The organism is Nostoc foliaceum FACHB-393 (assembly GCF_014698505.1).
In the GTDB taxonomy this organism is placed as follows: Bacteria; Cyanobacteriota; Cyanobacteriia; order Cyanobacteriales; family Nostocaceae; genus Nostoc; species Nostoc foliaceum_A.
Map to the genome: position 1 here is coordinate 115,343 of NZ_JACJTD010000006.1, position 57,671 is coordinate 173,013.

General features: G+C 42.3%; 50 protein-coding genes (1 of these 50 cut by a window edge). 29 read left to right on the forward strand and 21 right to left on the reverse strand.

Going from position 1 to position 57,671, the window contains the following annotated elements; genetic code table 11:
- Both H6G92_RS07795 and H6G92_RS07800 read right to left on the reverse strand, forming a co-directional pair.
- Window positions 1-976: the 5' portion of a DUF4335 domain-containing protein gene (locus H6G92_RS07795; protein ID WP_190892529.1), read on the reverse strand. It extends 455 nt beyond the left edge of the window; 976 of the gene's 1,431 nt are visible here — the first part of the coding sequence; its start codon is at window positions 974-976; its stop codon lies off the left edge, out of view.
- Window positions 973-1,599, reverse strand: coding sequence for a DUF3038 domain-containing protein (locus H6G92_RS07800; RefSeq protein WP_190892531.1), 627 nt, complete (start codon window positions 1,597-1,599; stop codon window positions 973-975). The genes H6G92_RS07795 and H6G92_RS07800 overlap by 4 nt, the downstream gene beginning before the upstream one ends.
- A gap of 452 nt (window positions 1,600-2,051) precedes the next feature.
- Here H6G92_RS07800 and H6G92_RS07805 point away from each other — a divergent pair, with 452 nt between their 5' ends.
- From H6G92_RS07805 to H6G92_RS07815, 3 genes are all read left to right on the forward strand, one after another.
- Entirely contained in the window at window positions 2,052-2,570 is a 519-nt protein-coding gene (locus tag H6G92_RS07805) for an adenine phosphoribosyltransferase (protein WP_190892705.1), read from the forward strand.
- 118 nt (window positions 2,571-2,688) lie between these two features.
- Window positions 2,689-3,735, forward strand: coding sequence for an ABC transporter permease (locus H6G92_RS07810; RefSeq protein WP_190892534.1), 1,047 nt, complete (start codon window positions 2,689-2,691; stop codon window positions 3,733-3,735).
- 81 nt (window positions 3,736-3,816) lie between these two features.
- Window positions 3,817-4,098, forward strand: a complete 282-nt coding sequence (locus H6G92_RS07815; RefSeq protein WP_190892536.1) for a hypothetical protein — start codon at window positions 3,817-3,819, stop codon at window positions 4,096-4,098.
- A 183-nt stretch (window positions 4,099-4,281) separates the two neighbouring features.
- Here H6G92_RS07815 and purF read toward each other — a convergent pair whose 3' ends face one another.
- Together purF and purL are read right to left on the reverse strand one after the other, a co-directional pair.
- On the reverse strand, window positions 4,282-5,781 hold the full coding sequence (gene purF / locus H6G92_RS07820) for an amidophosphoribosyltransferase (protein WP_190892537.1): 1,500 nt from the start codon (window positions 5,779-5,781) through the stop codon (window positions 4,282-4,284).
- A 192-nt stretch (window positions 5,782-5,973) separates the two neighbouring features.
- Window positions 5,974-8,349, reverse strand: coding sequence for a phosphoribosylformylglycinamidine synthase subunit PurL (purL, locus tag H6G92_RS07825; protein ID WP_190892538.1), 2,376 nt, complete (start codon window positions 8,347-8,349; stop codon window positions 5,974-5,976).
- A gap of 496 nt (window positions 8,350-8,845) precedes the next feature.
- Between purL and H6G92_RS07830 the strand changes: the two genes are divergently transcribed.
- The gene (locus H6G92_RS07830; protein WP_190892539.1) at window positions 8,846-11,125 is read left to right on the forward strand and encodes a beta strand repeat-containing protein; all 2,280 of its coding nucleotides are present in this window, start codon (window positions 8,846-8,848) and stop codon (window positions 11,123-11,125) included.
- Between the two features lie 547 nt (window positions 11,126-11,672).
- Here H6G92_RS07830 and H6G92_RS07835 read toward each other — a convergent pair.
- Entirely contained in the window at window positions 11,673-12,158 is a 486-nt protein-coding gene (locus H6G92_RS07835; protein ID WP_094348587.1) for an allophycocyanin subunit alpha-B, read from the reverse strand.
- A gap of 155 nt (window positions 12,159-12,313) precedes the next feature.
- Here H6G92_RS07835 and rlmD point away from each other — a divergent pair, with 155 nt between their 5' ends.
- A complete protein-coding gene (rlmD, locus tag H6G92_RS07840) occupies window positions 12,314-13,720 on the forward strand; it encodes a 23S rRNA (uracil(1939)-C(5))-methyltransferase RlmD (RefSeq protein WP_190892540.1) in 1,407 nt (468 codons plus the stop codon).
- Window positions 13,721-14,111: 391 nt separating this feature from the next.
- A complete protein-coding gene (locus tag H6G92_RS07845) occupies window positions 14,112-14,561 on the forward strand; it encodes an ATP-binding protein (RefSeq protein WP_190892541.1) in 450 nt (149 codons plus the stop codon).
- A gap of 57 nt (window positions 14,562-14,618) precedes the next feature.
- Here H6G92_RS07845 and H6G92_RS07850 read toward each other — a convergent pair whose 3' ends face one another.
- Entirely contained in the window at window positions 14,619-14,897 is a 279-nt protein-coding gene (locus tag H6G92_RS07850; protein ID WP_094328229.1) for a DUF6439 family protein, read from the reverse strand.
- 44 nt (window positions 14,898-14,941) lie between these two features.
- On the opposite strand from H6G92_RS07850, the gene H6G92_RS07855 reads away from it, so the two are divergent.
- Entirely contained in the window at window positions 14,942-15,304 is a 363-nt protein-coding gene (locus H6G92_RS07855) for a hypothetical protein (protein WP_100898358.1), read from the forward strand.
- 2 nt (window positions 15,305-15,306) lie between these two features.
- The gene (gene asnS, locus H6G92_RS07860; RefSeq protein WP_190892543.1) at window positions 15,307-16,698 is read left to right on the forward strand and encodes an asparagine--tRNA ligase; all 1,392 of its coding nucleotides are present in this window, start codon (window positions 15,307-15,309) and stop codon (window positions 16,696-16,698) included.
- 141 nt (window positions 16,699-16,839) lie between these two features.
- Here the strand turns inward: asnS and H6G92_RS07865 are convergent, their stop codons facing one another.
- Together H6G92_RS07865 and H6G92_RS07870 are read right to left on the reverse strand one after the other, a co-directional pair.
- Window positions 16,840-17,637 (reverse strand): Rpn family recombination-promoting nuclease/putative transposase, encoded by a 798-nt coding sequence (locus H6G92_RS07865; RefSeq protein ID WP_190892546.1) that lies wholly within the window; start codon window positions 17,635-17,637, stop codon window positions 16,840-16,842.
- A 122-nt stretch (window positions 17,638-17,759) separates the two neighbouring features.
- The gene (locus tag H6G92_RS07870) at window positions 17,760-17,915 is read right to left on the reverse strand and encodes a hypothetical protein (protein WP_190892549.1); all 156 of its coding nucleotides are present in this window, start codon (window positions 17,913-17,915) and stop codon (window positions 17,760-17,762) included.
- Window positions 17,916-18,459: 544 nt separating this feature from the next.
- On the opposite strand from H6G92_RS07870, the gene H6G92_RS07875 reads away from it, so the two are divergent.
- Window positions 18,460-18,768, forward strand: coding sequence for an NIL domain-containing protein (locus H6G92_RS07875; protein ID WP_190892551.1), 309 nt, complete (start codon window positions 18,460-18,462; stop codon window positions 18,766-18,768).
- 83 nt (window positions 18,769-18,851) lie between these two features.
- Here the strand turns inward: H6G92_RS07875 and H6G92_RS07880 are convergent, their stop codons facing one another.
- Both H6G92_RS07880 and H6G92_RS07885 read right to left on the reverse strand, forming a co-directional pair.
- Window positions 18,852-19,529, reverse strand: a complete 678-nt coding sequence (locus H6G92_RS07880; RefSeq protein ID WP_012407592.1) for a response regulator transcription factor — start codon at window positions 19,527-19,529, stop codon at window positions 18,852-18,854.
- Between the two features lie 329 nt (window positions 19,530-19,858).
- On the reverse strand, window positions 19,859-20,317 hold the full coding sequence (locus tag H6G92_RS07885; RefSeq protein WP_190892553.1) for a (2Fe-2S) ferredoxin domain-containing protein: 459 nt from the start codon (window positions 20,315-20,317) through the stop codon (window positions 19,859-19,861).
- A gap of 265 nt (window positions 20,318-20,582) precedes the next feature.
- On the opposite strand from H6G92_RS07885, the gene groES reads away from it, so the two are divergent.
- The 10 genes from groES to ureC all read left to right on the forward strand — a co-directional run bounded on the left by groES (window position 20,583) and on the right by ureC (window position 30,492).
- Window positions 20,583-20,894, forward strand: a complete 312-nt coding sequence (gene groES / locus H6G92_RS07890; protein ID WP_069071443.1) for a co-chaperone GroES — start codon at window positions 20,583-20,585, stop codon at window positions 20,892-20,894.
- 87 nt (window positions 20,895-20,981) lie between these two features.
- The gene (gene groL, locus H6G92_RS07895) at window positions 20,982-22,616 is read left to right on the forward strand and encodes a chaperonin GroEL (RefSeq protein WP_190892556.1); all 1,635 of its coding nucleotides are present in this window, start codon (window positions 20,982-20,984) and stop codon (window positions 22,614-22,616) included.
- Window positions 22,617-22,716: 100 nt separating this feature from the next.
- Window positions 22,717-23,157, forward strand: a complete 441-nt coding sequence (locus tag H6G92_RS07900; protein ID WP_069071442.1) for a hypothetical protein — start codon at window positions 22,717-22,719, stop codon at window positions 23,155-23,157.
- 11 nt (window positions 23,158-23,168) lie between these two features.
- Complete coding sequence (locus H6G92_RS07905; RefSeq protein ID WP_190892558.1) at window positions 23,169-25,862, forward strand: MinD/ParA family ATP-binding protein; 2,694 nt, start codon at window positions 23,169-23,171, stop codon at window positions 25,860-25,862.
- A 67-nt stretch (window positions 25,863-25,929) separates the two neighbouring features.
- Window positions 25,930-26,709: a class I SAM-dependent methyltransferase gene (locus H6G92_RS07910; protein ID WP_190892561.1), complete on the forward strand. Its 780-nt coding sequence runs from the start codon at window positions 25,930-25,932 to the stop codon at window positions 26,707-26,709.
- Window positions 26,710-26,713: 4 nt separating this feature from the next.
- Complete coding sequence (locus H6G92_RS07915; protein ID WP_190892563.1) at window positions 26,714-27,553, forward strand: urease accessory protein UreD; 840 nt, start codon at window positions 26,714-26,716, stop codon at window positions 27,551-27,553.
- A 39-nt stretch (window positions 27,554-27,592) separates the two neighbouring features.
- A complete protein-coding gene (gene ureA / locus H6G92_RS07920; RefSeq protein ID WP_190892565.1) occupies window positions 27,593-27,895 on the forward strand; it encodes an urease subunit gamma in 303 nt (100 codons plus the stop codon).
- A 21-nt stretch (window positions 27,896-27,916) separates the two neighbouring features.
- The gene (locus H6G92_RS07925; protein ID WP_190892573.1) at window positions 27,917-28,222 is read left to right on the forward strand and encodes an urease subunit beta; all 306 of its coding nucleotides are present in this window, start codon (window positions 27,917-27,919) and stop codon (window positions 28,220-28,222) included.
- Between the two features lie 8 nt (window positions 28,223-28,230).
- Window positions 28,231-28,767 carry a DUF1349 domain-containing protein gene (locus H6G92_RS07930; RefSeq protein WP_190892575.1) on the forward strand — a complete coding sequence of 179 codons (537 nt, stop codon included), beginning with the start codon at window positions 28,231-28,233 and terminating at the stop codon, window positions 28,765-28,767.
- A gap of 9 nt (window positions 28,768-28,776) precedes the next feature.
- On the forward strand, window positions 28,777-30,492 hold the full coding sequence (gene ureC / locus H6G92_RS07935) for an urease subunit alpha (protein ID WP_190892577.1): 1,716 nt from the start codon (window positions 28,777-28,779) through the stop codon (window positions 30,490-30,492).
- 100 nt (window positions 30,493-30,592) lie between these two features.
- On the opposite strand, the gene H6G92_RS07940 is transcribed toward ureC, so the two are convergent.
- Window positions 30,593-33,067: an NACHT domain-containing protein gene (locus tag H6G92_RS07940; RefSeq protein WP_190892578.1), complete on the reverse strand. Its 2,475-nt coding sequence runs from the start codon at window positions 33,065-33,067 to the stop codon at window positions 30,593-30,595.
- Between the two features lie 454 nt (window positions 33,068-33,521).
- On the opposite strand from H6G92_RS07940, the gene H6G92_RS07945 reads away from it, so the two are divergent.
- Window positions 33,522-34,667, forward strand: coding sequence for a hybrid sensor histidine kinase/response regulator (locus H6G92_RS07945; RefSeq protein WP_190892579.1), 1,146 nt, complete (start codon window positions 33,522-33,524; stop codon window positions 34,665-34,667).
- Window positions 34,668-34,864: 197 nt separating this feature from the next.
- Complete coding sequence (locus H6G92_RS07950) at window positions 34,865-36,247, forward strand: aldehyde dehydrogenase (protein WP_190892580.1); 1,383 nt, start codon at window positions 34,865-34,867, stop codon at window positions 36,245-36,247.
- An 85-nt stretch (window positions 36,248-36,332) separates the two neighbouring features.
- Here the strand turns inward: H6G92_RS07950 and H6G92_RS07955 are convergent, their stop codons facing one another.
- From H6G92_RS07955 to H6G92_RS07965, 3 genes are all read right to left on the reverse strand, one after another.
- Complete coding sequence (locus H6G92_RS07955) at window positions 36,333-36,938, reverse strand: sulfite oxidase-like oxidoreductase (RefSeq protein WP_190892581.1); 606 nt, start codon at window positions 36,936-36,938, stop codon at window positions 36,333-36,335.
- 308 nt (window positions 36,939-37,246) lie between these two features.
- Window positions 37,247-37,420, reverse strand: coding sequence for a 50S ribosomal protein L32 (rpmF, locus tag H6G92_RS07960; protein WP_190892708.1), 174 nt, complete (start codon window positions 37,418-37,420; stop codon window positions 37,247-37,249).
- Window positions 37,421-37,635: 215 nt separating this feature from the next.
- The gene (locus H6G92_RS07965) at window positions 37,636-38,127 is read right to left on the reverse strand and encodes a hypothetical protein (RefSeq protein WP_190892583.1); all 492 of its coding nucleotides are present in this window, start codon (window positions 38,125-38,127) and stop codon (window positions 37,636-37,638) included.
- A gap of 199 nt (window positions 38,128-38,326) precedes the next feature.
- On the opposite strand from H6G92_RS07965, the gene H6G92_RS07970 reads away from it, so the two are divergent.
- Complete coding sequence (locus H6G92_RS07970) at window positions 38,327-40,207, forward strand: caspase family protein (RefSeq protein WP_190892585.1); 1,881 nt, start codon at window positions 38,327-38,329, stop codon at window positions 40,205-40,207.
- 70 nt (window positions 40,208-40,277) lie between these two features.
- Here the strand turns inward: H6G92_RS07970 and H6G92_RS07975 are convergent, their stop codons facing one another.
- Window positions 40,278-40,655, reverse strand: coding sequence for a Mo-dependent nitrogenase C-terminal domain-containing protein (locus H6G92_RS07975; protein WP_190892586.1), 378 nt, complete (start codon window positions 40,653-40,655; stop codon window positions 40,278-40,280).
- A gap of 527 nt (window positions 40,656-41,182) precedes the next feature.
- Between H6G92_RS07975 and H6G92_RS07980 the strand changes: the two genes are divergently transcribed.
- A complete protein-coding gene (locus tag H6G92_RS07980) occupies window positions 41,183-42,379 on the forward strand; it encodes an anion transporter (protein ID WP_190892587.1) in 1,197 nt (398 codons plus the stop codon).
- A gap of 105 nt (window positions 42,380-42,484) precedes the next feature.
- Here the strand turns inward: H6G92_RS07980 and H6G92_RS07985 are convergent, their stop codons facing one another.
- The 3 genes from H6G92_RS07985 to H6G92_RS07995 all read right to left on the reverse strand — a co-directional run bounded on the left by H6G92_RS07985 (window position 42,485) and on the right by H6G92_RS07995 (window position 46,597).
- The gene (locus tag H6G92_RS07985; RefSeq protein ID WP_190892588.1) at window positions 42,485-44,257 is read right to left on the reverse strand and encodes a ribonuclease J; all 1,773 of its coding nucleotides are present in this window, start codon (window positions 44,255-44,257) and stop codon (window positions 42,485-42,487) included.
- Between the two features lie 278 nt (window positions 44,258-44,535).
- Window positions 44,536-45,420: a 4-hydroxy-tetrahydrodipicolinate synthase gene (gene dapA / locus H6G92_RS07990; RefSeq protein ID WP_190892589.1), complete on the reverse strand. Its 885-nt coding sequence runs from the start codon at window positions 45,418-45,420 to the stop codon at window positions 44,536-44,538.
- A 133-nt stretch (window positions 45,421-45,553) separates the two neighbouring features.
- A complete protein-coding gene (locus H6G92_RS07995) occupies window positions 45,554-46,597 on the reverse strand; it encodes an aspartate-semialdehyde dehydrogenase (protein WP_190892598.1) in 1,044 nt (347 codons plus the stop codon).
- A gap of 892 nt (window positions 46,598-47,489) precedes the next feature.
- On the opposite strand from H6G92_RS07995, the gene tig reads away from it, so the two are divergent.
- From tig to H6G92_RS08015, 4 genes are all read left to right on the forward strand, one after another.
- Window positions 47,490-48,923, forward strand: a complete 1,434-nt coding sequence (tig, locus tag H6G92_RS08000; protein WP_190892600.1) for a trigger factor — start codon at window positions 47,490-47,492, stop codon at window positions 48,921-48,923.
- Window positions 48,924-49,274: 351 nt separating this feature from the next.
- A complete protein-coding gene (gene clpP, locus H6G92_RS08005; RefSeq protein ID WP_190892602.1) occupies window positions 49,275-49,973 on the forward strand; it encodes an ATP-dependent Clp endopeptidase proteolytic subunit ClpP in 699 nt (232 codons plus the stop codon).
- Between the two features lie 9 nt (window positions 49,974-49,982).
- Window positions 49,983-51,323: an ATP-dependent protease ATP-binding subunit ClpX gene (clpX, locus tag H6G92_RS08010; protein WP_190892604.1), complete on the forward strand. Its 1,341-nt coding sequence runs from the start codon at window positions 49,983-49,985 to the stop codon at window positions 51,321-51,323.
- A 104-nt stretch (window positions 51,324-51,427) separates the two neighbouring features.
- The gene (locus H6G92_RS08015; protein WP_190892606.1) at window positions 51,428-52,348 is read left to right on the forward strand and encodes an alpha/beta fold hydrolase; all 921 of its coding nucleotides are present in this window, start codon (window positions 51,428-51,430) and stop codon (window positions 52,346-52,348) included.
- A 231-nt stretch (window positions 52,349-52,579) separates the two neighbouring features.
- Here the strand turns inward: H6G92_RS08015 and H6G92_RS08020 are convergent, their stop codons facing one another.
- Window positions 52,580-53,563, reverse strand: a complete 984-nt coding sequence (locus tag H6G92_RS08020) for a GntR family transcriptional regulator (RefSeq protein WP_190892609.1) — start codon at window positions 53,561-53,563, stop codon at window positions 52,580-52,582.
- A gap of 285 nt (window positions 53,564-53,848) precedes the next feature.
- Here H6G92_RS08020 and H6G92_RS08025 point away from each other — a divergent pair, with 285 nt between their 5' ends.
- Window positions 53,849-54,589 carry a dienelactone hydrolase family protein gene (locus H6G92_RS08025; RefSeq protein ID WP_190892611.1) on the forward strand — a complete coding sequence of 247 codons (741 nt, stop codon included), beginning with the start codon at window positions 53,849-53,851 and terminating at the stop codon, window positions 54,587-54,589.
- Between the two features lie 115 nt (window positions 54,590-54,704).
- Window positions 54,705-55,607 carry a S1 RNA-binding domain-containing protein gene (locus tag H6G92_RS08030; RefSeq protein WP_190892613.1) on the forward strand — a complete coding sequence of 301 codons (903 nt, stop codon included), beginning with the start codon at window positions 54,705-54,707 and terminating at the stop codon, window positions 55,605-55,607.
- 453 nt (window positions 55,608-56,060) lie between these two features.
- Here H6G92_RS08030 and H6G92_RS08035 read toward each other — a convergent pair whose 3' ends face one another.
- Window positions 56,061-56,984: a GUN4 domain-containing protein gene (locus tag H6G92_RS08035; protein WP_190892615.1), complete on the reverse strand. Its 924-nt coding sequence runs from the start codon at window positions 56,982-56,984 to the stop codon at window positions 56,061-56,063.
- A gap of 68 nt (window positions 56,985-57,052) precedes the next feature.
- The gene (locus H6G92_RS08040) at window positions 57,053-57,289 is read right to left on the reverse strand and encodes a hypothetical protein (protein ID WP_190892617.1); all 237 of its coding nucleotides are present in this window, start codon (window positions 57,287-57,289) and stop codon (window positions 57,053-57,055) included.
- Window positions 57,290-57,671: the final 382 nt, after the last annotated feature.

The following is a 57,671-nucleotide window of genomic DNA, read 5'->3' on the forward strand; positions in this document are numbered from 1 at the left end:
AAAGTACGTTAGGCAGAGGAGTTTGTCCCACTCCTAGATTTGCTTCTTTATTCAGCGCTTTATAACCAACGATCGCTCCATCCGCAGCTACACCCAGACGATAGATCAAATCCTGTTGCAATCCTGAGCGATTAGTCCAAGCTGGATGAACCTGGTTGTAAACTTGACGATTCAATGCACGTAACTGGGATGGATCAGTAATTTCTGGAACTGTATTTAAAAGTGCTTCTAAATCTTTAACTGTCGGCTTTGTATTAGCTGTGGGCGTTGGTGTCGGGGTTACAGCTGCGAAGGGAGTTGCAGCAGCTGATGCTGGAGGAGTGATATTGTTTGTTGTAGAGCTAGTTTGCTCATCTGGTTTAGGCTGCGGTGGACGCATTTGAGGAGGCGGAATCAAGTTAAAGGCGATCGCTGCTACTGCTAAACTTGACACACCCACAGCAGCAGGTACAGCCTGCCTGATTAAAGCCTGACTAGCACCGCCATAGCGTCTGGTAACTGGTTGTAGTTCTAGAGAAAGTTCAGGTAAAGTTTGGCTATCAGCAAAAAACTGATCCACTGCTTCCACTAAATCAAACAACTGTACCGTATTCAAATCTATTTCAATAGGCGGCCGTTTGGAATTGTTAGACTGATCAAACCCTTCTGGAGAGCCTTCTGAATGTATAATCAACCTGTGTCGGTTGCTGTCAATTTTCTGAAACTCTACTAGCTCCGATTCCTGGTTGTGTGCTTGCGGATTGGGTACACTACTTAAAAATTCTTGGGCATAGCCACTAACAGCCCTCACCAAACTTTCAAAAAATTCCCGCCCTCCCGTTAGCGGCTGATTGTAACCAGATAAATAACATTCTGCATTTACCAATATTGATAATTCCGGGCGCATTTCCTGGAAGTGTGCAGCCCTAGTGACATCACTTAACCCTTCTAAAAGCAGTGTACAATTAGGCAAACTGTACTTACGTTGAATATTCATTCCACTTCACCGTCAAAAAGACTAATCCAGAATCGCTGCATTCCAGCTGTACCAGTACAAAATAGTAATTGTCCTAACAAATTTATAGCTAGCTCATCTAATTTTTCATCAGAACTTAATGCGAGTACACCAGAACGTCGAGCATTCATCCGGCTCTTAAAATGCGCTCTAAACCGCTCTAAGTAATTAGATAGGCGCAAATTCTGTTCCAATGGAATCTGCTTTTCTTCCATTTGTTGACATATCATTAGTAACTGGCGAATTACAACAGTTAAACGCCGCGCTATATAGCAAGCAATGACCACCAAAGCTTTTGCTTCCATGATAGTTAAGGGACGGCGCATGTGCGCTCTCCGTAGTGGATTAGAGCTACGCATCCGCCATAAATTCACCCTGTCTTTAACAATTCCTTTTAGATCCAACTCTTGAGCAAAAGACAGGATTGCTTCCGAACCACCAAGCTCTAAAGCTTCAATTGCCAATAAAATTAAGTCAATTTGCAGCCTGGTTCTCCGAGGACACGTCTTGGAAGCGATCGCAGGATCTGGTAAAGTGTCCAGAATCATCGGCAGTGACTCTTGGGCTGCACTGTTGAACGGCGTTAAACTTGCTGAGACATTCATTCTATAAATACCTTGTGCGGTTCCAACAGACTAGGTAAAACAAATTTAAGATTCGGTAGCCAAACAAGAACATTAGACTTGTAGTAGTAGCATAACTACCTGATATATATTACTTAACTCTTTCTACTCAAAGTTTTCCCTATATTGAAATCAAAGTTTTAAAACATAAGTTAATTGACCCCATTTATTTAGTGCAATATCTTTTCTAGCTTGGTTTAGATTCTAATTATCGTCAATAAAGGACGAAGCCTCAGCCTCGACCCCCAGCGTATGACATTATAGTGTACGATTTTTCAGGTATCTGAAAATTGGAGACTAAGGAATAAAGGCTGAGAGCTAGAGACTCAGTACTGATGACTCGGTACTATAGTTATGAATTTAAATTAATAATTCCTCACTCTTCACTCCTAGCTTTCCCTACTCCCCACTCCCTACTCCCCATCCCCTGTTTTATGGATTTGAAGTCTCTCGTTCGTGACATCCCAGATTTCCCCAAACCCGGAATTTTATTTCGGGATATTACTACGCTGCTGCGCGATCCAGAGGGACTGCGCTACACTATTGACTTTTTAACACAAAAATGCAATGAAGCTGAAATAAGGGCAGATTATGTCATTGGGATGGAGTCGAGGGGATTTATTTTTGGCTCACCTCTGGCTTATCAATTAGGAGCTGGTTTTATTCCCGTTCGCAAAAAAGGTAAGTTACCAGCAGCTGTTCACTCAATTGAATATGAACTAGAGTATGGTACAGACTGCCTGGAAGTACACCAAGACGCTTTACACCAAGGTAGCCGAGTTTTGATTGTGGACGATTTGATTGCCACGGGCGGAACTGCGAGTGCGACAGCAAAGTTGGTGCAAAAGATTGGCTGCGAACTAGTAGGGTTTGGGTTTATTATCGAGCTACGGGATTTACAAGGACGGACATATTTGCCGGACGTGCCAATTATCTCCCTAATTGAATATTAGTCATGGGTCATTAGTCATTGGTTATTAGTCACCAGACAAAGGACAAGTGGCAAAAGACAACTGACATAGACGCTCAAAGGGCGGCTTCCCGTAGGGTAGGAAAAAGGACAAAGGACAAATGACATCTACAAAAATTTCCTTGGAGACAGGTCGAGATTGGCTAATAACGCTAGTCACGAGTGAAACTTTTGTTTATGTGGTAAAGCGGATATTGCAGGCACTACTGACTTTGTTGCTAGCGTCAGCGTTGTCGTTTTTCATTATTCAGCTCGCTCCAGGTGATTATGTAGATACGCTGCGGCAAAACCCGAAGATATCGCCAGAACGAATTGAAGAAATCAAACGGCAGTTTGGTTTGGATAAGTCTTGGCTAGAACAATTTTGGCTGTGGCTATGGCGAATCTTGACAAAGGGAGATTTTGGCACGAGTTTTATTTATCAACGTTCAGTATCGTCGCTGTTGTGGGAACGGGTACCAGCGACTTTGCTATTAGCGATCGCATCTTTAATTGTCACATGGGCGATCGCCATCCCTCTGGGGATCTTTGCTGCTGTTAACCAAAACAAGCTAGCAGATCGGATTTTACAGGTGATTAGTTATGCCGGACAAGGCTTTCCCAGTTTCATAACTGCCTTAGCGTTGTTGGTTTTAGCCCAAATCACCTCGCCCTTATTTCCAGTGGGTAGTATGACTAGCATTAATCATTCGGAACTGTCGTGGTTCGGCAGAATCTTAGATATCGGCTGGCACATGATCTTACCCACGATCGCCCTCTCAATTACTAGTTTTGCTGGTTTACAACGCATCACTCGCGGTGAATTATTGGATGTGCTGCGTCAAGATTACATCCAAACGGCTCGTGCCAAAGGACTGCCAGAAAATCGCGTTATCTACGTTCATGCACTCCGCAATGCGATAAATCCCTTGATTACCTTATTGGGTTTTGAACTAGCTGGTTTATTAAATGGTGCTTTTATTGCCGAGTTTTTCTTTAACTGGCCTGGTTTAGGAAGGTTGACCTTACAGGCTCTCCAAGCTCAAGATTTATATTTGTTAATGGCAAGCTTGGTAATGGGCGCAGTCTTGCTGATTGCTGGTAATTTAATCGCCGATTTAATGTTAAAAGCAGCCGATCCACGCATTCGCCTAGAAAATCTCAATTAGTCATTAGTCATTAGTTACTATACTACGCTCCTCTACTCCCCCTGCCTCCCCTGCTCCCCCACTCTCCCCATCCCAATCCCCATGCTGTCCGAAGTCTATTACTTGGTGCGCTCAAAAACTGACGGTAATTATCTCATAGCTCGTCCTGACGCCGAAGCATCAGGTTATTTATTGCTGTTTCGAGAAAACTTTGATGCCTTAAGCTATCTCAACACCCACGCGGTAGAAGTGGCAAACCGCTTTGCTGTGGAATCTATTCCAGGTACACAATTGGGAAACTTGCTCAAACGTTGGGGTTTTAGCGGTGTGGGTATTGTGACTGACCCATTATTGCCCAAGGTTGAGTTTTTACAGCACAGTTAAGCTAATTACAGCAGATTGCAACTTCTCTACGAGAGGCTACGCCAAGGTGAGGTACAGATAATCGTAGGGAACATGGCTGTGCTCCTACCCATGTACTCTCCAAAAGACTCCCGCCACACTGTTCCAGTGTGGCGGTGAGAGGAATGGAGGAACGGCAATGAGCTTCACCACTCCTCCAATCGTCTATACCACTACCTTTTCTAAACTCAACTTAGAACGCTTCACTTGCTCAGGAATCGCTACAGGATAATCTCCAGTAAAGCAGGCAGAACAAAAACTATTGGTATCTTCTCGTGTCGCTTCTAGCATTCCTTCCCAACTGAGATAGGCGAGGCTGTCTACTTCCAGTTGTTTGGCAATTTCCGCTACTGACTTAGTAGCAGCAATCAGTTGATCCTGAGAATCAGTGTCGATACCATAGAAGCAGGGATGAGTTACTGGTGGGGAGGAGATTCGCATATGTACTTCCACTGCACCAGCTTCACGCAAGGTTTTGACTAATTTACGGCTGGTAGTACCCCGCACAATCGAGTCATCAACAATAATTACTCGTTTACCCGCCAGCACATCTTTGAGCGGGTTGAGCTTCATGCGAATACCTGATTCGCGCATGGTTTGTGTTGGCTGAATAAAGGTTCGTCCAACATAGCGATTTTTAATTAGTCCTTCGCCATAAGCTACACCAGAAGCTTGGGAAAATCCGATCGCAGCAGGAATACCTGAATCAGGAACACCAAAGACAATATCGGCATCTACAAAGGATTCTTTAGCTAGTTGATGTCCTAAGCGCATCCGATAGCTGTACAAACTCTCGTTATGCATGACGCTATCAGGGCGAGCAAAGTAAATCATCTCAAAGATACACAATTTCCGCTGGGGCTGTTGACTCCAATGATAGGAAGCCAAACCTTCTTCAGTAATCCAAACTAACTCGCCTGGCTCTACATCTCGTAGGTATTCGGCTCCAATAATGTCTAAGCCACAAGTCTCCGAAGCCAAAACGTAACGGACTGGATTACCAGCCAAAGTGCCAATTACTAGGGGACGAATGCCATTGGTGTCCCGGACACCCATAACGCCGTTAGGAGTGCCAATAACTAAACTAAAGGCTCCTTGGCAACGATGAAATGCCTGAATTGAACCCTCTAGCCAATCTGCGCCAGCATTGATTGCTTCTGCGATCGCAAAAGCGATCATTTCTGAATCTGTTGTCGTAACTAAGTTGCATTTTTTCTCAAGCAACTCTTGACGTAATTGCACTGTATTGACTAAATTGCCATTATGTGCAAGAGCTAATGAACCTAAACGGGTTTCCAATACTGCGGGTTGGGCATTAACTTTGCGGCTAGAACCTGTGGTGGAATAACGAGTATGACCAACAGCAAGGCTACCAGGCAAATGATCCAAGACAGATTCATTAAAGACTTGAGATACCAAGCCCATATCTTTGTGGAGGTGTACTTGTGTACCCTCAAAGGTGGCAATACCAGCTGATTCTTGACCCCGATGCTGGAGGGCATACAATCCAAAGTAGGTCAGTTTAGCAACGTTTTCTCCTGGTGCGTAGATGCCAAAAACACCACAAGCTTCTTCTGGCTTGTCAGGCTGATTTTCATGACTATTGATTGGGTTGTTGGTCTGGTCGGGGTATTCATCCGAAGTGACAGAATGAATGGAAATCATGCTAGCTTTGCTCCTGGTGGGGGGGGTCAAGTCACTGGGATTATGTCTATAGATAGTTGTAGCTTTCTTAATAAATCTTTAACCATCTATTAAAACAGTACCGTAATTATGATCAGGGACGTTAATAAAAGAGTTAGGAGTTAGGAGTTATGGTGTTTATTCCTAGCTCCTGACTTTCAACTCCCAACTTATTTAACTAGGGGTAGTGGTGTGGATGGCAAGACGCCTAGCGATCGCGTGGGAATAGCGATCGTTCATATCTTCGATCCTAACTTTGATTAAGGCTTGGTTATCAGTAGTGAAAACCCCCAAACCCATCTCATAATTACGAACCGTACCTACTTTTTGCCACTCTTGACCCAGATGTTCCTGTAAGTATGATTCCCAAATTTCTTGTTGTGCTGATGCTACAGAAACTAAAATCCTGGCACCACCTTCGGCAAACAGCAACTCATCAAAGCGGGATATTGGCTGGGTTGGTGGGATTTCTAAATTGATTTCAGCACCAAGGTTCCCAGCAATACAACATTCTGCTATTGCGATCGCCACTCCGCCCTCAGCACAATCATGGGCTGAACGTACCCAACTATTACGAATTCCTTCACGGCAAACTTTTTGGACGCGGCGTTCTAAGTCAAAATCTACCCGTGACGGTTTTCCGGCAACAGTACCGTAGATAGTGGCTAAATATTCCGATGCTCCTAGACTGATTTTGGATGCTAGAGGCAATCCGAGAAGATAAATCACATCGCCGGATGCTTGCCAACCTTGACCACAAATTTTGGTGATATCGGGAATCAAGCCGACCATACCCACTACTGGGGTGGGATAAATTGGTTGTGGGATGCCTTGAGAATCAAGAGTCTCATTGTACAAAGAGACATTACCCCCTGTGACGGGAGTTGCCAATTCTCGACAACCTTCTGCCAAACCGCGACAAGCTTCTGCCAATTGCCAGTAACCAATCGGTTTTTCTGGAGAGCCAAAATTCAGGTTATCTGTCACCGCCAGAGGTTCTGCACCCACACAGCTAAGATTGCGTGCAGCTTCTGCTACCACTGCCTTAGCTCCTTCATAGGGGTCAAGATAAACATAACGAGGATTGCAATCTACCGTTGCCGCCACCCCTAATTTTAAATTTTGGATTTGGGATTTTAGATTGGGGATTTCTTCAAGCGGGCGCAAGCGCACCACAGCCGCATCTGCACCACCTGGCAGTATCACAGTATTGTTCTGTACTTGATGGTCATACTGACGATATACCCAACTTTTAGATGCGATGGTGGGTGTATCGAGCAAAGTTAGCAAAATATCATTCCAACTTTGCACGCCTCCTTGGAGTTCTATTCCAGCAGTTGTGCAAGCAGGTAAGGAATCAGGAGTCCATTCCCAAGCTTGACGGGCATATTCTGGCGGTTCTGCTAACAATTCCCGTTCATATACTGGGGTATTCTCAGCCAAAGCGTCAGCGGGAATTTCTGCTGCTACTGCACCTTGGAAGAGAATCCGCACGATGGGTTCAGCGATGACAGTACCAGCGACAACGGCTTGAAGTCCCCAACGGTGAAAAATGTCGATTAATTCTTGCTCACGCCCCTTATGGGCAACGAACAGCATTCGTTCTTGAGATTCCGAAAGTAGATATTCATAAGGAACCATCCCCCTTTCTCTTGCGGGAATTTTATCTAAATCTAGTTCAATTCCCACACCGCCTTTTGCTGCCATCTCTGAAGTAGAACAGGTGATACCGGCCGCTCCCATATCCTGGGCGGCGACAACTGCACCTGTCTTAAAAGCTTCCAAACAAGCTTCAATTAACGACTTTTCTAAAAAGGGGTCGCCCACTTGCACAGCAGGGCGATCGTCTATTGACTGATCGCTCAATTCTGCACTAGCAAAACTTGCGCCTCCCATGCCATCGCGCCCGGTAGTGGAACCAACATACAGCACGGGGTTACCTAAGCCAGATGCTCCAGATTTGACGATTTCTGGTGTTTCCATCAACCCTAGTGCCATAACATTCACCAGAGGATTACCAGAGTAAGCAGAGTCAAAATAAACTTCGCCGCCAACGGTGGGTACTCCCACACAATTACCATAATGGGCAATTCCTGCTACCACACCGCTAAACAGCCGTTGGGTTTTGGCATCTTCTAGGGAACCAAAGCGCAGTGAGTTTAATAGGGCAATGGGACGCGCACCCATCGTAAAGATATCTCTGAGAATGCCTCCTACTCCCGTTGCGGCTCCCTGAAAGGGTTCGACCGCTGAAGGGTGATTGTGGGATTCAATCTTAAAGGCTAGTTGGAGTCCGTCACCCAAATCTACAACACCAGCATTTTCACCAGGCCCCACGAGGATGCGGGGCCCTTCGGTAGGAAACTGCTTGAGTAAAGGTCGAGAGTTTTTATAGCAGCAATGCTCTGACCACATTACCCCAAACATTCCCAGTTCAGCTTTGTTGGGATGACGCCCTAACCGACGGACAATTTCTGCGTATTCTTCTGGTTTAAGACCTTCAGCAGCGATTTCTTGCGGGGAAAAGAAAGCAGGAGATGTGGCGGTCATGGAAATAATGCACCAATTGTACAGAGCATTATTCTATCGATTTACTTACCCCGTAGGTGCAGTTATAGGATGGTTTATGGCTATATGATGCTACAGATTTAACAAAACAAATAAATTTACTTAAAGATATATATTTTTGTACACCTAAAGATAGATTGTATTTAATGCTGAATTCCTGGTAATTATACTGATAAAGATTAAGTAATAAAATTTTTTCCTTATAAAGTGCATAAGCCATTTCCAGATTATGGAAATGGCTATCAGCCTGTCAGATGATCTACTAATTGAACACAGAAAAAACTCATAGGATGCGATCGCAAGCAAGTTTTAATCCTTGAAATTCTGATTATTTGGAACTTCATTCGTCTGAAAAACTGCTACAACAGCGGACTCAATCACTGAATCGCTTTTGGATAAAGGATTTTAGGAATTTGAGAAACTGTTTATCCAAATGAGCAAACCGACCGTACTAAACCCAATTAAGAGGATTTTGATCATGCCTAGACTTACCTTTCCACCCAATTTCATCGGCACCCCCAGTGCCGACACTTTAATCGGACAAGAGTTAAATGCATCATCGGCAATTGGTATTGATATTTTAACTGGAGGTTACATTCGTACACTCTCAGGAAAAGACACGATCACTGGCATCGGTACTGGCGGTAACGGTAACAATGGTGTTATTGGGACAGGCATTGCTAACAGTGGTGAACTGAATACCGGAGACGGAGAAGACACTATTACTGGCACCGGTACTGGCGGCAATGGCGACAACGGCAATGACCCCGGTGACGGTGGTACTGGGACAGGCATTGTTAACAAAGGCAATCTGAATGCAGGGGGTGGAAATGACATGATCACCGGCATCGGTACTGGCGGCAACGGCGGCGACGGCGTTGCCAATCCCTATACTGGCGGCGGTGGTAATGGGATAGGTATCGCTAACAATAATAATATTAATGTAGGAAAGGGGAACGACATAATCATCGGTAACGGTACCGGCGGGTCCGGCGGCAACCGCAGCATCGGCCGCTCTGATGGCGGCAATGGTGGTAGTGGGACAGGTATCGCTAACAGTGGCAGTATTAATACAGGGAATGGACAAGACACAATCATCGGCACTGGTACTGGCGGCACACCTACTGGCGGCCGTGCCGGCGGCAGTGGTGGTAGTGGGACAGGTATCAACAATAGTGGCGAACTGGATACCGGAAATGCAGAAGACACGATCACTGGTATAGGTATCGGCAGCATTGGCGGCGGTGGGACTTTCAGCGGCAATGGCGGTACTGGAATCGGCATCGATAACAGTGGCAGTCTGAATGCAGGGGATGGAAAAGACACGATCACTGGCATCGGTACTGGCGGCGATAATGGCGGCGGCGCTTTCAGCGGCGACGGCAGTATTGGAACCGGTATCGCTAACAGTGGCAGTATTAATACAGGGAATGGACAAGACACGATCACGGGTACAGGTACTGGCGGCAACGGCGGTGAGGGCTATCCCCAGGCCGGCGACGGTAGTATTGGAACCGGCATTGCTAACAGTGGCAGTATTAATACAGGGAATGGACAAGACACGATCACGGGTACAGGTACTGGCGGCAACGGCGGCAATGGTGTCTTTAAAAGGGGCCTCGGCGGTGCTGGAATCGGCATTGCTAACAGTGGTAGTCTGAATACAGGGAATGGACAAGACACGATCACGGGTACAGGTACTGGCGGCAACGGCGGCAACGCTATAGAAATCCCTTCTGATGGCGAAGTTGGCGGTACTGGGACAGGAATCGCTAACAACAGTGAAAATTTTAATACAGGAGACGGTAACGACACGATCACCGGCATTGGTACTGGCGGCAACGGCGGTAACGGCGGCATTGATCAAGAAAACGGCGACAATGGCGGCAACGGTGGTAACGGTGGTACTGGGACAGGCATCAGCAACAGTGGAAATTTTAATACAGAGGACGGAGAAGACACGATCGTCGGTACTGCTACTGGTGGCAACGGCGGCTATAGCCGATACATCGGCGGGTCCGGCGGAGATGGCAGTACTGAGAGGGTCGACGGCAACGGCGGTACTGGAATCGGTATCAGCAATAGTGGCAAACTGGATACCGAAAACGGAGAAGACACGATCATCGGCACTGGTATTGGCGGCAATGGCGGCATTGCTGCCGGCGGCATCGGCGACGGTGGTGCTGGAATCGGCATCCAAAACACTAAAGACGCCACCATCACTACAGGGTGGGGTAAGGACACCATTACGGGTTATGGGAAGAGTTCTGGAACAAACTCCACCGCCTATGGCATCGTCAACGAAGGAGTAATTGATACAGGCAATGGTTCTGACATTCTTACCGGACAGGCTACAGCAACAATTGGTGGTACTGCCTATGGCATTTATGGAGAAGGAATCATCAAGGCTGGTGATGGTAATGACGAAATTATTGCCACCAGCACCCTAGATGGAGTTCAACAGAAAGTTACTATCGGTGGCGGGTTGAGCATTGATCTTGGCACTGGAAATGACTACTTCAAAGGGTTTGGTGATACCACTATTGATGGCGGGGATGGTTTTGACACCCTCGATCTTAGAGCTTTCAATCGCTCTGAACTCCTAGTATCTGGTGTTGTTTCTGGCAATACCCTTAATTCTGCCAACATCAGTTTTAATAACAATGGGAGCACCATTAGCTTTTCTACGACTGGCTTTGATAAATTTATCTTTGCAGATAGTTCATTCTGCTACAGCACTTTGGCAAACGGGGCATAAATTTGTTAATGTTTGTTACTTTCTCTATCTTGGGTTTTAACCCCTGAGTGTCTAATTGGTGTTTTTTGCTCTTAAGCTGAAAAAGCATCTATTAGGGCATATATTCTTACTCAAAACTTACAGGTAACTACTGAAGCTCAGAGAATATTCGGGTATATGCAGTTTAGCTGTAACAATCCTGTGACGAGAATCACACTTATCTATGATTAGGATCGTCTCCCTGCGATCGCTAACTAGGCATAATTAATGACAACTGAACTCTAGCCGAGTCATTAATAGGGAACACACTTAATTGCCGACAGCCTTAATCAAGGACTGTCGGTTTTTTATGTCTATATGTCCTTCATCCTTTGAGAAATGCCCTATAACTATAGCCAATAAAATTTCCCCACAACTGGTTGGTAACTTGACAAAGATTTTGCCACAGCCACTACCAAATGTGGGGAGGGTATGATCAAATTGGGTATCTTATGCCTATCGAGCGCTAATATCTTGCACTCACTCTAGTAGACCGGAAGTATACTCCTAGAACCAGCACATACTTTGATTAAGACATCGCTTGAATGATGTAATCAAAGTAGGGTGCTGCTTCGGCAGCGTCTTCCGCACTCAGTAAGCTAAGGGAAGCTGTTTTGAGGGAATTGATCGCTTCTACCATTCCAGGCACAGGAACGCCCAATGAGTTGTACATTTCCCGCACACCAATCAAACCAATTTTTTCAATTGGTTCTTTGTCACCGGCAAGCACACCATAAGTAATTAGACGTAAGTACCAGCCAAAATCACGGATACATAGAGAGCGCTGGCGTTCTCCGTAAGCATTACCTCCAGGGGAGATAAAGTCAGGACGCTTCTGCCAAAGTTGTTTGGTTGCTTCCTGAACTATCTTTTTTTCGTTTTCGGCTAAGGTAGCCGCAATCCTCGTCCTTTGTACGCCGGTTTGCAAAAAGTCTTTGATATTTTTAAGTTCGCCACTGCTGGGATAACGCAGTTCGTCGTCGGCTTTGAGAATAACTTGGCTAATTACAGTCATGATTATTGAAATCACCTGAAATATTATCTGTTAGTTTAGCGAGTCGGAGGTACACAAGTGAAGAGAGATGATGGATATGAGGGAGCAGGGAGCATAGGGAGAATTAATAACTTTTGACTCTTGACTCTTGACTTTTGACTCTTGATTAATAACTAATGACTAAAATAATTTGGCAGCAGGGTGAATTAATTGAAGTAACGATCGCTAACTTGAGTGATACAGGCGATGGTGTGGGACGCGCTGATGAGCGTGTAGTGTTTGTCCCAGATACTGTCCCAGGCGATCGCGCCATTGTCCGCTTGGTACATGTTAAACCTAAATACGCCCACGGGAAGCTCCAGCAGCTATTAGAGCCATCCCCCCACCGTATCCGACCCAATTGTATTGTGGCGGATAAGTGCGGTGGTTGCCAGTGGCAGCATATTAATTATGACTACCAGCTAGTAGCCAAGCAAAATCAAGTTATCCAAGCAATGGAGCGCATTGGCGGTTTTGTCCAACCACCGGTAGATCCGGTAATCGCCGCCCCTTCTGCTTTGGGCTACCGTAATAAATCTACATATCCTCTCTCGCTATCGGCAACGGGACAAGTACAAGCTGGTTACTACCAAAAAGGTAGTCACCAATTAATTAATTTAAATCAATGTCCAGTCCAAGACGTGCGATTAAATCCCTTACTTGCCGAAGTTAAGCAGGATATCCAACAACGGGGTTGGCGAATCTATGACGAACAGCGTCATCAAGGACAAATTCGCCATCTTGGTTTACGCATTGGCCGACACACTGGAGAAATGTTGCTGACTTTGGTGGTGAAAGACTGGAATTTATCAGGAATTGAAACCCAAGCCCAGGAATGGTTAAAGCGTTATCCGCAGTTAGTAGGAGTGTCGCTCAACCGCAATAGCGATCGCACAAATGCTATCTTTGGATCAGAAACCCGTTGCATCGCTGGAGTCCCTCACCTGCGTGAATATTTTGCTGGACTGGAATTTCAAGTGCGCCCAGATACATTTTTCCAAGTGTATACAGAAACCGCAGAAGCACTATTGCAAGTCATTCAATCAGAACTCAATCTTCAAGGGCATGAGTTACTAGTTGATGCCTACTGTGGTATCGGGACTTTAACTTTACCCCTCGCCAAAAAAGTCCGTCAAACTACAGGATTAGAGGTGCAACCAGCAGCAGTGGAACAAGCTATTTTAAATGCCCACCGCAACGGAATTGAGAATGTGACATTCCAAGTTGGGGCAGTAGAGAAATTGCTTCCAAAAATGGGCACAATACCAGAAGTAGTAATACTCGATCCGCCACGCAAGGGGTGCGATCGCGCTGTCATAGACGCTTTACGGCAATTGAAACCATCTCGGATTGTTTACGTCAGCTGTAAAGTAGCCACCCTTGCTCGTGACCTGAAATTACTTTGTCAAGATGGGCAATATACTATCACACGGGTGCAACCTGCTGATTTTTTTCCTCAAACGGCTCATGTTGAAGCTGCCGCCTTTCTTGTGCTATCACATTTGCACAAGGATAGTAATTCCTTTACAAAAACTGAAATTTGAAATTTTTAGTCTAGTGCATACTAAAGATGCTAAAATTGAATTAAGCTGAAAATAAAAATTCATTTTGTTTAAATAAATTCAAGTTGCATAGGTTCTTAGAAATATGAATTGGATTGTGTAAATGACCAATCGGCAATTAACTAGAGTATGCCAATACTCTGTCAAATTACTAGCATCTTTATAAGTTGCTGAATCCATTATCAAAACTATTCTAGCCGTTGTATTATCTAAGCAATCCCAACTCATACTGTAGAACTAATGCTCCCTAGCATTTTCAAAATTTAGTTTTAAAGACGCAAGTTTGAAGGCAGCATGACCACCTCAAGTTTTATCAGGGTGCCTGTAATAGCAAACTGATGTCTAGCTAACTGAAAGCTATGGGGTTTCTCTTGTGATTACTATTTCACTCCGTCCAGTTGGACGTTATTGGGGCACTATTAGTTTTGCCTCAACCCTCTACCTTTGTCCAATACTAGATTTATTGTTGGCAGAAATTCCAGCAAAATTACAATCCGAACTGCGGCTAGGACTTCAAGAAGCCCTAGTAAACGCAGCTAAACATGGCAATAATCTTGATCCAAGTAAAACAGTTGTAGTTCGTTTTTCCTTAATAGATAATCAATATTGGTGGATAATATCAGACCAGGGTAGCGGCTTTACTCCTTCATCTACTAGTGATGAAGAACCAACAGACTATTTACCACCAGATGAATCAGAAAGTGGTCGTGGTTTATGTCTTCTCCACCAAATTTTTGATCAGGTGGAGTGGAACCGCAAAGGCACAGAATTAAGGCTTTGTAAACAAATGGAAACTCGTCCCCGTTTATCTCTGCGACGGTAACTTAATAGGGAGTTAGGAGTTAATAATTTAAAACTTTTAACTCCTCACTCCTAACTTTTAACTTTTTCCGTGAGTTGGACAGGGAGGGGCAGAAATGGAGCGATCTAACCAACCAATTGCCTGTTCTAATCTAGCTTGAGCTTCTTGTGGCTGATTCTTTAAAAGATACACAATAGCTGCCGCCACTTGTTCATTAGCACGGGAATTGCGGTTAGACTTGAGGCGATGCCAATCGTTAGGGGAAATGCTCAGTCTTTCCATGAGGGCTTGAGCTAGTTCTAGAGTACTAAGTTCATTCAGTTGACTGGTTTTCGGCAGCTGGGTAGATTGGGACATAACTATTGGCACATTTGCATTTACTTCTACTTTACTACTTGTAAATGAAGCCGCCTAAACAATCACAGCCGTCAGCAGAAAATCCCGAACCAGATTTTGAACAAGAGCTAGAGGAAGTAGAGCGATCGCTCCTATCCTTAAAAGAACGTTACGATCAAGTGCAACGCGATCGCCAACAACAGGCACAATGGCAACAGCGCCGCGATCAACTAAAGCACAATAAATCTCAGACACCAGAAATCAAAGCAGAGTTACGGCACATTCAACAGCAGTTGGAAAGGCTAGAACTAAACTTAGAAAGCCAGTTATTTTCTTGGCGTAGCCTCAAAAAACCTTTCTGGCAAGTCGTCCGCTTTGGTGGAATGGGCGTTATCATAGGCTGGATATTAAAGTCTTATGCTGGGTAAATATGGCAAATCGACGGATTGCAGAAATATTGCGAAGTGGTCAACCTGATGAGTCCCTCCAAGTGCAAGGCTGGGTGCGGACGAAGCGCGAGTCCAAAGGGTTTGCTTTTATTGAAGTCAATGACGGCTCATCACTAGCTAATTTGCAAGCCGTCATTAATCAAGATTTGCCAGATTACGAAGCTATCTTGAAAAAATTGAATACAGGTGCTGCTGTCGAGGTGACAGGGGTATTAGTGGCTTCTCTGGGTAAAGGACAACGGATTGAGTTGAAAGCCGACTCCGTGAAAGTTTATGGAGAAGCTGATCCCGATACATATCCTCTGCAAAAGAAACGCCATTCCTTTGAGTTTCTGCGAACCATTGGACATTTGCGATCACGTACTAATTCCTTTGGTGCAGTTTTCCGCGTCAGAAATGCTTGTTCGACAGCAATCCACCAATTTTTCCAACAAAGAGGCTTTTTGTGGGTACACACACCCATCATTACCGCTAGCGACTGCGAAGGCGCGGGTGAACTGTTTAGCGTTACCAGTTTAGATTTAAAGAATATTCCCCGCACAGAAAACCAAGCAGTTGATTACAGCCAAGACTTTTTTGCTAAACCCACATATTTAACAGTTAGCGGCCAGTTAGAAGCGGAAGTTATGGCGATGGCGTTTAGTAACGTCTACACCTTTGGCCCTACCTTCCGTGCCGAAAATTCCAATACCTCCCGCCACTTAGCAGAATTTTGGATGGTTGAGCCAGAAATGGCTTTTTGTGACTTAGAAGGCGATATGGATTTAGCTGAGGCGTTTCTCAAACACATTTTTAAATATGTGTTGGAAACTTGCCCAGAAGATATGGAATTTTTCAATGAACGCATTGATAAGTCTGTGTTGGCGACAGCCGAAAATATTATTAATAATCAGTTTGAACGCTTAACTTACACAGAAGCCATCAAACTTTTAGAAAAAGCTGATGTTAAATTTGAATATCCAGTGAGTTGGGGTTTAGATTTACAATCAGAACACGAACGCTACCTAGCTGAACAATTATTTAAAAAGCCTGCGATCGTTACAGATTATCCAGCGCAAATTAAAGCATTTTATATGCGTTTGAACGACGATGAAAAAACCGTCCGCGCAATGGATATTCTCGCACCCAAAATTGGCGAAATTGTCGGCGGTTCCCAGCGCGAAGAACGTTTAGAAGTATTAGAACGCCGTGTGTTAGCGCAAGGATTAAAGCCAGAAGATTTGTGGTGGTATCTTGATTTACGTCGTTATGGTACTGTCCCCCACGCTGGTTTTGGGTTAGGTTTTGAACGACTTGTGCAATTCATGACTGGTATGGGAAATATTCGTGATGTGATTCCGTTCCCGCGTACACCACAAAGTGCTGAGTTTTAGTTTGGGAATTTGAAAAACAGAGGTTTATAAATCGCATCTACACAAACCAAGCCCGTCCTGATGGACTAATAAAAACTTTAAAACCCGCATTTGCGGGTTTTGCTTGTATAGCCGTGTATTTTATAAACCGATTAGTTTAAATTAAGATTTTTGAATCTCCTCTTGTAAAACTTGAACTTGCTCAATAGATAATTCAGTAACTTGAGCAATTTGCTCTAAACTCATTCCAATTCGCAACAAATTTAAAGCCAACTTTCTTGTTGTTTCTGCTTTGCCTTTGGCTTCACCTTCTGCTTTACCTTTGGCTTCGCCTTCTTGTAGGATTTCTTGATAAATGACTGATTCGCGCATAATCTCACTCCTGAAAATCTTCTTAATTACATCTTTCTTTAATACCAGACCTGCTAAGATGCCACTAGCAGCAGCTATATTTCTTTGTAGCTGGCGATCGCTAATTGCTTCAACTGCTTTGGCTACTTCGGTTAATACCATTGTAGGATCGTTTGTCTGACTTAGCACGGCAAAGGGTAATAAACCTGGAATACTCAAAAACCTTTCTGTTGGTTGTTCCCACAGGCGTATTACTTCAAACTGATGGTAAGTGTTGTTTAATCTAAAAGTGTTTTCACTAACTAATTGTGAACTTGTCTTTCTCAAATAGATTACTATTTGACGCATTTCTTTGTTAAGAAATCGGCGATAAACCCTAACTCGATAATCTAACATCCGAAAGGGAATATCTTCGTCAGGATCGGTTTGAAATTCGGTATGTAGAACTAAATCATTAGATTGCAATAAAATTAACGAATCGGCGCTAATTGGTTCGTTTGATAATTCAGTCGGGCTAAGTTCTGTTAATTTAATCGGTGAACCTAGTAACCAAGTTGCTAAATCATCTTTAAAGTTTTCGGCAATGAATTTACAAATATTATCATACATAGCAACTTTAAAGGAAAGGGATCAGGTGTTGTTTATTAAAATTAAATTTTTTGGTGTTGGGTTTCCGTGCGTCAACCCAAACCACTTTACGAATGTTACTGCATCACTGTTTTAAACACCATCTAATTACCCAGTAATTCTTGTCTACGCCGCTCCTGTTCTTGCTCCTGAACTCCTTGGCGCACTTCCCAATATTTTTTTACAGATGCATTAGATTCACTGATTATTACTAATCTCAATTCACGAGCTTGATCGCCATCTCCTAAAAGCGAGATCAATTCTCTTCTTTGTGCTTTTTCGAGTGCAATAAACCACTTTATAAAAGCTTTTAAAATTTTTGTTTTTGAACCTGATATCTCATCATGGGCAACAACACAAGAAGGACAAACGTTAATCGCATAACTTACATACTAGTATTGATCCATGTGTCTAAAGGAACTTCCTCTACTAATTTTAGACCTTGTTGGAGAGCATTCTTCACTCGATACATCTTGATTGGCAATACAGTCTAAAAGTTTGGCAAAGTAACATATATAGCAGTTAACATTCCAGTATTAAATTTCATACACAATAAATTAGGGTTACAACAATTGTTGTAACCCTACAAATGCGCTATATTCAATGTGCTCGAAAGCACTTATAGAATAACGATTAACCTCATAACTACCGAATTATGAGCAATTCTTTACATTTATTACATCTAGTTTAATGGTTTGCAAAGGTAAATACTTTCTTACTTGCCTACGTGGGATAAGTGACGCTAGTGTTAAAAGAATTGTGCATAGTAAAACCCCCATCCCAGAAGTCGAGTAGGAAGCTAGAATGGCAATTCCAAATAAACAAGTAAAATCTAATACTGATATTTTAGATAATAGACGCACCCAAACTCGCATCCAAGTTCGCATTCCTAAAGACTTGCATGAGGAACCAGTCATTTCACGACTGGTTTCTCACTATGGGGTCATAGTCATTATTGCTGATGCTCAGGTAAGCGCAAACGTGCCACAATATAGCTGCTTCGATCTGGAACTGCGAGGTACTGTTTCTCAGATTGAAAGCGCCCTAACTTACCTAGATGAACTGGATTTAGAAGTTTTGCACCAATCCAGCCCTGAAGAAGATGGTTGGTAGATTTAGTTAGGAGTTAGGAGTTAGGAGTTAAAAAATTCATAATTCATAACTCATAACTCATAACTGTTAACTATTAACTTTGTTTAAGCCATTTGATTTTCAATCGCCCACCGCGCTAGTTCAGTGCGGTTGTGGAGATTGGTTTTGCCCAACATATTGGACACATGGCTTTCAACTGTGCGCTGACTAACATTTAGTTCTTCAGCAATTTCCCGGTTAGCTAAACCCCTAGCGACAAACTGGACTACCTTCAGTTCAGTTGGGGTTAATTGCACATCGAAGGGAACTTGGATACGGGAACCGTTTTCGCCTCCTTTTGCTTGGTGTTCTTTCCAACGGATAGTTTGTTTCAGCGAGGATTCAACTTGCGCTACGAGTTCTTCTGGTTCAAAGGGTTTGACCATATAAACATCGGCACCTTTATTCAGACCCTTAACTCGGTCTGCACTTTGTCCCTTAGCTGAAAGGAAAAGAACCGGAATCCAACTGGTGCGTTCGTTTTGCCGGACTTGTTCCACAAAAGTATATCCGTCCATTTCCGGCATCATCACGTCGCAGATAATCATGTCTGGAACATCTTGCTCTAAAATTTCCAGAGCTTCACGTCCATTTTCGGCGGTGATGACTTCGTATCCCCGGAATTCTAAGTAATCCTTCACCAGCAAGATGAGGTTAGGGTCATCATCAATCAATAGAAGTCGTTTGTGATCTTTCATGCTGGGCTCTTTCATAGCAGTGGCACTTGTCGCGCTTCGGTCCATCAAAGTCTTGAATATTTATCCTCTATGGTGGGTTATTTGGAGATGTTGTCCTTTTTCCTACTTAACTTGCCTTTGCTGTCTCGAAGTCTCAAAAATGCCGAGCACTTTCAAGAGACTGGTAGCTCGATAGCAAAAGTCCAGCAAGGATACGTATAGCAGTAGTATCTATAATGCGCTATTATATATCGCATTGAAAGTGGCGGGCGAAAAAACACTGATTAAATAATAATCCTTCTGACTCACAAGTAAGTATTGGCTTAAAGATGACCCTACCTCAAAACCAACCCGCACTTTCTTAAAGCTTACTGCTGTACCATATCCTTCGGTTGTTAAGCCTCTATGAGGTGTTCACAAGAAACTAGGGAAGTTTCTGGCAAAGGATGGGTTAAAAAGGCATATTCTTCTACCACCTTATTGCCTATTAAGTGTTCTTGGATGATCCGCTCAATAACTTCCGGGCTTGCTTGGCGATACCAGACACCATCAGGGTAAACCACTATTATGGGTCTAGAACAACAAACGCGCAAGCACTTGGCTTTAGTTCTAAAGACGCAAATGGGATGACTCTGTTGCGGCTCATAAAGTTTTAACTCTTTAAGCTGCTTTTTTAAGTATTCCCAGGATTCCAGACTAGCTCGTTTTGAGCAGCAGTTAGCAATTGTCTGGTCAGCGCAAATAAAAATGTGTCGCTGAATTTTTGCAAGTCCTAAAATTTCTACGCAATTACTCAGGGCTTTATGTTCTAGAGATTTAGTGGCTTTGGGGATTTGATGGCTGGACTGGATCACTGTATTGTTACTTATCGAGCGGCTCCCTGATTACAGTTCTATAACAATTTCCAAGCTTTGCAAATAAAGTTGACCATAAAAAAATATTCGGAACTTACGGAACAGACCCTGAAAGATAGAAATAATTAAGCATTTATACTTAAGTACATCTATGAGCCTCTAGTTCGGGAACCCGTACTCAAAGAATTCTTGCCATCGGACGCTACTTTTCGGTAGATTAGCACTCAGGAGTCGAGAGTGCTAAACTCTAAGGGAAAGAAATAATATGGCAGCTTTATCTTTAAGCGTTTCTACAGTTAAACCTTTGAGCGATCGCGTTTTCGTAAAAGTGAACGCCTCTGAGGAAAAGACCGCAGGTGGTCTGTATTTGCCCGATACCGCCAAGGAAAAGCCACAAGTAGGGGAAGTAGTTGCCCTTGGCCCTGGTAAGCGTAACGATGACGGTAGCCGTCAAGAATTGGAAATTAAAGTCGGCGATAAGGTGCTGTACTCTAAGTACGCTGGCACTGACATCAAGCTCGGTACCGAAGAATATGTACTGCTTTCTGAAAAAGATATTTTAGCAGTCGTTATTTAGTGGGCAATGAGGAATAGGGAAGAGTTTTCCCGATACCCAATGCCCAATTCAAGAAAAAATTGACCTAATCCTGGAATTTAGACACCTATGGCAAAGCGCATTATCTACAACGAAAACGCCCGTCGCGCCTTAGAACGAGGCATTGACATCCTGGCTGAGGCTGTAGCTGTTACCCTTGGCCCCAAAGGTCGTAACGTAGTCTTAGAAAAGAAATTTGGCGCACCACAAATTGTCAATGACGGTGTAACGATCGCCAAAGAAATCGAATTAGAAGACCATATTGAAAATACTGGCGTAGCTTTGATTCGTCAAGCTGCTTCTAAGACAAACGATGCTGCGGGTGATGGCACCACAACTGCCACCGTTTTAGCTCATGCGATCGTCAAAGAAGGCTTGCGGAACGTTGCTGCTGGTGCTAACGCAATTTCCCTAAAGCGTGGTATTGATAAAGCTACTGCCTTTTTGGTAGACAAAATCAAAGAACATGCCCGTCCAGTGGAAGATTCCAAAGCCATTGCCCAAGTTGGTGCAATCTCGGCTGGTAATGACGAAGAAGTCGGTCAGATGATTGCCCAAGCAATGGACAAGGTGGGCAAGGAAGGCGTAATTTCCCTAGAAGAAGGGAAATCTATGTTCACCGAGTTGGAAATCACTGAAGGGATGCGCTTTGATAAAGGCTACATCTCTCCTTATTTCGCTACCGACCCTGAGCGGATGGAAGCGGTTTTTGATGAGCCTTTCATCCTGCTTACCGATAAGAAAATTGCTTTGGTACAAGACCTTGTACCAGTGTTAGAGCAAGTAGCTCGTGCTGGTCGTCCTTTGGTGATTATCGCCGAAGATATTGAAAAAGAAGCTTTGGCAACTTTGGTTGTAAACCGTTTGCGCGGTGTACTCAACGTGGCTGCTGTTAAGGCTCCTGGCTTTGGCGATCGCCGCAAAGCATTACTAGAAGACATTGCTGTTTTAACTGGTGGTCAACTAATCACCGAAGATGCTGGTTTGAAGCTAGATAACACCAAGCTGGATAGCCTGGGTAAAGCTCGCCGGATCACCATCACCAAGGACAGCACCACAATTGTTGCCGAAGGTAACGAAGCTGCTGTTAAGGCTCGTGTAGAACAGATTCGTCGTCAAATCGATGAAACCGAATCTTCTTACGACAAAGAGAAATTACAAGAGCGTCTTGCTAAACTCTCTGGTGGTGTTGCTGTAGTGAAAGTTGGTGCAGCAACCGAAACCGAAATGAAAGACAAGAAGTTGCGCCTAGAAGACGCTATCAACGCTACCAAAGCTGCTGTGGAAGAAGGTATTGTTCCTGGCGGTGGTACAACTTTGGCTCACCTTGCTCCTGAATTGGAAGTTTGGGCAAAGAGCAATCTTAAGGATGAAGAGTTGATTGGTGCGTTGATTGTTGTTCGCGCCTTACCTGCGCCTCTGAAGCGGATTGCTGAAAACGCCGGTCAGAATGGTGCTGTGATCGCTGAACGCGTGAAAGAGAAAGACTTCAACGTTGGCTACAACGCTGCGACAAACGAATTCGTCGATTTGTTAGCTGCTGGTATTGTTGACCCTGCTAAAGTGACTCGTTCTGCTCTGCAAAACGCTGCTTCAATCGCGGGTATGGTGTTGACAACCGAATGTATCATAGTTGACAAGCCGGAGCCTAAGGATAGCGCTCCTGCTGGCGCTGGTGCTGGTGGCGGCGACTTCGATTACTAATACTTTGTAGTTACATAATTTGTAAAACAGCTGCTTCCCTTATGGAGGCGGCTGTTTTTTTGTGTCAAGATTCAGGTGTTTAAAACGAGAAAATAACGAAATGGAAGATTACCAAGCTGCTTTTATGCAACGTCACCTTGATACTGAAATTTTATGTAGAAAAGAATCGGAAAGAAGAGTAGCCGCTATGCACTTTGGAGGTGTAACCATTGAGTGTTTATTAAAAGCAATGATTTTTGCTACCTTAGCAAAGGGTGCAACTCAGGAATGGAAGACAGATTCTACTAATCCTGGGCATACTATTACTAATCCGGGACATAGTTACATAGAAGCGTTAAATCGGCACAATCGACTTAAATCTAGAATTGCTAATTTTCCTGAAGTGCGAAAATGGCTTAATGAAGTGGAAAATCCAAATAGCCAAAATTTTATAGATATGCGTTATTGTGGCCTTGAGCCTGATGATGAAAGTTACAAGCGCTGGTTAAAAGCTTATCAGAATCTCAAGGGGTGGTTACAAAAGCAAGCTACTCAACTTTAAAGAGGTGTCAAATGCAAGAAAATTGGCAGGTTTTGCTAAAGAAAGAAATTACAAACCAATATGTGCATAATTCACAAGAATGGGTTGATTTAAATATTTCTACATCAGGTTTATTGAATTTGACTATTGTAAGCGATCGCTTTATTAATTTATCTATTCCTCAGCGGAAAGAACAAAGTTTTAATTTACTTAAATCACAAGTTCCTCATTTATCTCCTGGGTTTATTTCCTTATATACGCCTCAAGAAGCAGATTCACTAAATCTTTCAGCACCGCAGGCTTTTAATACAGCTTCAGTGCAAACTTGGCAAGATTTAGCAATTCAAGCAGCAAATCCGCAAAATCAACCTCAACTTCCCCAGGCTGAACCCAGTTTACCCAGAACTGTAACCTTTTATTCCTTTAAGGGAGGAGTCGGTCGAACTACTGCATTAACCCATGTTGCCTCGATTTTGGCAATGCGTGGTCTTAAAGTCGTAGCTGTGGATTTAGATTTAGAAGCACCTGGCTTGAGTACGGCATTCAACCTCAAGCCACAACCAAAGTATGGAATAGTTGACTATTTTTATGAGCGTTCCTACTTACCAAAAGATGTAGAACCAAGTATTTCAATTGCTGAAATATTTGGTGAAGTGAAAATCTCTAACGCCACAGGAAGATTATTTGTTGTTCCTGCTGGTTGTCTTAATCTTGATTATGTCTCCAAAGTTGATGATCTTCATGCTACTACTAGTATTGATGGAGATCAAAGTCTTTGGTCTATTTTCAAACGTGAAATTTACGAACAATTAAAACCTGATATTATCTTAATTGATTCGAGAACCGGAATCAATCAATGGGGAGCTTTATCATTAATTCAAGCAGCTGACGAAGCAATTGTATTTCTTTTTCCTAATGAGCAAAATAAACAAGGAATAGAACTGCTAATACAATCACTACAATGGATAAAAAAATTATCCATTAATTTTGTTTTTTCTCCTGTTCCTGATGTTACTGAGATTGGTTTATCAAAAGTAAAACAAATTTGGTACTCATTGCTGAACAGATTAAATACGGTAACAAATGAAAACTATGAAACAGATGAAGATGAGCCAGATTTAGATAATTCACAAACTCCAATAGAAAAACTTTTAGTAGTCCCTTATCTTTTGCCAATCGCTTTGGCTGACAGCTATCCTGTACAAGGTATGCAAGATTACTACACAAAAATTGCTAACTTAATTGATGAAAAAACTGATGAACTCAAACGCAGCAATGTTTTAAATACAATAGATCATCGGTGGGATATTATTGAAAGTCTGCAATTTCCTGAAGTAAATGCTGCTGATCCAAGACAAGATTTGAATTTACTATTTCAACGTACTACTGATTTTGAAAGATTTTTAGACGATACAACCTGCCTAATTAGAGGGCGAAAAGGTACAGGAAAAACCGCACTTTATTGGCTTTTTCTAAAACACAAAAGTGTTGCTCAAAAACTAGCTCATGGACGGTTAGATAATACTGTATTTTTGTCAGCACATGGGAGATTTCAGGAAAGTCGTCCAACTCGTGATGAATTTCAAATCATCCATGAAACTTTACAACAAAATAGAGGTACATGGGAAGCTTTTTGGAGAGCTTATTTACTATTTAGATGTCATCAGGAAAATTTGTTTAACTTTCCTAAAGGAAAGAAAAGCGCAAAGTATAGTGAATTGAGGAAAATTATTAATAATTTACCTAAAGAAAGATGGCAGTCTGAATCTACTCAAGTTTTGTTAGAATTATCTACTAACTCTGAACTCCGCCTCATAGTTAAAGATGCGATAGATATTCTGCTTAATGAAGAAGCCAAAAATAATTCTCAAAAACTGTGGTTTCTTTACGATGATTTAGATGAAGATTTTCCTGAAGTAGGAGGAATTAGACAGCAAGCACTCACTGGATTATTTCAATTAGTACAATCTTGTGATGCTAACAGATTAACAGAAATTAGATTTAAAATTTTTTTAAGAGAAGATATATGGAATCGTTTAAGTTTTGACAATAAAAGTCATTTTACTGGACGGGATATTATCTTACAGTGGACTAGGATTGATTTTTTACGATTAGCACTTCGTCAAGCAATACAATCTGAAGATTTCAAGAATTTGGTTGACCGTATTTCTCCTGTCGCTTTTGAAAGTATTGATCAAGCTACAGAAGAGGCAATTGATAAAGCCTTAGAATTACTGTGGGGAAGTCGTCGCCGAGGTGGAAATAGAGCTAAAAATGTATCTCGATGGGTTTATGAACGATTAACAGACTCAAGTAGCACTACTTTTCCTCGGAGTTTAAGTATATTACTGAAAGGAGCAAAAGAACAAGAACTAAGCTATAAGGGACAATCATCAAGCAAATTTCGTACAGACCGCCTACTTCAAGGAAAATCCTTAGAATTTGGTTTGAAAAAAGCATCAGAAAAGCGGTGTGAAGAAATTAAAGAGGAATACCCTGATTTGACTAAATTTTTTGATTCTCTTAAGGGTAAATTAGCCTTCTTATCTAAAGAACAGTTACAAACAGTATGGCAAGAGTCAGCACATGATATAGCAGACTTTGAAGAATTTGCTTCTTTTTTAAGTGAAATTGGCATTATTGAATGGCGCGAAAAAGAGAAACGCTATAAGGTTGCTGATATCTATGTATATGGTTTTGAAATGGATCGTAGAGGCGCGGTATAAAAACAAATTTTATCGTATCGCTTTTATGAACTACAGCAATCGCACTTCTACTTTTCCATAAAAACCCATGAGCCAAATTTATCTTGAAACAACCCCCTTACATACCTTAAACGCAGTCAACCGATTTTCTGACAGAGCAGAAGATTATGTAAAATATCGACCAAGTTATCCCGCAGATGCAATTAATATTATCTTGGAAGGATTAGGTGAAAATTCACAACTCGTAGCAGCAGATATTGGTGCAGGTACAGGAATTGCTTCAAGATTATTAGCGGAACGGGGAGTTAATGTCATAGCCATAGAACCAAACGCGGCGATGCGAGAAGCGGCTGAACCACATCCTTTAATAGAGTTTCGTCATGGAACAGCAGAATTTACCCAACTACCTGATAATTCAGTTGATTTAGTTACTTGTTTTCAAGCTTTCCACTGGTTTAATCCCGAACCAACTTTATTGGAATTTCACCGCATTTTAAAACCATCAGCACGCTTGGCTGTGGTGTGGAATAACCGCGATAAAGAAGATGCTTTAACTACAGAATATAGCCTAATAGTCCGCAAAGCATCTAATAATCATCCAGCAGAATCTCGAATGCAGTCGGTAGAGCCACTGTTAGTAACTCCCTATTTTATTAACATCCATGAATATAATTTTACTTATAGGCAACAGTTAGATTTAACTGGACTTATTGGACGAGCAATGAGTGTTTCTTACCTCCCACGTGAAGGCTTGGCATACGAACAGCTTATTCATAATTTTCAAGAATTATATATGCACTTTCGTGATGAAAATGGTTTTGTCTATATGGTCTATCGCACTAGCGTACACCTTGCTGAAAGTAATTAAATAAATGACCTGTAACTCGCAAATAGCAGAAGGTTGGCATGGAAAACTGAATTTAGTTTATGCCGCTCGCAAAGACACAACCCAATTAATTTATAATCGCCACCAAGCACCCCTAAAGGTACAACGCCCATTTTACCCAGAAGGGGAAAAAGTTTGTCATAGCGTCATTTTACATACAGCTGGGGGAATGGTGGGAGGCGATCGCTTATCCTCTAACATCCACCTCCAACCCCAAACCCAAGCCTTAATCACTACATCTGCTGCAAGTAAGATATACCGCAGCAATGGGTTGCAATCTAGACAAAACATCCAGATGCAAGTTGACGCTGGTGCTTGTTTGGAGTGGTTGCCGCAAGAGACAATTTTATTTAACGACGCGATTTATCGGCAAGATTTACGGGTAGAATTAGCAACCGGGGGCAGTTGGTTAGGCTGGGAAATTACCCGATTTGGTCGCAGTGCTAGAGGAGAAAAATTCTTGCAGGGAGAATGGCGATCGCACACGGAAATTTGGCAGCAAGATGTTCCTTTGTGGATTGATAGGCAATGGTTACGGGGTAGCGAAGAAACTTTTCACAGTCCTCACGGTTTGGCTGGAAAACCAATAGTAGGTAGTTTAGTTTGGGTTGGTGGCGCAGTTTCAGGAGAAATTGTGGAAAAAACGCGAAATTTATGGGATGGGCAAGGAGAAGCGGGTGTTAGCCGATTGCAACATGGATTATTGTGTCGATATCGCGGTGCTTCTACATCTGAGGTGAGAAACTGGTTTATTGATGTTTGGCATCTGCTGCGAATTTCTTTTTTGAATCATGGTAATTGTATACCAAGAGTGTGGCAGGTTTAAACGAACCGCAGAGGCGCAGAGAACACAGAGGAGATAAGAATGCAACTTACGCCGCAGGAAAAAGATAAGCTATTAATTTTTACAGCTGCTTTATTAGCAGAAAGACGTAAAGGAAGGGGTTTAAAACTTAATTATCCTGAAGCGATCGCTTATATTTCTGCTGCCATTTTAGAAGGCGCAAGAGATGGGCAAACTGTAGCTGAATTAATGAGTTATGGTACAACTCTATTGATACGGGATGACGTCATGGAAGGAATATCAGAAATGGTGCATGAAGTACAAGTAGAAGCGACTTTTCCTGATGGCACAAAGTTAGTAACAGTACATAATCCAATTCGTTAAGTTTGAAAATTTAAATTTATTATGATTCCTGGGGAAATTATCACACCAGCAGGTGAAATTGAACTAAATGTTGGTCGTCCAACTATAAAATTACAAGTGTCAAATACAGGCGATCGCCCCATACAAGTCGGTTCCCATTATCACTTTTATGAAGTCAACACCGCCTTACATTTCGACAGAAAACAAGCCAGAGGAATGCGCCTCAATATCCCCGCAGGAACCGCAGTCCGCTTTGAACCAGGCGATGAAAAAGAAATAACTCTAGTCCCCTTAGTTGGTACTCATCAAGTCTACGGTTTCAATGCCAAAATTAATGGTTCTCTGTAGCTATGAAAATGGAATGGTACAATGAACCGCCTGTATGGGAAGTGAAAGATGAAGCGATCGCTATCACTTCCGGCGCAAAAACAGATTTCTGGCGGGAAACTCACTACGGTTTTATTAGAGATAATGGTCACTTTTTTTATCAAAAGATTCAAGGTGACTTTATTGCTGAAGTGAAAATCAGCGGACAATATCAGGATTTATACGATCAAGCTGGCTTGATGATACGTTCAGATGAATTGAATTGGTTAAAATGTGGCATTGAATTTGTCAATGGTGTGCAACAAATTAGCGCAGTCGTTACACGGAATTTCTCAGATTGGTCTGTTATTCCAATACCGCAAAATCCATCTGCAATTTGGGTGCGTGTAACTCGACGCGGCACAGCAATAGAGGTGGAATACTCTTTGAATGGAACTGAGTATACAATGCTGCGGCTCGCTTATTTGACTCCAAGAGAAACAGTAAGTGTAGGTGTAATGTGTGCCTCGCCTGAAGGGAATGGTTTTCAGATGAGGTTTGAAAAATTCCAAATTCGCAGTTTGTGAGGAATAGTTATGAGTTACAGAATGGATCGCCGTGCCTATGCCGAAACTTACGGGCCAACTGTAGGCGATCGCATCCGACTTGCAGACACAGAATTATTTATTGAAGTTGAACAAGATTTCACCACTTACGGCGATGAAGTTAAATTTGGCGGCGGAAAAGTTATCAGAGATGGAATGGGACAATCCCCCATTTCTAACGCCGATGGTGCTGTAGATTTAGTAATTACTAATGCCTTAATTCTCGATTGGTGGGGTATTGTCAAAGCAGATATCGGTATTAAAGATGGCAAGATTTTCAAAATTGGTAAAGCCGGAAATCCTTATATTCAAAATAATGTAGATATTATTATCGGCCCTGGAACTGAAGCCTTAGCAGGTGAAGGAATGATCCTCACTGCTGGCGGTATTGATGCCCATATTCATTTTATTTGTCCCCAACAAATAGAAGTTGCGATCGCTTCCGGCATTACCACCATGATTGGCGGCGGTACTGGCCCAGCTACGGGTACAAATGCCACTACCTGCACCCCCGGCCCTTGGAATATTTACCGAATGCTGCAAGCTGGTGATGCTTTTCCCGTCAACTTAGGATTTATGGGCAAAGGTAACGCCAGTCAACCCCAGGGACTTGTAGAACAAGTAGCCGCCGGTGCAATGGGGTTAAAACTTCATGAAGACTGGGGAACTACACCCGCAGCAATTGATACCTGCCTCAGCGTTGCCGATGAGTATGATGTGCAAGTAGCGATTCATACTGATACTCTGAACGAAGCCGGATTTGTTGAAGATACGATCGCGGCTTTCAAGAATCGTACCATCCACACCTACCACACTGAAGGCGCAGGCGGAGGACACGCACCAGATATCATCAAAGTTTGCAGCCAAGCCAATGTTTTACCATCTTCCACCAATCCGACACGTCCTTACACCCTCAACACCTTAGATGAACATCTGGATATGTTGATGGTATGCCATCACCTCGACCCTGCGATCGCTGAAGATGTCGCTTTTGCCGAATCTCGCATCCGCCGGGAAACCATTGCCGCCGAAGACATTTTGCACGACTTAGGCGCATTCAGCATGATTTCTTCTGACTCTCAGGCGATGGGAAGAGTAGGCGAAGTGATAATTCGCACCTGGCAGACATCTCACAAAATGAAGGTGCAACGGGGAACTTTTAACCCACAAGGAAGTGAGCAAAAAGCAGATAATTTCAGGGCAAAAAGATATGTTGCCAAATATACTATAAATCCTGCGATCGCTCACGGAATTGCTGAATATGTCGGTTCAGTGGAAGAGGGAAAATTAGCAGATTTATGTTTGTGGCGTCCCGCGTTTTTTGGCGTGAAACCAGAGATAGTGATTAAAGGCGGAATGATTGCATGGTCGCAAATGGGCGATGCTAACGCTAGCATTCCCACACCGCAACCAGTGTATATGCGACCGATGTTTGGTAGTTTTGCAGGGGCGCGTCATGCCACATCATTAACTTTTGTTTCCCAAGCAGCTTTAGAGAAAGAAATTCCCAGCCAGCTAGGTTTAAAAAAGTCAGCAGTTGCAGTTTCTGGGACACGCCAATTGAGTAAGCGGGATATGAAGCTGAATGATGCATTACCTCACATTGAAGTTGATCCAGAAACATACCAAGTTAGGGCAGATGGGGAGTTGCTGATTTGTGAACCTGCGACAGTTTTACCAATGGCACAAAGATACTTTTTGTTTTAATTCATCACAGATCAATTTACTGAAGTAAGAAGTTACTAAAAAAGGATTATCGAAACTTCTAAAGACGTGGATAAAGGTTTAAAATGCAAAATTAGGAAATTTATTTGTTATTTTCAGTTTCTAATTTACTTATTGGTAATAGCAAGCTATGCTCAATTTCTTGTCTAATTTTTTCGCTAATATTACAATCGCTGTTTAAGCAGTTAACCAGAAGCTTGTTACTGTTATAATACTGCCGTAGTAGTTTAGCTTGTCTATAACTGAACTGCCAGTTATGACCAATATTACGATGTTCAATCATCAAAGCTATTAACTGCTTAGTCCAGGCTTGACTATTTTTCTCCCACCATTCTCCAAATTCTTCTAGTTTTTCAAATAGGTTTTCCCATTCTGATATTGCCTCATTAAGCTTATCTCTTAGTAACTGCAATGCCGTCTTCAACTCTGATTGAAAATAAGAAGTTAAATCTATAGCATTTATAAGAAAATCATCAATATCAGCTATATTACACCAAGCATCGTCCCGAGCAACTAACGCTTGTCCACGAGATAATTTATCAATAGTTTCATCAAGAATATCAGTAGCATCAAGACCTTGAAAAAAAGCGTTAGCTAAGTCATCAGTAAGAACAAGAGCATTGGTGAGAGCATGATTGAGTAACCAATCTATCTCTATATCATCTAAAGTATCTTCTGAATCTAATCCAAGAGCATTATCTAAACCAGATAAAGTATTTTCTGAATCCCATTCAAGAGTATTATCTAATTTATTTTGTTCGTTATCTAATGTCATTTCAAAATACAATGCTCTCATAGCTGCTGGCTTGTAAAAAGATTCAAATGAACTAGATTTACAATCAAGCCATTCTAAAAAATGCTGTATTTTTCCATCTGAAGCAGCTAAATTATCAATTTTTCGCTTCATTAATAATACTAAATTATCTGGATATTCCATAACTCCAACTGTAAGTAAAAATACTTCCTGCCAGCGTTTCTCATTTCTGTGATGCACTAAATTTTTATATGCTAAGGTAGCTACAATTTTTCTAGCACAAAAATACTCTTGAAAAGTCAGATGTGAAAAAGAATAAATTCCTTTTGATCTTTCCACCAGTAACCCATGCTGGGCTTCAATAGATTTCAAAACAGCTTCGCTATCAAGTTTCAAAACCTCTGGTTCTAAATTAGGAAATTGTAAATTACTGAGAAACTTGACGATATATGCCTCTACAGTTTTTTGTTTAAAGAAATAGTCTTTCTGCTCAAAGGTAGTAAAAGCAATTTCGCTGAGTAAATCTTCTTTACAGACCAACGATAAATTTTGATAAATTTGATTGCGCTCAATATTACGTTTAGCATCCCATTTCTTAAGCAATATATCCAAACCTTCTTTATAAAGTTCTGAACGGTTTGCTGGAAAATCTTCGTTTTCCTCAAATACCAAACACAGCAAGGTCAGCAATAGTGGATTAGTTGCCAGATCAAAAATCCGTTTGTTAGCTTGTAGTTTTTCAATAAATCTTTCAGCTTTCACTTGGCAGTTTAATCGGAACCAGTTGTGAGCAAAAATAGCAATCTGTTCTTTGTCAAAATCTGCCACTTCCACCTCAGTAAACTGTTCAAAGGTGTATTCTTTGGCAGCTATCCGACAGGTTATAACAAATTGATTGGTGTGGAACTCTTCTGAAATCTTTCGAGTTTGCCATAAAATACGCTTTGTATCCTCTTCTCTAACTTCATCCAGACCATCCAGTAAAACCAAAAATTTACCCTGTCTCAACATTTGCTCGGTTTTCACACTGCTATTGTGGATACCACAGATAAATAATTGTTGAGTAATGTACTGGAGAATATCTAGCTGTTTAGGGTCTTGTGCGAAGTCCTTGAGGATGATAAACACGGGAACTAGGTTTGTCAAAAATTGCCCTTCGATGCAGTGCATTGCTAAATACTTCAAAAATGTAGTCTTTCCCGCACCCGGTTTACCTAAAACCATTAGTTTTTTGTGATGCTGCACTGCTTGCAGTCCTGACACGCGCTTCTCACTGGGTTCATGAAGTCCAAAATGATCAAAGTCTTCCCGATCAAACTTTTGCAGCAGTTGCCCAATTTTCACTCGCCTGCGTTTTGTGGTTTTCTCCAGAATGTTGACGTTAGTATAGATGCCTCGCTCTCCAGTTAACTCAATAGGCTGATCCATATCCAGCACACGCATCGTTCCACACTTTTCTTTGATGCTGGGTTTAATCTTTTCCCGGATTTCTTGAACTAGAGCATCAATATCATCCTCTGCAATGTCAGCAGTTGAGCTACCAGAAGGTTTCTGCTGGGAATATCGCTTTTGGAGATATTCCCGCAAGCGGCTTTCTTTCACAGGCCCACTGCCGGAAATACTGAACTTTTTGTAAATCCCCGTTAGAAAACTGTTGAGATTGCTGTTAGAGATGTTAAGCGCTTGTGTAACTTGAACTCGACTCTTGCCACTACTGAAGATTTCTAAAAAGACTGCCTTTTCTCGGTTTGACAATTCGCTGTATTGCTCTAGTTGTGTCAGAAAGTCTCTTGGTAACGACATATACCTAATGTGAAATCACCTTAAAGCTCAGTCTAGCTTGCATTTATATAGTTTTGTAGCTAGTCAAGATATGTCAATCTAAGTCACGACAAGTCAAATAAATAACTACAAAACAAAATTGCGACATTGAACTCAGTCAAGCAGCTGAGGCGCTCGCAATGTTAGAAATATTAATTACTCTGATTCTCAAGAAATCTATTGAAGTTATCCTAATGCTATTGCTGAAAAAAATCTGGGCATGGCTGCTGAGGGATGAAAGCTTTCAATGTCTCAACCACTTTCTGAAAATGCAGATTCTTATACTCTATCTTGATTGGATTTTGCTCAAAACATCTCTAAAGTCTCTGCCTGAGCCAACAAAAGAGAAGGATTCACACACATATAGCTAGACAAATTGTTACAAATACAGCTAGCCTTCTCAAAAATTTACTTTTACCCCGTACCTTGCATCTATATGACTTCCCAATCTTCTCGTTCTGACAAAATTCTGGTTGTCGATGACTCTCCTGATAACGTGTTTTTGATCAAAACTATTTTGGAGGAAGAAGGTTACACAATTAGCACCGCAGAAAATGGTATTTCAGCCTTGGCAGAATTGAAAGCTTCTCCTTGTGACTTGGTTCTGCTGGATCTGATGATGCCCGGTATGGATGGGTACGAAGTCACCAAGCACATTCGTGGAGAGATGAAATTGCCACAATACATCCCCATACTGCTGATTACTGCCCACGATGCGCCCAACGTCGCCCACGGTTTAGACTTGGGTGCTGATGATTTTATCCGCAAACCTGTAACAGTAGATGAATTGCTGGCAAGAGTGCGATCGCTCCTGCGTTTGAAGCATAGTATGGATGAACGTGATGAAATTGCCCGCCAACGAGAAGATTTTGTCTCCCGCCTCACCCACGACTTACGTACTCCCTTAGTAGCGGCCGATCGCATGTTGATGCTATTTGAGCAAGGAGCGTTGGGAGCATTATCACCACAAATGCAAGAAGTAATCGCTATTATGGCCCGTAGCAATATAAACCTGCTTTCTATGGTCAATACCCTATTAGAAGTTTATCGTTTTGAAGCAGGCCGCAAAACTTTGGCATTTCAACCAGTTAATCTGGGCCGATTGCTAGAGGAGGTGACTGGAGAATTGGCAACTCTAGCTCAAGACAAAGCACTATCCCTAAATTTAGACTTTACTGAGGAATCAAGCACAAACACAGTGATGGGCGATCGCTTAGAATTGCATCGTCTATTCACCAACCTCATAGGCAATGCGATCAAATTTACTGGCTCTGGTTCTGTGACTATTCGTTTTACTTCTCAACGCCAATTTGATAAAAGTAGTCAATCTCAGTTCTCTGAAATATCCAATTCTGTTGACTACATTAGAATTGAAATAGTGGATACAGGCCCAGGTATTCCCCCTGAAGAACAAGCCACCATATTTGAACGATTTCGCCAAGGCAGCCACAAAACTTCTGGTAGTGGCTTAGGACTATATCTTGCTCGCCGAATTGTCGAGGCACATCAAGGCAGTATTCTGCTTAATTCTGAGTTGGGCAAAGGTAGTGTATTTATTGTGCTTCTACCCACTAAAATATGAGAAATTAGCAATTATCAATTATGAATTATAGAGTTTTTATTATTAATTCATAATTGATAAATTTACTACTATCTACCGAGCAATAACTTTAAGTAAATATTACCATTAGAAGGTAAAATACTAAAAAATGACGAATCAAATATGTTGATGTACCAGCGCTAACATTAAAAAAAATAGTTTTTTTATAGGACAAAACAATGATTATCACTGAATTATCTAACGTTGGCGATATTATCCAGAATCAGCGTGAGTTTTTTCAAACTGGCAAAACTAAAGACGTTACTTTCCGCATTGAGCAACTTAGAAATCTCAAGCAAGCAATTATTGAGCATGAACAGTCAATAGTTGAGGCATTACAAGCAGATTTACATAAGCCAGAAGTGGAGACTTATCTTACAGAAATCGGTGTTATAAAAGAAATAGATTATGCCATAAAACATCTCAAAACCTGGACTAAGCCAAAAAAAACAGCCGTTTCCTTTGATTTTTTTTCCTACTCGGCGAGAATTTATCCAGAACCGTTGGGGGTTGTCTTAATTATTGGGCCTTGGAACTATCCATTTCAGTTAATTATCTCACCGTTAGTAGGTGCGATCGCAGCAGGTAATTGTGCAATTATAAAACCTTCAGAAATAGCTTCTCATACCTCCCGTATCATCGCTGAAATTGTTGCTAAATATTTTGATCCTGCTTATATTGCAGTGGTTGAAGGAGGCGTTGAAGCCAGTCAAAAACTACTTGCAGAAAAGTTTGACCATATCTTTTTTACTGGTGGTACAGCCGTTGGCAAAATAATCATGGCAGCAGCAGCAAAATATCTTACACCAGTTACTTTAGAGTTGGGTGGCAAAAGTCCTTGTATCGTAGATACTGACATTAATCTTGAACACACTGTCAGACGAATTACTTGGGGCAAATTTATTAATGCTGGACAAACTTGTATCGCTCCTGACTATCTTTTAGTTGATAAAAAAATCAAAAAAGATTTAATAGATGGTCTGGTAAAATCCTTAAAAGAATTTTATGGTGATAATCCAGCAAACAGTCCTGATTATGCCAGGATTATAAGTCAAAAACACTTTGATAGGTTGGTTAATTTTCTCAAAGATGGTGAAGTTATCATTGGTGGAGATGCTCAACCTTCGGAACGTTATATCGCCCCAACAGTAATTGATAATGTCTCCTTAGAAGATTCTGTAATGCAGGAAGAAATTTTTGGCCCTATTCTACCCATTATTGAATATACTGACATTGCAGAAGCGATCGCCTTGATTAACTCTAGACCAAAACCCTTGGCGTTATATTTATTTTCCCAAAACAAAAACCTGCAAAAGCGAGTTTTGCAGGAAACTTCCTCTGGTGGAGTCTGCATCAACGATACAGTGATGCAGGTTGGTGTCTCATCTTTACCATTTGGTGGAGTGGGAGATAGCGGTATTGGCAACTATCACGGTAAAGCTAGTTTTGACACCTTTTCTCATAACAAAAGTGTATTGCAAAACTCTTTCTGGCTCGATTTAAAATGGCGATACGCTCCCTATGAGGGCAAATTGCCGCTAATCAAGAAACTTCTGGGTTAAAAAAGTTAGGAGTTATGAGTTATAAGTTATGAATTTTTAACTCCTAACTCCTAACTGCTAACTCCTAAGTTTTAATGATTAATTATTAAAAGCCAAAAGCGCTGCTGTAACGCTCCTCAGCCCAGGGTTCACCACGGCGATGGTAGCCATTGCGCTCCCAAAAACCAAGTTCTTCACCAGCTAAAAACTCTAAACCATTAATCCACTTAGCACTTTTCCAAGCGTATAGGTGGGGTACAACTAGCCGCATCGGGCCACCGTGTTCAGATGGAAGGTCTTCACCAAAGACTTTAAAGGCAAAGAAGTTTTCTTCGCGGATAAAATCTTCTACAGAAATATTGGTAGTGTAGCCGCCGTAGCAGTGTTCCATAATGTGGGCTACTTTGGGGTCTAGCTCAATCAGACCCATGAAATCTGTAACTTTTATGCCAGTCCATTTGACATCTAGTTTAGACCAGCGCGTTACACAGTGGAAGTCTGCTGTGAATTCGTGTTGAGGCAGTGCCATAAAGTCTGACCAATTAAAGGTAACAGGTTTTGCTAAACCCCAAACTCGAAATTCCCATTCCTCAATGCTGACTTGGGGAGTTGCACCGTAAGTTAATACGGGGAAACCTTTAGCTAAGTGTTGACCTGGAGGGACGCGTTCCCCCTCTTCCTTGTCTGGTTTATGAAAAAATTTTCCTAGCATAGTTGGAGAAAAATAAGTTTTCTCAAGGTATTTGCAGACTTTTTTACTGAGTTGCTAACAGCACCAGATGTTTTACTCTTTAATATGATTACTTGATTATTACTCATCAATGATAGGTAATGGGTAACGGATGTTCCCAATTACTCACTACCAATTTTTTTCGATCTAATCAGCTTTTGTAGAGTATCTATGATTCATAATGCAATCAGGAAAGCTAAGAAAAAGCGTTTATCCAGTAGTGAGAAGTTTGATTGGTAAAGCACCAATCAAATCTATCGGTGCTGTTCATGCTTTTCCTGACTGGGAAATTATGATTCTTCTTCCTCTTCTTCAGCAGTTGGATATACAAATGTAGAACGTCCAGTCAAAATCGACTTGCCCAAAGAGAGAGCTTTCTGAGCTTCGATGACGGCTTTGTGCCTCCAGGTAGCTCGACGTTTATCTCGTTTTGATTTGGAAGTTTTCTTCTTAGGAACAGCCATGTCAGCAGATATCGCGATTCTTGACAACCTTCTTATTCTAGGCCATCCACTGACACCAAGGACAACAGTTGAGTCAGAATTGATAGGTTGAGACTGAAGTATGACACGGGGACACGGGGACAAAGGGAATTCTAAGAGTGACCTCTTTGCGTTCCCCGAAGTTAAGAGCCAAGGCTTCCTCGGCTCTGACTTCTGTCTGTGTATAGCTCAACGCGTCATTTTTGGGTTGACATACCGCTAGCTGCTGGAACTGTATTAGAGCTATTTTCAAAGAAAAGTAGCGATCGCGCAGTTTTGAAGTAAGTTGCCCAATTTTGAGCATCAGGACGCGATCGCCATTGTGGACGACTGACTTCTAATGTCAGAACTGGTGCGATCGCTCCATAATTTTGTACGGACACAATGATTGAAACATCTGTCACTAAGATATCTTGGTCGAAGCTCCTTTGAGCAGCTGCCCTCGCGGCTGCTTCTGCCCTCCTGAGAATGGTTTCGTAGTTTTCTTCTGGCAGGCGGTCAATAGCTAGATCAACTCTAGCGGTGTAAGCCCGCACAACCTGAGGTGCGATCGCTTCCGTCAAAAACCACGCAGGAACAGTAGATATGAGCAAAACTACTAAAGGAACTATCCGGATTCTTCTGGCAATTTGGCTAATAACTGAAAAGGGAGTGATCGATGATGGTAGGTGAGCAGAAATTTTGCTCATGACCTTCTATCTCCTTATTGATGATCTGTTATTGAAATTAGGTGAAAGTATTTTCCGGTCAACTAACGTAGTAAAAATTACATTCTAACTTAAGATTCGATCAGAATCACCTAGACTATAAGACATAGGTTAGCTTTGTTTTTTTGGCAAAGCCAACCGCAATTTTAAGACCAGCAAACAATAACTGACAAAGAGCGGGATGGCAAATTACTGGGCGATCGCGATTGGCATCAATCAATATCAGTTATTTCAACCTTTAAGTTGTGCCCAAGCAGATGCTGAGGCACTGGAGGATTTTTTGGTGACAGAGGCAGGTTTTCTCCCCAAACACTGTCTAGTCATGACAGATACCTCGCCACCGATTGGGGATAGATCAACTTATCCGACTAAAGAGAATATTTTGCTGCTGCTTGAGGATTTGGCAGCGACAAGTTGGCAACCAGAAGATTATCTGTGGTTATTTTTTAGCGGTTATGGGGTCAACTACAAAGGCAAAGATTACTTAATGCCAGCGGAAGGCAACCCCGAACTAGTGCAAGAGACTGGCATAGAATTGCGATCGCTAATGCAAAGCCTACAACTTGCTGACCTAAATGTATTGCTACTACTCGATATCAACCGCGCTTTTGGCACCCAAGCGGATGCTCCCGTTGGCGAAGAAACAATAGAATTAGCCCAAGAACTACAACTAGCTACAATTCTTTCTTGCCAACCAGAGCAATTTTCCCATGAAAGTAGCGAATTAGGTCACGGATTCTTTACAGCAGCTTTGTTAGAAGCTTTGCGTTCTGGTAATGGCAGCAACTTGGCAGATTTAGAAAGCTACCTGAGTCTGCTCATGCCAAAATTATGCCACCATCACTGGCGTCCTGTTCAAAACCCTGCCACTATCATCCCATCAAGATCGCAGATAATCTTGCCACAATTGGCAATGGAAAGTGACTTTCAATCAGAACCGGTGATTTATCCCGAAGAATCTTTTGCTATTGCCCGTGCCGCTCCTACCCTCGACGATTACCCTAGAACCTCAGCAGAACGGGGTAGATGGGGAGAAGCTACTGTGAACTCCTCCCAACAGGTGAAGGCTTACAAGATCGAGAAGCCTAAAGGTCAACCAGTCCGGGAGTCAGCTACTAGCTTAGTTTCCCAGCCAATGGCGGAAACTTCTTTAGGAGTGAATCCGAGGGGAAGATTTATCCCCAATTCCTCGAAAGGTTACGTCTCTCGATTGCCATCAAATCAACCAAGCATCCCTTTTTGGAAACAGTTTATCTTATGGGGCGGAGGCAGCTTGCTGGTAGCAGGTTTAATTGCTGTAGTTTTTCTCCGTAATCAAGAAACTTTTAGAATTAAGCAAATATCAAGCACATTACCCAATGCTACTGCTAGCGATCGCCAGGTTATCGAGAATTTACCAAGCGATCTTACTCCACCAGTTAGACTTAAAAACCAATCTAGTGCCCAAATCACTTCTAGTTCCGAGTCGAAAAAGCGGAATCAAGCAGTATTAGACTTGGCGAAAATGTCGCTCAGACAAACCCAGGCTAGCGATTTGAGCATGGCGATCGCTACAGCCCGGAAAATTAAACCCGGTGAACCACTCTACGATCAAGCTCAAGAGAATATTAAGATTTGGAGCCAGATGATTTTAGATTTAGCAGAGGGACGTGCTAAACAAAGACAGTATGCTAGCGCTATTGCTGCTGCTCGATTAATCACCAAAGATGAAGCTCCTTATGCAAAAGCACAAGCAGCAATTAACCTGTGGCGGTTAGAGGGCAAACAGTATGTAAGTAACAAAACTCTTTTAGATGCAGCTAATGCCTTAATTAAGCCTGGACAGGCATCTACCTACAATCGTGCGATCGAAGTTGCCAAGAAAGTACCAGCAGGTCAACCGGGCTTTGATACTGCCCAAAAATCGATCAATAAGTGGAGTGAGAAAATTTTAGACTTGGCCAAGCGTCGCGCCACCGAAGGAGAACGTAATGCCGCAATTGCGACCGCTGCTTTAGTGCCAGAGGAGACAGCCGCTTACGAAGATGCTCAGGATGCTATCCAAAAATGGCAAAAAAAATAGTTAGCAGTTAGGAGTTAAGAGTTTTAATTCCTTACTCATCACTCCTAACTCGTAACTTTTGTCTCAGTACTTAGCAGTACTGCGAGACATCTTCGCCACATTCGTCGGCTAGATAGCACAGTGCTCGAAAACGTAAACCAACCACTTCCTCATATAAGGGGTTGAGCTTGCACATGGGCGGAATGTGAAACAAGGTTTTCCCAAATAATTTGAGATCGCGCTCAAAGGGACACTGAGATGGAATCAGTTTGCACAAGCGATGAGCTAGTTGGCGATCGCGGACTTGAATGCTTTCTACCCGTTGCCGTAGGGGTTGGAGAATATCCCAGTAAGGCTTGGAAGCAGAACGGTTTAGCTGGGTTACTTTATGGTCACTAGTCTCTGCTTGATTGATTGATACCCAGCTTGCCAGAAAAATCTTTTTTGTGGTATTGTCGAATACCTTCATGGTTAATCCTCTGTGTTATTGAGGCTATTCACCTTTTTGATGAATATATACAACGTGGCAACGAACTTTCCCGGAAAAATCGCGTTCTGACTGCGATATAATGTAATACCTGATTAGCCACTTAAGTCAGAACCTAATTTATTACTACGTCAAGTTAATCGCAATTTTTTGGGGATCGGTAGTGTAATATTACGATCTTGTTCATAACTTGACACAGTTTAAATTTTAATAAAGACATCCATCATTGGATAGGTTTTAGTGTAACATTTACAATCCTTAATATAAGGTCTTTCTAAAAGTATTTTTGCTAAGTATAAATATCAGTAATAGCCTAGTAGGCGTCTTTCCTCTCCGCATTCCCACTTCCCCACGTCAGAGCGTCCTGTTAATTGCTGGCTCAATGTCGTACAAATAGAGATAAGTCTATAGACGCGGCAGCGGCTTAAAGCCAGGTGGGTTGGCTTCCTCAGTAGATACAGAGGGGCTAATCATGAAACATCGGTCGTCGCAAAGTCTCGGTAAAGAAAGTGATTTTTCTCCAATTTGCAATCTATAGCGTCTTAGGGCTAACTTATCTGGGGCTAGCATTGGGCTACATCCCTGGTTTACGCATGAACCGCGCCACTATTGCTTTGGTCGGTTCTGCCTTTTTAATTGCTTTAGGTGTTCTGAATTTACAAGAGGCATGGCAGGCTATTGATGCCAATACCATCGTATTTCTCTTGAGCATGATGGTAGTTAACGCTAACCTATCCTATGCAGGGTTTTTTAAAAGATCAATCTCGGTGATATTGAGTATCACTCGCAGTCCTCTAGGGTTGTTAATTGCTTTAACTTTTGGCAGTGGTATTCTCTCCGCCTTTTTTCTCAACGACACTCTGGCGTTGATTTTTACACCCTTAACCTTGAGCCTGACTCTAGCTTTGGGTTTAAATCCGATTCCTTATTTACTAGCGATCGCAGGTGCAACTAATATCGGATCGGTAGCAACTTTGAGCGGTAATCCTCAAAATATCCTGATTGGCTCCTTTTCAGGCATCTCCTATCTAGAATTTCTGCGTGTATTGGCCCCAGTTGCCCTAGCAGGCTTGGTAATTCAGGTGATATTACTGTGGCTACTTTACCCAAATGTGCGCTCACTTAAACCTTGCCAACTATTACCTGTTGGCAACCAACGAATTTTTAAACCCTTATTTAATAAAACATTAGTCATCACAACTGGGCTGCTAATTGCATTTACTATCGGCTTACCCTTAGCGCAGTCTGCTTTAGTTGCTGCTAGTTTATTGCTAATCACTCGGCGGGTTAAACCCCAGCGCATTTTGCAAAAGGTGGATTGGAACCTGCTGGTAATGTTTTCTGGATTATTTATCCTGACGCGAGTCACGCAAAAGCTGAATTTGCTTCAGCCATTTACCCATGCAATCAACTCTACTGCGAGTTTTTTGGGTGTAACTGTTGTCTTATCTAACTTAATTTCTAATGTGCCTGCTGTACTTCTGCTGCATCCCCTGGTTCCTCCAGGTGACACTAAGTATTGGCTTTTGTTGGCAGCCGGATCAACTTTGGCTGGTAATTTGACTTTGTTTGGTTCAGTTGCCAACTTGATAGTTGTGGAAGCTGCTACTGATTTAGGTTACAAGCTAACTTTTTGGGAACATCTAAGGTTTGGAGCGCCTTTAACAGTGTGTACTTTATTTCTAGTATACTTCTGGGTTCATTGAGGGCGCTAAAGCAAATGATTTTTCTCTCAATCTCATGCCAAAACGCAAAGACATTAGAAAAACTCTACGTCTTTGCGCCTCTGCATGAGATTTTATCTTAAATCTCTATGATGCTACCTGAGCAGCAGTCCGAGTCCGCCGTCTTCTGCCATCGGCAACTTTCACGGGTGGCTCATCAGGAATTTGCATCAACAAAGTTACAGATGGCTGACATTGCAATTCCCGCCGGATGGAACGTTGCAATTCTCGTTCTAAAGTACCTTGCAATCCACCCCAGTCTATATCTGCTGCTTCCCCTTCCGCAGGAGCAAATTCTGTCCAGCGCACAGTAAGGATTTCTTCAATCCGTTGTTTTACCCAGGTTTGTACCAGCGATCGCTCTACACTGGTAACTACACCCCGTAGGTGAATTTCTGGTTTTGCCAACAGTTTACCATTCCAATCAATGGCAGCTGCGATCGTAATAATGCCTTCTGAAGCCATGCGTTGCCGTTCTTGTAAAACTTTGGCACTTACCATGCCCGAACTCGTAGTATCCACCAATTCGATACCAGATGGCACTTTACCAGCAACGCGAATAGCATCTTCAGTCAGTTCGACAATATCACCATTCTGAATGATGATCATGTTTTCTGCGGGAATGCCCATACTCTGAGCCGTTTCTGCGTGCTTCACTAGCATCCGATGTTCGCCGTGAAATGGCACAAAGAATTTGGGTCGAGTTAAGGCAATCATCAGCTTTTGCTCTTCCTGACAGCCGTGACCGGAGACGTGAATCCCTTTATCCCGACCATAGACCACTTTTGCACCTTGAATCATCAATTTATCAATGGTGTTGACTACTGCGATCGTATTTCCGGGAATTGGGTTAGCAGAGAATACTACTGTATCTCCTTGACGGATTTTGATGTGAGGATGTTCTTTGTTGGCAATGCGGGTCATTGCTGCCATCGTTTCACCCTGAGAACCTGTAGTTAAAATCAGTACTCTTTCATCAGGTAGATTGCGGACTGCGTGCAATGGTTGCAGCAGATTATCTTCACACTTGATGTAACCTAGATTGCGGGCATGAGCAATCAAGTTCAGCATCGAACGCCCCACAATCGTCACTACACGGTTTTGCTTCTTGGCGATATCCAAAATCATGTTGATGCGATGGACGCTAGAAGCAAAGGTAGTGACAAATAATCGCCCAGTGGCTTGACTAAATACTCTTTCAAGATTCGGATAAACGGATCGTTCTGAAGGTGTAAATCCTGGTACCTCAGCATTAGTGGAATCACTTAGCAGACAAAGAACGCCTTTTTCACCATGTTCTGCTAACCGTTGCAAGTCAAACTTTTCACCATCCACTGGGGTGTGGTCAATTTTAAAATCCCCTGTGTGAATGACTACACCAAGGGGAGTATGAATGGCAACAGTGAAACTATCAGCAATGGAGTGGGTGTTGCGGATATATTCAACTAAAAAGTTTTTGCCAATCCGCACCACATCACGTGGTAGAACTGTTCTGATTTCTGTGCGATCGCGGACTCCTGCTTCTTCTAATTTACCCTCTAGCATTGCCATTGCTAGTCTGGGCCCATAAATCACTGGGATATCAAATTGCTTGAGATGAAAAGCAATTCCGCCGATATGGTCTTCATGACCGTGAGTAACGATCATCCCTTTAATTTTATGGCGATTTTCCCGCAGATAGGTCGTATCTGGCAGAACAATATTTACTCCATGCATCGCCTCTGTGGGAAAAGCCAATCCTGCATCTAGCAGGATAATTTCATCGTCATACTCAAAAAGACAAGTATTTTTCCCAATTTCGTGCAAACCGCCCAAAGGAATAATTTTCAAGGCGGAATTATTAGCTTCGTTTTTAGCCATTTTCTCCTTAGATCGTTACTTGTGGTTAATTAAGTTGATAGTTGACGAACTTGTATTTAAGACAACATCATTTGTCTCTTAATTCAGTCCCAAAGCAATCAATTTTTAATTGAAGATTTCAATTTTTATTCAATAAAATCGACTGTACACTGAAGAATTTATAGTATGTCTATCAGTCCTAGCACAGATTTTTAAATTGCAACTTATGAACAATTATTACCATTGTTTATATGTATCTTTAGAAAGCAGTAGCTTACCAAAGCTTAACCAGATGGTGGCTAGATTAAACTAAGTTCTTTCAGAACCGCTTCTAACTTTTGACTTACTTCTAAATCAGCTTCACATAGCGGTGGACGAGTTGAACCAACCTCCCAACCTTGAAGCTTCAGTGCTTTTTTCACTGGAATGGGATTTGAAGTGAGAAATAAAGCTTTAAACAACGGGAAGAGTTGTAGATGAATCTCACTGGCTACTTCAATTTTTCCCGCACTAAAAGCTTGGATCATTTGCTGTAGTTGGTTTCCTACCAAATGAGAAGCCACACTTACAACACCCTTTGCCCCGATCGCTAACAAGGGCAAAGTCATGTAATCATCACCAGAGTAGATGTCGAATTCTTTTGGTGTCAAGCGACGAATTTCGCTTGCCTGATCTATACTACCAGTGGATTCTTTAATCCCGACAATATTGCTAACCTCAGCTAACCGGGCAACTGTTTCTGGCTGAAGGTTTTGTCCGGTACGACCAGGGACATTGTATAACAACAAAGGTAAGTCGGGACAGGCTTGTGCTATGGCCTGAAAGTGCGCTTCCAATCCCGCTTGTGGCGGTTTGTTGTAATAAGGAACAACTTGTAAGGAACCATGTACTCCTATTTTAGACGCTTTTTGGGTAGCTGCGATCGCTTCTTTGGTCGAATTTGAACCACAACCTGCAATCACCTTGGCTTTGCCTGCCACGGACTGCAATACCTCGACAAACAATTGGTATTCTTCATCCCAACTCAAAGTAGGGGATTCTCCTGTTGTGCCGCATACCACCAGTGTATCTGTACCGTTGTTAGCTAGATGCGCTGCCAGTTCTGCTGCTACATCATAATTGACACTACCATCTGCTTTAAACGGCGTAATCATAGCGGTTAAAACATTGCCAAAATCTCCCACCCTGTTTTCACTCCTGATTACCCATGTTTTTGTATCTTGGTGGTTTTCTATTGTAATAACCTATCTGCAAATTGCTTTCAACAGTGATTTGCACATTTGGTCTTTTTCATTAGTTGTTTAATTTTACTAATAATTAGCTTGAAACATAAGCCTTAGCAGATTGGAGCAGATTTTTCTCTACTAGCAACTCGGCGATTTGTATTGCATTCAATGCTGCACCTTTGCGGATTTGATCACCGCACAACCATAATTCCAAGCCACAGGGATGAGAAATATCTTGACGAATTCTTCCCACTAAAACTTCATCTCTACCAGTTGCTTCAATTGGCATTGGAAAATGATTTGTTTCCCAATCTTCTACCAATTTCACTCCAGGGGAGGAATTTAAAATTTTTCTGGCTTCCTCTGCACTAAAGGGAGTCTCAAATTCTAAATTAATGGCTTCTGAATGGGCGCGGAGTACGGGAACCCGTATACAGGTTGCAGTGATTCTGATTTGCTGCGTACCAAATATTTTTCGGGTTTCGTTGACCATTTTCATTTCTTCCTCACAATAACCCAAATCGTTTAATGGTGAGTTATGCGGGAATAAATTAAATGCCAGTGGGTAAGGCAATACCTCTGCGACTGGCGGCTGTCCTTGTAGTATAGCGCTTGTTTGGCTTTTTACTTCTGCCATTGCTCTGGCACCAGCACCACTAGCAGATTGGTAGGTTGAGGCTACGATGCGTTGTACTGGTTTAACTTTATGCAATGGCCATACTGCCAAAGTCATTAAAATTGTTGTACAGTTGGGATTTGCAATAATACCTTGGTGATTAGCTGCGGCTTGTGGATTCACCTCTGGTACTACTAAGGGTACTTCCGGGTTCATCCGAAAGGCACTGGAGTTGTCAATTACCACGGCGCCCTTTTCTACAGCAATTGCTGCCCAAGTTTTGGATGTGGAACCACCTGCACTAGCTAGTACTATATCTACATTTTCAAAGGCGCGATCGCTCACTGGCTCTACTGGTATATTTTCACCTTTAAACTGTAGTGATCGCCCAAGACTCCGCTCTGATGCCAATAACTTTAATTCAGCAATCGGGAAATTACGGCTTTCTAATAATTCCAGCAACTCTGTGCCAACTGCACCTGTTGCTCCTAAAATAGCTAAACGATAGGATTTCGACAAACTTGCTTCCTCCTTTAAGAGATTTTCCTACAATTTTTTAGAACAATTGACAATTTGCTTATATTTAAATAGCGATCAGTGATCGCAGTCTTGAAATAAATTTTGAATAGATTTTTCTCTAATTTAGTCTATCTTTATAGATTGATTTAATAAATTTATTTGCTTGGTTATTTAATACATTCATTAATTAATGTTGCATTTTACAACAACCGCAGTCCCATTTTTTCATTTATCTAAACTAGGTTATTGTATTATACAACAAACCGTCATTTAGCAGGAAACATAGACAATATCTGCACTTAGGCGTTTTCTCTGCAAGGTAAATAAAGGTCTTGCCTGTAAAGTGGGTTGCCAGGATGATGAATGTATTATGATGCAAATGTTATAAAATCGGCAAACCATCACATCGAGCTATGCGGCTAGGCAGCAGATTTAATCTTGTACCACAAGATAGCTAGACTCAATGCTATAACTTTGAGGTACTAACTACTGGCTGAAAACCAGGATATCACGGTGTTAGCCCACTGAAGAATTAATTCCTGAGTTTTCAGTGCTAAATTCAGACTAACTGAAGATTACAGACTGTGGGAATAAGGATTAAACTCTTGCTAATCCACAAGGATTCAGCACTTATTACAAATATTAGGCAAGAAACCCCAGACGCTCTTAGCCCTGGAAGTGTCAATAATTGTTATGACGGTAAATTGTCAAGTCCTTGGCCATTGGCAGTAAACTGGATCTCTGTGCCAGGACACACCATCCATCCTTGGATGTCATGAAGCCTTGTGACAACCTCCCATCCTCCCTAAGAGACATCAAGCCATAAACGCGAACAATTATTGCGTCTTGTGTGTACTCGGAGATTAAAATACCAGAAAACTAGAGACGAAGCATGAAAGTTACCCAGGAAAAACTTCCCGCCAGCCAAATTGGTCTGGAAATAGAGATTACGCCAGAAATTACCAAGCAAACTTACGAACAGGTCATTAAAAACTTAGCGAGTACTGCCAATATTCCTGGGTTTCGTAAAGGCAAGGTACCTCGGCCGATATTGCTGCAACGGCTGGGTACAACTCGTATAAAAGCAGCAGCACTGGAAGAACTAATTCAAGACGGCATTGAGCAAGCAGTTAAACAAGAAGCTATCCCGGCAATAGGTCAGCCGCAATTACGCTCTTCCTTTGAGGATTTGATTACGAATTATGAACCAGGAAAACCCCTGACGATTTCAGCCGCTGTCGATGTAGAACCAGAAGTGAATCTAGTTCAGTACACTGATTTGCAAGCTAAAGCTGAAGAAGTCAAGTACGAGCCAGAACGAGTGGACGCTACCCTCGACAAGGAACGTCAAGAATTGGCGACATTGATTCCTGTAGAAGGACGTTCAGCCCAAATCGGTGATATTGCCGTAGTAGATTTTAAAGGTTCATTCGCCAGAGTTGAGGGCGAAGACGAAACAGCTGAACTAGAACCGATTCCTGGAGCCGAAGCAACTGATTTTCAAGTTGAGTTGCAGGAAGATAAGTTTATTCCAGGGTTTATTTCTGGAATCGTGGGGATGAATCCTGAAGAAACTAAAGAAATTGCAGCACAGTTCCCAGATCCTTATGCTAATGAAGATTTAGCTGGAAAAGCGGCAACTTTCACAGTGACGCTCAAAGAATTGAAGGAAAAGGAACTACCAGAAGTAAATGACGATTTCGCCCAAGAAATCAGCGATTTTGAAACCTTAGAGGAGTTACGCGCTTCTTTGGTAGAGCGATATCAGAAAGAGGCGGATGACAAAACAAAAGCAAATAAACAGGAAGCGTTGTTAACGGAACTGCTCAAGCACGTAGAAGTTGACTTACCAGCAACCTTGATTGAGCAAGAAGTGGATGCAATGCTAACGCAAACAGCAATGCGGCTGTCTCAGCAGGGATTAGATGTAAGAAAGTTGTTTACTCAAGATATTATTCCGCAATTGCGGGAGCGATCGCGTACTGAGGCTATTGAACGCATCAAACGTTCCTTGTCGTTGCGAGAAGTGGGTAAACGCGAATCTATACAGGTAACACCAGAAGAAATCGCAGCCAGAGTCACAGAACTTTTGGAACAGTACCCAGAGGAGCAAGACGTTGATGAAGATAGACTGCGCTCAATTGTGGAAAACGAACTATTAACCGAAAAAACCATTGATTGGCTATTAGAACATTCCTCAGTTGAACTTGTACCCGAAGGCTCCTTGAGTCCTGCGGAGGAAACAGAAGACGCAGAATCAGATGCTGACGTACCTCAGATAGAGGAAGAAATCAGCGAAACTTCAACAGAAGTCACTGAAGGATAATTAAAAATCCCACAGCCATGAGTTCACCAGTTCTGAGTTAAAGTACTGGTGAAATGGGTAAGTTAAAAGAGATGAGGGAGCAGGGAGCAGGGGAGAAAAACTATTAATTATTGTCCAATGCCCAATGCCCCATAACTCTTAACTCCTGAAAACTCAGGGATGAAGGCAGAATAATTAATGAATTTTAAGCAAATTGTGACACATGTTATCGTCTGAGCTTGATACTGTGTTACACGAGAGGAAATTATATGAGGCATAATGGTTAACACGTAGCTATAAAAATCCCATTCGTCGAAAAGGCAGCATCTGCTGCTGAAACATTTGTCCTAAATTATCGTCAAATTTGCTTGTATGCTTGTATCGCAGTCGGGAAATTACCCCATCAGCAACCAAAGTCGAATAAACATTAACTCCCAGTTGAGCAGCCCTAGCAACATCGTGCCGATGGTGGTGGAACAATCTGGCATGGGAGAAAGGGCTTTCGACATCTACTCCCGCCTGCTGCGAGAGCGGATTATATTTTTGGGAACGCCAATAGATGATTCTGTAGCCAACTCAATTGTGGCTCAGTTGTTATTCCTAGACGCTGAAGACTCAGAAAAAGACATCCAACTGTATGTTAATTCTCCTGGCGGCTCAGTCTACGCAGGGATGGCAATCTATGATACAATACAGCAAATTCGCCCTGATGTTGTTACCATCTGTTTTGGATTAGCCGCGAGCATGGGGGCATTTTTGTTGACAGCAGGGGCTGCCGGTAAGCGAATGTCTCTGCCTGACTCCCGGATTATGATTCACCAACCACTTGGTGGCGCTCAAGGTCAAGCCATTGACATTGAAATTCAAGCCAGAGAAATTCTTTACATTAAGGCTAAATTGAATCAGTTAATGTCTCATCATACTGGTCAACCCTTAGAAAGAATTGAAGCAGATACTGAGCGCGACTTTTTCATGTCGGCAGAAGAGGCGAAGAACTACGGTTTGATTGATCAGGTCATTTCCAGGCAAAATCTTCCCACAGCAGGGGAAAACGTCACCATTCTGAAATAAGAGGCTGGTATGTCTAAGTACGACTCCCATTTAAAATGTTCGTTTTGCGGCAAGTCTCAAGAGCAGGTGCGTAAATTAATCGCGGGGCCGGGAGTCTACATCTGCGATGAATGCGTTGACTTGTGTAATGAAATACTAGACGAGGAGTTACTCGATACCAATGGTGCGGCAGCACAGCCAGCACCAAGAGCAGAACCACCTCAAAAACGGCGTACCCAATCTTCTAGTATTTCGTTTAATCAAATACCCAAGCCAAGAGAGATTAAAAAGTATCTAGACGAACACGTTATTGGTCAAGACGAAGCCAAGAAAGTGCTGTCAGTAGCCGTTTACAATCACTACAAACGGTTGGCAGTGATTCAGTCTAAAGCCAGTGGCAAAGCTGCGGCAGATGATGCTGTAGAATTGCAAAAGTCTAACATCTTGTTAATTGGCCCCACTGGTTGCGGCAAAACTCTCTTAGCGCAAACCCTAGCGAAAATCCTAGATGTACCCTTTGCCGTCGCTGATGCTACGACGCTGACAGAAGCGGGGTATGTGGGAGAAGATGTGGAAAATATCTTGCTGCGACTGTTACAGGTGGCAGATTTAGATATAGAAGAAGCGCAGCGAGGAATTATCTACATTGATGAAATTGACAAAATTGCTCGCAAGAGTGAGAACCCGTCAATTACCCGTGATGTTTCTGGCGAAGGTGTGCAGCAAGCCTTGCTAAAAATGTTAGAGGGAACGATCGCCAATGTACCACCCCAAGGAGGGCGTAAGCATCCCTATCAAGACTGTATCCAGATTGATACAAGTAATATCTTGTTCGTCTGTGGTGGTGCTTTCGTAGGCTTAGAAAAGGTTGTAGATCAGAGAGTTGGTAAAAAAGCAATAGGCTTTGTGCAACCTGGAGAAGGCCAATCGAAGGAAAAACGGGCAGCAGATACTCTTCGGCATCTAGCACCAGATGATCTAGTAAAATTTGGCATGATTCCCGAATTTATTGGGCGCGTGCCAATGGTAGCAGTAGTAGATCCGCTAGATGAAGAAGCGTTGATGGCGATTCTCACCCAACCACGCAGCGCCCTAGTGAAGCAGTACCAAAAACTGCTGAAGATGGATAATGTCCAGTTAGATTTTAAACCAGAAGCTTTACGAGCGATCGCTCAAGAAGCCTATCGGCGTAAAACTGGTGCTAGAGCGCTACGAGGAATTGTCGAAGAACTGATGCTGGATGTAATGTACGAGTTACCGTCCCGTAAGGATGTGACACGTTGTACAGTAACACGGGAGATGGTCGAGAAGCGATCAACTGCCGAACTGATAATACATCCATCTTCACTACCGAAGCCGGAATCAGCCTAATAGTCATTGGTCATTAGTCATTGGTTATTAGTCAAAAACTAAAGACTAATAACCATTTAATAAGGGAAAATGACTAATGACAACTGATAAAGGACTAATGACTAATGCCTTATATTAATGTTCGTGGCGTTGAGCATTACTACGAATGGGTGAAAAAACCATCTGGTTCTTTGGTAAAACCAGTGATGGTTTTCATTCACGGTTGGGCTGGTTCAGCTAGGTATTGGCAAAATACTGCTAATGCTTTATCAGAGCAATTTGACTGTTTACTCTACGATATGCGGGGATTTGGCCGTTCTGGTGGGAAGCCAACCATAGCTCTAGCAAGTGAGGATGTTGCCGAATCTGAGTCACCCCAGGATGAATCACAGGCAATCAAAGAGTTAACTTATGAATTAGAGGAATACGCTGATGATTTGGCAGCTTTGTTAGATGGCTTGCATCTTCAGCGTGTATACATCCATGCTCATTCAATGGGCGCGTCTGTTGCTACTTTATTTTTTAACCGCTACCCCCAACGAGTAGAACGAGGAATTTTAACTTGTAGCGGCGTTTTTGAGTACGACGAAAAATCCTTTAGTGCCTTTCATAAATTTGGAGGCTATGTAGTTAAATTCCGTCCCAAGTGGTTAAGCAAAATTCCATTTGTTGACCGGATGTTTATGGCCAGATTTTTATATAGTTCTATCCCACATTCTGAGCGTAAAGCTTTTTTGCAAGATTTTCTCGAAGCAGATTACGATGCAGCTATAGGGACAATTTTTACTTCAGTTAGTAAGGCTCAAGCTGAAGTGATGCCGCAAGAGTTTGCCAAGCTGACAGTACCGACTCTGCTTATTGCGGGGGAGTATGACAAAATTATTCCAGCCGAGATGGGGCGTCAAGCAGCCGCACTGAGTGACAAGGTGGAATTTGTGATGATTCCCAACACAGCGCATTTCCCAATGTTGGAAGATGCACCAACTTACCTGCGACGGGTACAAGAGTTTTTGCAAATTAATACCCTAGAGCCGCAAGGGAGTTAACTTATTTTTTGGGTATTGCTGATTGAAAGTATGAATTACCCTCATGCAAAGGCGCAAAGAACTGTTCTTTAGTCATATCGAAAAATGTTATTGCAGGTTTGAAAAGGTTGAGAGCTACTTGATTGCTTCTACTAAACCAACATAGAGTTGCATTTCTACAATCATAATCCTGAGTTATTTGTTAGGTGTGTCCGCCTATGCAATTCTTCCCCTCTCTTAATTATCTTTGGATTAACCCAAACCCAGTTCTCGTTTTAGTAAATTAATTGAGTTAGTACCGATATAATTTTCAACCTTAATCAGCTTCGGTGGACGAATAATATCATCATCAGATGCTTGCACGGCTGCTTGCACTGCCGCAAAACTGGCTTGATCACTTATAATCACCTCAGCCCGTTTAACCATTGCCTGAAGTTTATAAGCATCTTTTGGTTGCGAAGTCATCACTAGTAGTTCATCCCCTCGCAAACCGTGGAGGATGACTTCTGCTGCTCGTGCAATCCCGGAACTGAGGCTAACTATGCCTACACAGTTTTCTTTTGGTAGTGTTTTCAATAGACTGAGTTCTTTGCTGTAGTCGTAGATATCCAGAGGTATTACCCGTGCAGCTTTAGGAGCTGCGATCGCTTCCACATTACTGATAAAATACCGACTTGTGACTACTGTCGCAGAGGTAGTTTTATCGAGCACAGCTGTTAATTCTTCCATTGCTACCAACTGGACTGGTATTTTTAGCGATCGCTCTAATTCATACACCATCAACTCACCAGCACCCATATCATAGGATGGAACTGCAACCAATACCCGCGCACTACAACGCAAGCGCCAGTCAATTTCCGCTAAAAATAGCTCTCTGGCTTGATTGAGTGAACATCCTTGAGATAGCAGTTCATCAAGTGCTTGCTGGACAACTTGATATGCATCAGGATGTTGTTTGAGAATTGGTGATTGCAGCCTGCTACCGCCTTCATGACCTTGGGCCCGAACATAAATTCCTGAACCAGCCATACTTTCAACAAATCCGTCTTCCTCCAGTTGACGGTAAACTTTGCTAATGGTGTTCCGGTGTAACCCAGTTTGCATTGCTAATGCCCTTGTGCTTGGCAATTTGTAAGCCGGGGGATATTGCCGAGAAGCGATCGCAAAGCGGATTTGATTAAACAGCTGGGTCGATGCGGGAATTTCGCTGTCTGGCTGAATACGGAATTGAATCATCACCAAACCTCCTGAATACTAAGTGCTGACGAGTGCTGATGAGTGCTGAGTTTTGAGTATTAAGTGTTGCTTTTCTACTCAGCACTTTTAACTCAGCCCTCCTTTAGTGACCAGCTGTATTTGCTACATGTCAAATATTTTATTTACACATGAAGTTTTTCTGGTAGAAATTTTAATGCTTTCACTATTGGTAATTGATAATTTAAATGGAAATAACCTAAGCATACTGGCATAGTTATATCAAATAAACACACGGCTAATGATACAGCACTGGTAAAAATTATTATGACAGAGCAAGCAATAATTACCACAACGGTTAATCTTTTGCAAGATAATATTCAAGTGTCTGCTTATCTGGCAGAGCCAAAAGAACCCGGTTCTTACCCAGGAGTGGTTGTATTACAAGAGATTTTTGGTGTTAATGTTCACATTCGGGATGTTACAGAACGGATTGCCAAACTTGGGTATGTAGCGATCGCACCTGCACTTTTTCAACGGACTGCTCCTGGTTTTGAAACTGGATACACACCCGAAGATATTGAAACGGGCAGAGGCTACGCCATGCAAACTAAAGCCTCAGAGTTATTGAGCGATATTCAATTAGCAATTGACTACCTCAAAAATCTGCCTCAAGTCAAAAAAGATGGCTTTGGCTGTATTGGCTTCTGCTTTGGTGGTCATGTTGCATATATTGCAGCTACCTTACCAGATATTAAAGCTACGGCTTCTTTCTACGGTGCTGGAATTACCAGTCGTACACCAGGGGGTGGCGCTCCTACTGTTACCCGCACCAGAGAAATTCCAGGTACTCTCTATGCCTTCTTTGGCACAGCAGATGCTAGCATCCCACCCGAACAAGTAGATGAGATTGAAGCAGAGTTAGAAAAATATAATATTCCTCATCGTGTGTTCCGCTACGATGGAGCTGATCACGGATTTTTCTGTGACCGTCGTGCCAGTTATAATCCTAAAGCTGCTGCTGATGCTTGGGAGCAAGTCAAACAACTCTTTAGTCAACTGAATTAGTCATTAGTCATTAGTCATTAGCAAAGGACAACTGACAAATGACAAATGACAAGTGACAAATGACAATCTAAACTCCAGTTGCATCACATCAAATAACAATTAATCTTCAAAAGTCATGAATTCCGAATCGAAACTATCTCAAACAGCCAATTCGTCGTTTACAATGGACGATTTTGCCAAAGCGCTAGAAAAACACGACTACCAGTTTCAAAAGGGACAGGTTGTACATGGCAAAGTTTTCCAACTTGACCATGATGGAGCCTATGTCGATATTGGTGGCAAGTCGTCAGCTTTTCTGCCGCGCGATGAGGCTTCTTTGAGAGCAGTTACCGATTTATCAGAAGTGCTGCCATTGCAAGAGGAAATGCAGTTTTTGATTATCCGAGATCAAGATGCAGAAGGTCAAGTCACCCTTTCTCGAAAGCAGTTGGAAATTCAGCACATCTGGGAACGACTGGCCGAAATGCAGGAAAATGCTCAGACTGTGCAAGTAAAGGTTATGGGTGTGAATAAAGGTGGTGTCACCGTCGATATTCTCTCCTTGCGGGGATTTATTCCGCGATCGCACCTGGCAGAGCGTGATAATTTAGAAGCTCTCAAAGGTCAAAATCTGACTGTAGGCTTTTTGGAAATTAATAAAAACACCAACAAACTCATCCTTTCCCAGCGGTTAGCAACTCGTTCTAGCAACTTCAGCTTATTAGAACTAGGTCAACTAGTGGAAGGTAAAGTTACTGGCATTAAACCTTTTGGTGTGTTTGTTGATTTAAATGGTATGGGGGCTTTGCTTCATATCAAGCAGGTAAGCCAAAAATTCATCGACTCTTTAGAAAAGGTATTTAAAGTTGGTCAGCCAATTAAAGCTGTAATTATTGACTTGGATGAGGGTAAAGGGCGGGTTGCTCTTTCTACCAGAGTTTTGGAAAACTTCCCTGGCGAAGTGTTAGAGAATATGGATGAGGTGATGGCTTCGGCTGAGGCGCGGGCTAATAGAGCTAATAATAAAGCTGCTGAATAGTTTTGAGGTGGGCTGCTTGCACAAAGCGTTTAAATCACCGTTTGAAACAATTTTGAATTGTTGATACTCCCCCCTGCATCTACAAAGATATGGGGGATTTTAAATTGGGAAAACTTTTCACAGACTCCTTTCTTGCCTCTGGCGGGAAATGTGGGTAAAACAAGAATTTCAGTCAGCTTTAGATGACTTTCGCTATGAGCCGCAGAATTTATTCTGAGGCGGACGTGTGGGCAATGCCAATATTTTGCAATGATGCAAATACCTGAGTTTAGGATCTTACATTTGAACTCATCACTCGCCATAGGTTAGAAACCTACGGTTAATAGCGAAAGTTCTCTGAAGAGGACTAAATAAGAATTTATCAACCCCCAGTGCCAGGTATCGGATCTCTGAAATATTCATTAACTCGTAGAAAACAACCCTGTTACAAATATTTATAAAAGTCTGAAGTGCTTAAATGTTACACGTTACAAGTCTCGACGCGAGAAAAGAGAATCCAACCCAACTCCCCAATCCAACCCAACCCCAGAAAGGGAGGTGTCCCTCATGTGCTGAAATCTTAAAAGCTACATTTGAGTCAGAAATCCAGTTTCCTTTTACTCTCCATCCTACGTGATTGCCAAATTTATCCCAGGCTACTTCATAATATTTACCGTCAGCCTTCCCACCAACGCTCAGATAAATATTCTTCTGAACGCTAAAGCCAAAGCGCCCATAGCTATATTTTACCCAAAGTTGGTCAATGGTACGTAAGTCAGTACAGGGAAAATTATTGATGGATTCTTCATCAAACCATTTTTCCTTTTCCTTGCTAGATACCTTAAGCATGACGGCTAAAGTTTCCTTATCCGCTTCTTTCCACTTGCCTGCTGCTAGCAAATCTCGCAATCGCGTGTAGTTTATTCCCTTCTCAGAACTGAGGTCATCGGCTTGAATTACTGGCTGTAGCTTTAGTTTTCGTTCTGGCGGTTTTCCAGTAATACCCCAAATTAACTGCTCCATAGCCTCAGTATCTGTCCGAAAGTCAACCCACGTATGACCCCTAAGAAAAATTGGGAGTTTTGGCTGCTGTGGTGTATTCCCAAGCAAAACGGGAATTACGGGACATTTTCTCTCTACAAATTCGTTTAAAAAAGCTCTCATCTCTGTACTTTGCCAGGGGCCAAGTCCACTGCTACCCACAAAAACTGCTGCTGATTTAATATTTTCTATTTGTTCTTCTAGTAAAACCTGCCATGCTAAACCAGGACGAAGTTCCCATTTATCTAGCCAAGGTTTAATTCCTTGTCTTGTTAATTCATGAGCAATTTCTATAACTTCAGGCTTGTCTTTGCTATTGTGGCAAAGGAAGACATCAAACTGATCTTCGTCGCTCATCTATAAGTCTCCTCACATCCACTTCTCTATATCGGCAATAATTTCCAACACATTAAATATAGTTTGATTTATTCTTGCTTGCTTAAGTTAATAGTTAATGCATCGAAAAAATAGATTAAGTCGAATTTAATAAGCAAAATGACATTTGACTTACTCAAAAGCTGTGTTTGCTTTCTCATTTCGGTATTTCCCGCAAGCAAAATGCCATTTGGCTTACTCAAAAGCTGTGTTTGCTTTCTCATTTTGGTGTTTTCCGCAAGCAAAATGACGTTTGACTTACTCAAAAGCTGTGTTTGCTTTCTCATTTTGGTGTTTTCCGCAAGCAATCAAGCATATTGCTTTCTGAATATGCTTGATTGCTGACTCATCCCAGTAATTCACACACTTGTGACGACTATCCCTTTGAGATTACTTTTCTGCTATAGAAGAGATAAATTCACCTACAGATGAGCAAGCAGAACTGATTCGGATAACTTTGGAGGGTAGGAAAATGAGCTATTTTGACCGATACCAGCAAGAGAAACTGCTGAATTTGCACAAGGCTAAGATGTCGCTTGAACAAGCTATTGACTTGTTGAGCTAGTAAAACTAATCCCATTACCCTATCCCCTGCATCTACAAAGATATGGGGGATAATTTTTAGAGATTAAGATAAATAAGGTGTGGTCTATTGGCTGAGTTGGCGTA

What these genes read in the sequence shown, in the direction of transcription:
- H6G92_RS07805 (WP_190892705.1), top strand. Translation starts at nt 2,052, where the DNA reads ATGGATTTGAAGTCTCTCGTTCGTGACATCCCAGATTTCCCCAAACCC.
- ureC (WP_190892577.1), top strand. Translation starts at nt 28,777, where the DNA reads ATGAGTTACAGAATGGATCGCCGTGCCTATGCCGAAACTTACGGGCCA.
- purF (WP_190892537.1), bottom strand. Translation starts at nt 5,781, where the DNA reads ATGATTTCCATTCATTCTGTCACTTCGGATGAATACCCCGACCAGACC.
- H6G92_RS07900 (WP_069071442.1), top strand. Translation starts at nt 22,717, where the DNA reads ATGGAAGATTACCAAGCTGCTTTTATGCAACGTCACCTTGATACTGAA.
- clpX (WP_190892604.1), top strand. Translation starts at nt 49,983, where the DNA reads ATGTCTAAGTACGACTCCCATTTAAAATGTTCGTTTTGCGGCAAGTCT.
- rlmD (WP_190892540.1), top strand. Translation starts at nt 12,314, where the DNA reads ATGACTAAAATAATTTGGCAGCAGGGTGAATTAATTGAAGTAACGATC.
- H6G92_RS07880 (WP_012407592.1), bottom strand. Translation starts at nt 19,529, where the DNA reads ATGGACCGAAGCGCGACAAGTGCCACTGCTATGAAAGAGCCCAGCATG.
- H6G92_RS07950 (WP_190892580.1), top strand. Translation starts at nt 34,865, where the DNA reads ATGATTATCACTGAATTATCTAACGTTGGCGATATTATCCAGAATCAG.
- H6G92_RS07810 (WP_190892534.1), top strand. Translation starts at nt 2,689, where the DNA reads ATGACATCTACAAAAATTTCCTTGGAGACAGGTCGAGATTGGCTAATA.
- H6G92_RS07850 (WP_094328229.1), bottom strand. Translation starts at nt 14,897, where the DNA reads ATGTCCCAATCTACCCAGCTGCCGAAAACCAGTCAACTGAATGAACTT.
- groL (WP_190892556.1), top strand. Translation starts at nt 20,982, where the DNA reads ATGGCAAAGCGCATTATCTACAACGAAAACGCCCGTCGCGCCTTAGAA.
- H6G92_RS07945 (WP_190892579.1), top strand. Translation starts at nt 33,522, where the DNA reads ATGACTTCCCAATCTTCTCGTTCTGACAAAATTCTGGTTGTCGATGAC.
- H6G92_RS08030 (WP_190892613.1), top strand. Translation starts at nt 54,705, where the DNA reads ATGAATTCCGAATCGAAACTATCTCAAACAGCCAATTCGTCGTTTACA.
- H6G92_RS08035 (WP_190892615.1), bottom strand. Translation starts at nt 56,984, where the DNA reads ATGAGCGACGAAGATCAGTTTGATGTCTTCCTTTGCCACAATAGCAAA.
- clpP (WP_190892602.1), top strand. Translation starts at nt 49,275, where the DNA reads ATGCTTGTATCGCAGTCGGGAAATTACCCCATCAGCAACCAAAGTCGA.
- groES (WP_069071443.1), top strand. Translation starts at nt 20,583, where the DNA reads ATGGCAGCTTTATCTTTAAGCGTTTCTACAGTTAAACCTTTGAGCGAT.
- H6G92_RS07965 (WP_190892583.1), bottom strand. Translation starts at nt 38,127, where the DNA reads ATGAGCAAAATTTCTGCTCACCTACCATCATCGATCACTCCCTTTTCA.
- H6G92_RS08040 (WP_190892617.1), bottom strand. Translation starts at nt 57,289, where the DNA reads ATGAGAAAGCAAACACAGCTTTTGAGTAAGTCAAACGTCATTTTGCTT.
- H6G92_RS07915 (WP_190892563.1), top strand. Translation starts at nt 26,714, where the DNA reads ATGACCTGTAACTCGCAAATAGCAGAAGGTTGGCATGGAAAACTGAAT.
- rpmF (WP_190892708.1), bottom strand. Translation starts at nt 37,420, where the DNA reads ATGGCTGTTCCTAAGAAGAAAACTTCCAAATCAAAACGAGATAAACGT.
- H6G92_RS07910 (WP_190892561.1), top strand. Translation starts at nt 25,930, where the DNA reads ATGAGCCAAATTTATCTTGAAACAACCCCCTTACATACCTTAAACGCA.
- H6G92_RS07855 (WP_100898358.1), top strand. Translation starts at nt 14,942, where the DNA reads ATGAAGCCGCCTAAACAATCACAGCCGTCAGCAGAAAATCCCGAACCA.
- tig (WP_190892600.1), top strand. Translation starts at nt 47,490, where the DNA reads ATGAAAGTTACCCAGGAAAAACTTCCCGCCAGCCAAATTGGTCTGGAA.
- H6G92_RS07875 (WP_190892551.1), top strand. Translation starts at nt 18,460, where the DNA reads ATGGCAATTCCAAATAAACAAGTAAAATCTAATACTGATATTTTAGAT.
- H6G92_RS07970 (WP_190892585.1), top strand. Translation starts at nt 38,327, where the DNA reads ATGGCAAATTACTGGGCGATCGCGATTGGCATCAATCAATATCAGTTA.
- H6G92_RS07985 (WP_190892588.1), bottom strand. Translation starts at nt 44,257, where the DNA reads ATGGCTAAAAACGAAGCTAATAATTCCGCCTTGAAAATTATTCCTTTG.
- purL (WP_190892538.1), bottom strand. Translation starts at nt 8,349, where the DNA reads ATGACCGCCACATCTCCTGCTTTCTTTTCCCCGCAAGAAATCGCTGCT.
- H6G92_RS07830 (WP_190892539.1), top strand. Translation starts at nt 8,846, where the DNA reads ATGCCTAGACTTACCTTTCCACCCAATTTCATCGGCACCCCCAGTGCC.
- H6G92_RS08020 (WP_190892609.1), bottom strand. Translation starts at nt 53,563, where the DNA reads ATGATTCAATTCCGTATTCAGCCAGACAGCGAAATTCCCGCATCGACC.
- H6G92_RS08015 (WP_190892606.1), top strand. Translation starts at nt 51,428, where the DNA reads ATGCCTTATATTAATGTTCGTGGCGTTGAGCATTACTACGAATGGGTG.
- H6G92_RS07925 (WP_190892573.1), top strand. Translation starts at nt 27,917, where the DNA reads ATGATTCCTGGGGAAATTATCACACCAGCAGGTGAAATTGAACTAAAT.
- ureA (WP_190892565.1), top strand. Translation starts at nt 27,593, where the DNA reads ATGCAACTTACGCCGCAGGAAAAAGATAAGCTATTAATTTTTACAGCT.
- H6G92_RS07865 (WP_190892546.1), bottom strand. Translation starts at nt 17,637, where the DNA reads ATGTATGATAATATTTGTAAATTCATTGCCGAAAACTTTAAAGATGAT.
- asnS (WP_190892543.1), top strand. Translation starts at nt 15,307, where the DNA reads ATGGCAAATCGACGGATTGCAGAAATATTGCGAAGTGGTCAACCTGAT.
- H6G92_RS07955 (WP_190892581.1), bottom strand. Translation starts at nt 36,938, where the DNA reads ATGCTAGGAAAATTTTTTCATAAACCAGACAAGGAAGAGGGGGAACGC.
- H6G92_RS07815 (WP_190892536.1), top strand. Translation starts at nt 3,817, where the DNA reads ATGCTGTCCGAAGTCTATTACTTGGTGCGCTCAAAAACTGACGGTAAT.
- H6G92_RS07940 (WP_190892578.1), bottom strand. Translation starts at nt 33,067, where the DNA reads ATGTCGTTACCAAGAGACTTTCTGACACAACTAGAGCAATACAGCGAA.
- H6G92_RS07800 (WP_190892531.1), bottom strand. Translation starts at nt 1,599, where the DNA reads ATGAATGTCTCAGCAAGTTTAACGCCGTTCAACAGTGCAGCCCAAGAG.
- H6G92_RS07835 (WP_094348587.1), bottom strand. Translation starts at nt 12,158, where the DNA reads ATGACTGTAATTAGCCAAGTTATTCTCAAAGCCGACGACGAACTGCGT.
- H6G92_RS07930 (WP_190892575.1), top strand. Translation starts at nt 28,231, where the DNA reads ATGGAATGGTACAATGAACCGCCTGTATGGGAAGTGAAAGATGAAGCG.
- H6G92_RS08025 (WP_190892611.1), top strand. Translation starts at nt 53,849, where the DNA reads ATGACAGAGCAAGCAATAATTACCACAACGGTTAATCTTTTGCAAGAT.
- H6G92_RS07975 (WP_190892586.1), bottom strand. Translation starts at nt 40,655, where the DNA reads ATGAAGGTATTCGACAATACCACAAAAAAGATTTTTCTGGCAAGCTGG.
- H6G92_RS07905 (WP_190892558.1), top strand. Translation starts at nt 23,169, where the DNA reads ATGCAAGAAAATTGGCAGGTTTTGCTAAAGAAAGAAATTACAAACCAA.